62 protein-coding genes and 2 pseudogenes are annotated in these 46,206 nt (G+C 54.1%); 50 read left to right on the forward strand and 14 right to left on the reverse strand.

The annotated features are described in order from the left end of the window. Positions 1–327 precede the first annotated feature (327 nt). Both PN477_RS11140 and PN477_RS11145 read left to right on the forward strand, forming a co-directional pair. A complete protein-coding gene (locus PN477_RS11140; protein ID WP_272118113.1) occupies positions 328–1,275 on the forward strand; it encodes a trypsin-like serine peptidase in 948 nt (315 codons plus the stop codon). Positions 1,276–1,401: 126 nt separating this feature from the next. Beyond that, positions 1,402–3,597, forward strand: coding sequence for a phosphoketolase family protein (locus tag PN477_RS11145; protein ID WP_272118115.1), 2,196 nt, complete (start codon positions 1,402–1,404; stop codon positions 3,595–3,597). A gap of 379 nt (positions 3,598–3,976) precedes the next feature. On the opposite strand, the gene PN477_RS11150 is transcribed toward PN477_RS11145, so the two are convergent. Then, the gene (locus tag PN477_RS11150) at positions 3,977–5,203 is read right to left on the reverse strand and encodes a WD40 repeat domain-containing protein (protein WP_272118117.1); all 1,227 of its coding nucleotides are present in this window, start codon (positions 5,201–5,203) and stop codon (positions 3,977–3,979) included. A 378-nt stretch (positions 5,204–5,581) separates the two neighbouring features. On the opposite strand from PN477_RS11150, the gene PN477_RS11155 reads away from it, so the two are divergent. Next, the gene (locus PN477_RS11155; protein ID WP_272118119.1) at positions 5,582–7,363 is read left to right on the forward strand and encodes a M48 family metalloprotease; all 1,782 of its coding nucleotides are present in this window, start codon (positions 5,582–5,584) and stop codon (positions 7,361–7,363) included. A 187-nt stretch (positions 7,364–7,550) separates the two neighbouring features. On the opposite strand, the gene murA is transcribed toward PN477_RS11155, so the two are convergent. Together murA and PN477_RS11165 are read right to left on the reverse strand one after the other, a co-directional pair. After that, positions 7,551–8,855, reverse strand: coding sequence for a UDP-N-acetylglucosamine 1-carboxyvinyltransferase (gene murA / locus PN477_RS11160; RefSeq protein WP_417158795.1), 1,305 nt, complete (start codon positions 8,853–8,855; stop codon positions 7,551–7,553). Positions 8,856–9,268: 413 nt separating this feature from the next. Beyond that, a complete protein-coding gene (locus PN477_RS11165) occupies positions 9,269–9,454 on the reverse strand; it encodes a hypothetical protein (protein WP_272118123.1) in 186 nt (61 codons plus the stop codon). 171 nt (positions 9,455–9,625) lie between these two features. On the opposite strand from PN477_RS11165, the gene PN477_RS11170 reads away from it, so the two are divergent. Continuing rightward, positions 9,626–11,899: a putative PEP-binding protein gene (locus PN477_RS11170; RefSeq protein WP_272118125.1), complete on the forward strand. Its 2,274-nt coding sequence runs from the start codon at positions 9,626–9,628 to the stop codon at positions 11,897–11,899. 4 nt (positions 11,900–11,903) lie between these two features. On the opposite strand, the gene PN477_RS11175 is transcribed toward PN477_RS11170, so the two are convergent. The 4 genes from PN477_RS11175 to ndhN all read right to left on the reverse strand — a co-directional run bounded on the left by PN477_RS11175 (position 11,904) and on the right by ndhN (position 15,043). Further along, the gene (locus tag PN477_RS11175; protein WP_272118127.1) at positions 11,904–12,650 is read right to left on the reverse strand and encodes a DUF1995 family protein; all 747 of its coding nucleotides are present in this window, start codon (positions 12,648–12,650) and stop codon (positions 11,904–11,906) included. 218 nt (positions 12,651–12,868) lie between these two features. After that, entirely contained in the window at positions 12,869–13,444 is a 576-nt protein-coding gene (locus PN477_RS11180; RefSeq protein ID WP_272118129.1) for a thioredoxin family protein, read from the reverse strand. A gap of 287 nt (positions 13,445–13,731) precedes the next feature. After that, a complete protein-coding gene (locus tag PN477_RS11185; RefSeq protein WP_272118131.1) occupies positions 13,732–14,451 on the reverse strand; it encodes a salt stress protein, Slr1339 family in 720 nt (239 codons plus the stop codon). Between the two features lie 118 nt (positions 14,452–14,569). Then, positions 14,570–15,043, reverse strand: a complete 474-nt coding sequence (ndhN, locus tag PN477_RS11190; RefSeq protein WP_272118133.1) for an NAD(P)H-quinone oxidoreductase subunit N — start codon at positions 15,041–15,043, stop codon at positions 14,570–14,572. A 615-nt stretch (positions 15,044–15,658) separates the two neighbouring features. Between ndhN and rplC the strand changes: the two genes are divergently transcribed. The 42 genes and pseudogenes from rplC to PN477_RS11395 form a co-directional block, all read left to right on the forward strand. Beyond that, entirely contained in the window at positions 15,659–16,294 is a 636-nt protein-coding gene (gene rplC / locus PN477_RS11195; RefSeq protein WP_272118135.1) for a 50S ribosomal protein L3, read from the forward strand. Between the two features lie 39 nt (positions 16,295–16,333). Then, the gene (rplD, locus tag PN477_RS11200) at positions 16,334–16,966 is read left to right on the forward strand and encodes a 50S ribosomal protein L4 (RefSeq protein WP_272118137.1); all 633 of its coding nucleotides are present in this window, start codon (positions 16,334–16,336) and stop codon (positions 16,964–16,966) included. Further along, a complete protein-coding gene (locus PN477_RS11205) occupies positions 16,959–17,261 on the forward strand; it encodes a 50S ribosomal protein L23 (protein ID WP_272118140.1) in 303 nt (100 codons plus the stop codon). The genes rplD and PN477_RS11205 overlap by 8 nt, the downstream gene beginning before the upstream one ends. Positions 17,262–17,318: 57 nt before the next feature. Next, the gene (rplB, locus tag PN477_RS11210) at positions 17,319–18,149 is read left to right on the forward strand and encodes a 50S ribosomal protein L2 (protein WP_272118142.1); all 831 of its coding nucleotides are present in this window, start codon (positions 17,319–17,321) and stop codon (positions 18,147–18,149) included. Positions 18,150–18,189: 40 nt separating this feature from the next. Next, positions 18,190–18,468, forward strand: coding sequence for a 30S ribosomal protein S19 (rpsS, locus tag PN477_RS11215; protein ID WP_072621627.1), 279 nt, complete (start codon positions 18,190–18,192; stop codon positions 18,466–18,468). A gap of 12 nt (positions 18,469–18,480) precedes the next feature. After that, positions 18,481–18,843, forward strand: a complete 363-nt coding sequence (rplV, locus tag PN477_RS11220) for a 50S ribosomal protein L22 (RefSeq protein ID WP_072621628.1) — start codon at positions 18,481–18,483, stop codon at positions 18,841–18,843. Between the two features lie 13 nt (positions 18,844–18,856). Continuing rightward, the gene (gene rpsC, locus PN477_RS11225; protein WP_072621629.1) at positions 18,857–19,579 is read left to right on the forward strand and encodes a 30S ribosomal protein S3; all 723 of its coding nucleotides are present in this window, start codon (positions 18,857–18,859) and stop codon (positions 19,577–19,579) included. 53 nt (positions 19,580–19,632) lie between these two features. Then, a complete protein-coding gene (rplP, locus tag PN477_RS11230; protein WP_072621630.1) occupies positions 19,633–20,052 on the forward strand; it encodes a 50S ribosomal protein L16 in 420 nt (139 codons plus the stop codon). A gap of 2 nt (positions 20,053–20,054) precedes the next feature. Continuing rightward, positions 20,055–20,285 carry a 50S ribosomal protein L29 gene (gene rpmC / locus PN477_RS11235; protein ID WP_072621631.1) on the forward strand — a complete coding sequence of 77 codons (231 nt, stop codon included), beginning with the start codon at positions 20,055–20,057 and terminating at the stop codon, positions 20,283–20,285. Between the two features lie 6 nt (positions 20,286–20,291). Beyond that, positions 20,292–20,540, forward strand: a complete 249-nt coding sequence (rpsQ, locus tag PN477_RS11240) for a 30S ribosomal protein S17 (protein WP_072621632.1) — start codon at positions 20,292–20,294, stop codon at positions 20,538–20,540. A 26-nt stretch (positions 20,541–20,566) separates the two neighbouring features. After that, the gene (gene rplN / locus PN477_RS11245; protein WP_272118152.1) at positions 20,567–20,935 is read left to right on the forward strand and encodes a 50S ribosomal protein L14; all 369 of its coding nucleotides are present in this window, start codon (positions 20,567–20,569) and stop codon (positions 20,933–20,935) included. Beyond that, positions 20,936–21,289, forward strand: coding sequence for a 50S ribosomal protein L24 (rplX, locus tag PN477_RS11250; RefSeq protein ID WP_272118154.1), 354 nt, complete (start codon positions 20,936–20,938; stop codon positions 21,287–21,289). Positions 21,290–21,341: 52 nt separating this feature from the next. Beyond that, a complete protein-coding gene (rplE, locus tag PN477_RS11255; RefSeq protein WP_072621635.1) occupies positions 21,342–21,887 on the forward strand; it encodes a 50S ribosomal protein L5 in 546 nt (181 codons plus the stop codon). A gap of 32 nt (positions 21,888–21,919) precedes the next feature. Then, the gene (gene rpsH / locus PN477_RS11260; protein ID WP_072621636.1) at positions 21,920–22,321 is read left to right on the forward strand and encodes a 30S ribosomal protein S8; all 402 of its coding nucleotides are present in this window, start codon (positions 21,920–21,922) and stop codon (positions 22,319–22,321) included. A 35-nt stretch (positions 22,322–22,356) separates the two neighbouring features. Then, the gene (gene rplF / locus PN477_RS11265) at positions 22,357–22,899 is read left to right on the forward strand and encodes a 50S ribosomal protein L6 (RefSeq protein ID WP_072621637.1); all 543 of its coding nucleotides are present in this window, start codon (positions 22,357–22,359) and stop codon (positions 22,897–22,899) included. Positions 22,900–22,902: 3 nt separating this feature from the next. Beyond that, a complete protein-coding gene (rplR, locus tag PN477_RS11270; protein ID WP_272118159.1) occupies positions 22,903–23,265 on the forward strand; it encodes a 50S ribosomal protein L18 in 363 nt (120 codons plus the stop codon). Between the two features lie 29 nt (positions 23,266–23,294). Beyond that, positions 23,295–23,819, forward strand: coding sequence for a 30S ribosomal protein S5 (gene rpsE / locus PN477_RS11275; protein ID WP_072621639.1), 525 nt, complete (start codon positions 23,295–23,297; stop codon positions 23,817–23,819). Between the two features lie 44 nt (positions 23,820–23,863). Beyond that, complete coding sequence (rplO, locus tag PN477_RS11280; protein ID WP_272118162.1) at positions 23,864–24,313, forward strand: 50S ribosomal protein L15; 450 nt, start codon at positions 23,864–23,866, stop codon at positions 24,311–24,313. A 112-nt stretch (positions 24,314–24,425) separates the two neighbouring features. Next, entirely contained in the window at positions 24,426–25,760 is a 1,335-nt protein-coding gene (gene secY / locus PN477_RS11285; RefSeq protein WP_072621641.1) for a preprotein translocase subunit SecY, read from the forward strand. 64 nt (positions 25,761–25,824) lie between these two features. Beyond that, complete coding sequence (locus PN477_RS11290; protein WP_272118166.1) at positions 25,825–26,379, forward strand: adenylate kinase; 555 nt, start codon at positions 25,825–25,827, stop codon at positions 26,377–26,379. Positions 26,380–26,520: 141 nt separating this feature from the next. Then, positions 26,521–26,745, forward strand: coding sequence for a translation initiation factor IF-1 (gene infA, locus PN477_RS11295; RefSeq protein WP_006276978.1), 225 nt, complete (start codon positions 26,521–26,523; stop codon positions 26,743–26,745). 83 nt (positions 26,746–26,828) lie between these two features. Continuing rightward, on the forward strand, positions 26,829–26,942 hold the full coding sequence (gene rpmJ / locus PN477_RS11300) for a 50S ribosomal protein L36 (protein WP_015178722.1): 114 nt from the start codon (positions 26,829–26,831) through the stop codon (positions 26,940–26,942). A 70-nt stretch (positions 26,943–27,012) separates the two neighbouring features. Further along, positions 27,013–27,390, forward strand: a complete 378-nt coding sequence (gene rpsM / locus PN477_RS11305; RefSeq protein ID WP_272118169.1) for a 30S ribosomal protein S13 — start codon at positions 27,013–27,015, stop codon at positions 27,388–27,390. Positions 27,391–27,465: 75 nt separating this feature from the next. Then, positions 27,466–27,858, forward strand: coding sequence for a 30S ribosomal protein S11 (gene rpsK / locus PN477_RS11310; protein ID WP_072621644.1), 393 nt, complete (start codon positions 27,466–27,468; stop codon positions 27,856–27,858). 58 nt (positions 27,859–27,916) lie between these two features. Then, entirely contained in the window at positions 27,917–28,858 is a 942-nt protein-coding gene (locus PN477_RS11315) for a DNA-directed RNA polymerase subunit alpha (protein WP_072621645.1), read from the forward strand. A 52-nt stretch (positions 28,859–28,910) separates the two neighbouring features. Beyond that, positions 28,911–29,270 carry a 50S ribosomal protein L17 gene (gene rplQ, locus PN477_RS11320; protein ID WP_272118175.1) on the forward strand — a complete coding sequence of 120 codons (360 nt, stop codon included), beginning with the start codon at positions 28,911–28,913 and terminating at the stop codon, positions 29,268–29,270. Between the two features lie 24 nt (positions 29,271–29,294). After that, positions 29,295–30,107 carry a tRNA pseudouridine(38-40) synthase TruA gene (gene truA / locus PN477_RS11325; RefSeq protein WP_417158796.1) on the forward strand — a complete coding sequence of 271 codons (813 nt, stop codon included), beginning with the start codon at positions 29,295–29,297 and terminating at the stop codon, positions 30,105–30,107. Between the two features lie 21 nt (positions 30,108–30,128). Continuing rightward, positions 30,129–30,572 carry a 50S ribosomal protein L13 gene (gene rplM / locus PN477_RS11330; protein ID WP_272118180.1) on the forward strand — a complete coding sequence of 148 codons (444 nt, stop codon included), beginning with the start codon at positions 30,129–30,131 and terminating at the stop codon, positions 30,570–30,572. A gap of 13 nt (positions 30,573–30,585) precedes the next feature. Next, complete coding sequence (rpsI, locus tag PN477_RS11335) at positions 30,586–30,993, forward strand: 30S ribosomal protein S9 (protein WP_072621649.1); 408 nt, start codon at positions 30,586–30,588, stop codon at positions 30,991–30,993. Positions 30,994–31,038: 45 nt separating this feature from the next. Continuing rightward, positions 31,039–31,287 (forward strand): 50S ribosomal protein L31, encoded by a 249-nt coding sequence (gene rpmE / locus PN477_RS11340; RefSeq protein ID WP_272118184.1) that lies wholly within the window; start codon positions 31,039–31,041, stop codon positions 31,285–31,287. Positions 31,288–31,510: 223 nt separating this feature from the next. Further along, the gene (prfA, locus tag PN477_RS11345) at positions 31,511–32,605 is read left to right on the forward strand and encodes a peptide chain release factor 1 (protein ID WP_272118187.1); all 1,095 of its coding nucleotides are present in this window, start codon (positions 31,511–31,513) and stop codon (positions 32,603–32,605) included. Positions 32,606–32,935: 330 nt separating this feature from the next. Continuing rightward, on the forward strand, positions 32,936–33,283 hold the full coding sequence (locus tag PN477_RS11350; RefSeq protein WP_272118189.1) for a hypothetical protein: 348 nt from the start codon (positions 32,936–32,938) through the stop codon (positions 33,281–33,283). Positions 33,284–33,329: 46 nt separating this feature from the next. After that, complete coding sequence (locus PN477_RS11355) at positions 33,330–33,632, forward strand: hypothetical protein (protein ID WP_272118192.1); 303 nt, start codon at positions 33,330–33,332, stop codon at positions 33,630–33,632. Further along, positions 33,629–34,081 carry a type II toxin-antitoxin system VapC family toxin gene (locus PN477_RS11360; RefSeq protein WP_272118193.1) on the forward strand — a complete coding sequence of 151 codons (453 nt, stop codon included), beginning with the start codon at positions 33,629–33,631 and terminating at the stop codon, positions 34,079–34,081. The genes PN477_RS11355 and PN477_RS11360 overlap by 4 nt, the downstream gene beginning before the upstream one ends. A 217-nt stretch (positions 34,082–34,298) precedes the next feature. Continuing rightward, positions 34,299–34,523, forward strand: a complete 225-nt coding sequence (mazE, locus tag PN477_RS11365; protein ID WP_272118196.1) for a type II toxin-antitoxin system MazE family antitoxin — start codon at positions 34,299–34,301, stop codon at positions 34,521–34,523. Beyond that, the gene (locus tag PN477_RS11370) at positions 34,516–34,890 is read left to right on the forward strand and encodes a type II toxin-antitoxin system PemK/MazF family toxin (RefSeq protein ID WP_272118198.1); all 375 of its coding nucleotides are present in this window, start codon (positions 34,516–34,518) and stop codon (positions 34,888–34,890) included. The genes mazE and PN477_RS11370 overlap by 8 nt, the downstream gene beginning before the upstream one ends. Positions 34,891–34,921: 31 nt before the next feature. After that, a complete protein-coding gene (locus PN477_RS11375; protein WP_272118200.1) occupies positions 34,922–35,074 on the forward strand; it encodes a hypothetical protein in 153 nt (50 codons plus the stop codon). A gap of 35 nt (positions 35,075–35,109) precedes the next feature. Continuing rightward, positions 35,110–35,340 carry a hypothetical protein gene (locus PN477_RS11380; RefSeq protein WP_272118202.1) on the forward strand — a complete coding sequence of 77 codons (231 nt, stop codon included), beginning with the start codon at positions 35,110–35,112 and terminating at the stop codon, positions 35,338–35,340. Continuing rightward, entirely contained in the window at positions 35,337–35,603 is a 267-nt protein-coding gene (locus tag PN477_RS20755) for a PIN domain-containing protein (protein ID WP_334310543.1), read from the forward strand. The genes PN477_RS11380 and PN477_RS20755 overlap by 4 nt, the downstream gene beginning before the upstream one ends. Continuing rightward, entirely contained in the window at positions 35,536–35,775 is a 240-nt protein-coding gene (locus PN477_RS11385) for an antitoxin (RefSeq protein ID WP_272118205.1), read from the forward strand. The genes PN477_RS20755 and PN477_RS11385 overlap by 68 nt, the downstream gene beginning before the upstream one ends. Before the next feature lie 9 nt (positions 35,776–35,784). Next, positions 35,785–36,189 carry a type II toxin-antitoxin system VapC family toxin gene (locus PN477_RS11390; protein WP_272118207.1) on the forward strand — a complete coding sequence of 135 codons (405 nt, stop codon included), beginning with the start codon at positions 35,785–35,787 and terminating at the stop codon, positions 36,187–36,189. Positions 36,190–36,316: 127 nt separating this feature from the next. Continuing rightward, positions 36,317–36,427, forward strand: a pseudogene (locus tag PN477_RS11395) (peptide chain release factor 1); the annotation flags it as partial. A 98-nt stretch (positions 36,428–36,525) separates the two neighbouring features. Here PN477_RS11395 and PN477_RS11400 read toward each other — a convergent pair. Next, on the reverse strand, positions 36,526–37,335 hold the full coding sequence (locus tag PN477_RS11400; RefSeq protein ID WP_272118228.1) for a hypothetical protein: 810 nt from the start codon (positions 37,333–37,335) through the stop codon (positions 36,526–36,528). A 121-nt stretch (positions 37,336–37,456) separates the two neighbouring features. Here PN477_RS11400 and PN477_RS11405 point away from each other — a divergent pair, with 121 nt between their 5' ends. Continuing rightward, positions 37,457–38,254: an OmpA family protein gene (locus PN477_RS11405; protein WP_272118230.1), complete on the forward strand. Its 798-nt coding sequence runs from the start codon at positions 37,457–37,459 to the stop codon at positions 38,252–38,254. A 17-nt stretch (positions 38,255–38,271) separates the two neighbouring features. Beyond that, positions 38,272–39,270, forward strand: a complete 999-nt coding sequence (fmt, locus tag PN477_RS11410) for a methionyl-tRNA formyltransferase (RefSeq protein ID WP_272118211.1) — start codon at positions 38,272–38,274, stop codon at positions 39,268–39,270. A gap of 22 nt (positions 39,271–39,292) precedes the next feature. Here fmt and PN477_RS11415 read toward each other — a convergent pair whose 3' ends face one another. Together PN477_RS11415 and PN477_RS11420 are read right to left on the reverse strand one after the other, a co-directional pair. Continuing rightward, a complete protein-coding gene (locus PN477_RS11415) occupies positions 39,293–39,469 on the reverse strand; it encodes a hypothetical protein (protein ID WP_272147290.1) in 177 nt (58 codons plus the stop codon). Between the two features lie 57 nt (positions 39,470–39,526). Then, the gene (locus PN477_RS11420) at positions 39,527–39,994 is read right to left on the reverse strand and encodes a hypothetical protein (protein WP_272118213.1); all 468 of its coding nucleotides are present in this window, start codon (positions 39,992–39,994) and stop codon (positions 39,527–39,529) included. Between the two features lie 74 nt (positions 39,995–40,068). On the opposite strand from PN477_RS11420, the gene hetZ reads away from it, so the two are divergent. Both hetZ and PN477_RS11430 read left to right on the forward strand, forming a co-directional pair. Beyond that, positions 40,069–41,286: a heterocyst differentiation protein HetZ gene (gene hetZ, locus PN477_RS11425; protein ID WP_272118215.1), complete on the forward strand. Its 1,218-nt coding sequence runs from the start codon at positions 40,069–40,071 to the stop codon at positions 41,284–41,286. Positions 41,287–41,302: 16 nt separating this feature from the next. Then, entirely contained in the window at positions 41,303–42,397 is a 1,095-nt protein-coding gene (locus tag PN477_RS11430) for a hypothetical protein (protein WP_272147291.1), read from the forward strand. Positions 42,398–42,532: 135 nt separating this feature from the next. Here the strand turns inward: PN477_RS11430 and gor are convergent, their stop codons facing one another. From gor to PN477_RS11450, 4 genes and pseudogenes are all read right to left on the reverse strand, one after another. After that, positions 42,533–43,885, reverse strand: a complete 1,353-nt coding sequence (gor, locus tag PN477_RS11435; RefSeq protein ID WP_272118219.1) for a glutathione-disulfide reductase — start codon at positions 43,883–43,885, stop codon at positions 42,533–42,535. A 135-nt stretch (positions 43,886–44,020) separates the two neighbouring features. After that, positions 44,021–45,502, reverse strand: a complete 1,482-nt coding sequence (cobQ, locus tag PN477_RS11440) for a cobyric acid synthase CobQ (RefSeq protein WP_272118221.1) — start codon at positions 45,500–45,502, stop codon at positions 44,021–44,023. Positions 45,503–45,511: 9 nt separating this feature from the next. Next, entirely contained in the window at positions 45,512–45,907 is a 396-nt protein-coding gene (locus PN477_RS11445) for an Npun_F0494 family protein (protein ID WP_272118224.1), read from the reverse strand. 86 nt (positions 45,908–45,993) lie between these two features. After that, a pseudogene (locus PN477_RS11450) lies at positions 45,994–46,206 on the reverse strand (RNA-guided endonuclease InsQ/TnpB family protein); the annotation flags it as partial.

The raw sequence follows: 46,206 nt of genomic DNA on the forward strand, positions 1-46,206 counted from the left end.
GACTGTATTTTAAGTTTTAATCTTCCCCAAGAATAGCATATCAAACTATCATACAAAATGGCAAAAATTCAATTAAAGGACTCGCTGTCGCTCGATTTGTTTGTTGGTGCAAATTCATCTCGCCACTAAAAGGCACGTCCACCGTTACCTTCGGTAACTCTACTCGGACTCGCTTTATAGTGGGAGTCTTCTTTGCACATTTTAAGATAAGCAGTAGGTCTATCCGAGAGGGGCGATCGCCCCCGTTACCAAAACTGAAACGAACTGGGTTCTTTCAGAACCATCGGCTACATTAAAAATGTTGATGTTCTGTTGTGTAAAAGTCCCATGAAAAATCGTTTCGTTGCTGCGATCGCACTGGTGAGCCTTCTCCTTGCTGCTGCACCGTTACCCCTGCGAGCCGAAAACGGCGATCGCACCATTGGCGAAGGATTTGTGCCGGATTCCCTGTCTGTGAGCGATAACCCCCTCAGTGGGACTCGTGTGGTGATCAACGAAGACGAGCGCAAACCCGTCCTCACCAATGCCTACCCCTACTCCACCATTGGCCGCGTTGACCTCTTAACTCCTCGTGGTCAGTTGACGGGGAATTGCACCGGAACCCTGATCGGACGGGATCTCGTGTTGACCAACTCCCACTGTATCGCCGATGAAAACACCGGAGACGTGTTGTTCCCCCCAGAGCAGATCCGGTTCCGCCCCAATATGATTCAGGGTGAAGCGGAGATCATCGGTGTGACCGAGTTTGAATATGGCTGGCAAGAGGCTCCCGGTACAGCAGCGGCGGATTGGGCGATTCTCAGGCTTGACGAACCCATCGGCGATCGCTTCGGCTATCTGGGTTGGGTGGCACTGGATTTTGACAATCCCCGCGTGATTGACGCGATCGCGAATCAAATCCGGCTGGCGGGCTATTCGGGAGATTTTCCCGGTGCGGCCCAAGAACGATTTTTCGGCCTGGCGGGAGATACGGCTGGCCAGCATGCTGGGTGCAGTGTGGTGGATATGGCGGCGGCGTTGAATGTGAATCGGCGGGCGTTGGCTCAGTTTGCGGGTCAATTGTTCCATGCTTGCGATACGAATCCGGGGGCATCGGGCAGCGCCTTGATCGGTCATTGGGAAGATGGCGTGTATGTGGTGTTGGGGCTGCATGCGGGGGCGAATCAGTTTTATCAACCCCTGAATCTTCCGGGTGAGGGGCGATCGCAGGCGATCAATCGGGGCGTGCGGGTAGAACAATGGGCCGCCACCGCCGCCCAGATGTGGCGGGACTAATGCCCACGGCGGGGGAGGGGCAGAACGTCGGCGATAATCAGTGACTTAAGCAACTGTGAAGTTGTTTTAGTCACCAGTGCTTTAAGATTGTTTTAACGATTTGTCGAACAACTTAAGGATCAATTCATGTCTGTAGCCACTGCCACCCCCACATTCTGCGACGGCGTTCAATATTTTGCGGAGACATTGCCAGGCTTTGACCAATACGGCGGCGAGGCAGCGATCGCACCGGGACAAACCGCGATCGCCTCCCCCAGCGACCCCAAGGCCGTCTATCAAACCCTCTTGGCAGCCGATGCCCTGCGCTATCTCACCCTCCAAATCACCGCCAGTAAGCAATCGGGCCACCCCGGCGGTTTTGCCAGTATCGCTGACGGGATTGCCGCCCTCGTCATGCTCGGCTACAAAAACATCACCACCGAAGTCGGCCACCACGCCCCCGGCTTCTATAGCAACGTCTTCCTTGATCAATCCCTCGAAGCGATGGGGATTAACACCGTGCAGAATATGCGCGATCGCTTCCGCGAAACCCACGGCCTCCTTGGTCATCTCTCCGGACAAATCCCCGGCCTGCTCAACCCCGCCGGCCCCCTCGGCCAAGGGCAACATTTCGCCATGGCCGGCGCGAAACTCAACCCCGGCGTGCTCTTCCCCGTCACCATCGGCGACGGCGGTTTAGGCGAACCCTACATCATGAGCAGTTTCGGCCACTTCAACACCGCCTACCCCACCACCACCAACTTCCTCCCGATCCTCGTCTGGAATGGTTACAGCCAAGAACACCACAGCATGGTTTCCACGAAAACCAACGCCGAAATGATCGCCTATTGGCAGGGCAACGGCTTCGCTGAGGTGATTCTCGTCAATGCCAAAGACTACGACGACGCAGATCAACCGGGCGATTATGTGGACAGCACCGCCTTTTCCTTTGCCGGTCGCCTCAAATTTACCCAAGCCCTCCTGGAAGCCACGGACAAAGCCGCTAAATCCGCCCTCGGTGGCACGCTGACGGTCTTGATCGTCAAGCAACTCAAAGGCGCAGGCGTTCACAAACGGGGCGCAAAATCCCATAACCTCTATCCCGGCGATTCCGTCGAAAAAGACTACATCATCGACGCGCTCCAAGCCCGCGCCCTCACCCCCCAAGCCTGGGAACTGGTGCGCACCAACTATGTCCGCGCCAATGGTGGCCCGGCGGCTCAAACGGCGGTGACGGAAAGCGTCCGCCCTGTGCCGGAGTTGGGTAGCGTCACCCTGCAAGCATTCCCCCTGGGTGATAAGCAAGTTTCAACGACGGCCATGGGTGCAATGGTGGTGCAAGTGGGTCAAGCTGACCCGGATTTTGTCGTGACGAATGCCGACGGGAACGCCGCATCGGGAATTAACAATATTAACGTGGGCCTGAAAATTGTCCACCCCACCACTGACGCGGACTATTTCCAACAGCCCCAAGGCCAAGTCTATGAACCCTTGAGCGAGGATGCTTGCGCGGGGTTGGCGGCGGCTCAGGCTCTGTTTGGGGCGCGATCGCTCTGGTGCTCCTACGAATCCTTCGCGATCAACGGTCTCCCGATTTGGCAAACCGTCACCCAAGCCATGGCGGAACTGCGCCGCCCCACCCCCGCCACCGTCTGCCTCTTCACCGCTGGCGCATTGGAACAGGGTCGCAACGGCTGGACACACCAACGCCCCGAAGTGGAAAACTATTTCGCCGCCATGATGCGCAACGGCAACGTTTTTCCCCTCTTCCCCTGCGATGCCAACAGCACCCAAGCCTGCTATGAATGGGCGCTCCAGCAGGTGAACAAAGGCATCACGATCACGGTGTCTAAATCCCCCCTGCCGATTCGCTCAACGGTGGAGCAAACCCGCGACGCTCTCACCCATGGCGCGTTCGTTCTCCAGGAAACCCCCGGCGACAAAACCGTCGTCTTTGCGGTGTTGGGAGATATAACCCTAATTCCGGTGCTTGATGCAGCCGAGCAACTCAAGGCCCAGGGCATTGGGTCAAAAGTGGTGGTGGTGGTCAGTCCCCGCCGTCTCTATCGGTCGTCAGATGTGGCGGCGGATCTATGCAGTGAATCGGATCAGGGGTTCCTCTCCGATGGGGAGTTTACCGCTCTGTTTGGCGGTGATGCAGTGCTGGCGATCACGGGCGGATCTGGTGCAATGTTGGAGCCGATTTTGTTGCGTTCCACGGCTCCCCGCGATCTGTTTGCCTGGAAACGGGGCGACACGGCGGCTAGTGCTGGGGCGGTGATGGCGTTTAACGGTCTGACGGCGGCAGCCTTCGTTCAACGGGCGATCGCACTGTTGGGTTAAGGGTAACCGTTGGATGGGATGGGGTAGAGTCTACCCCATCCGTTGCGATCGCCACCGGCCATCGACGAGTAGCCGGTGCGAGCATTCCATCGTGGCTTTCGAGTTAGTTGCAGAGACAGGATTTACAGTTTTCACCGTTTTCATCGCAACATTGGCAATAGGGTGCAGAGGCGAGGCTAGAATCGGGACATAAAGCCGTATTATTTAAGCCAATTGTAGAGACCATTACAATTAAATAACCGAATAGTTTGAATTGCGTGAACATACAGATACCCTGACTTGAAAAGATTTCTTTCAAGATATCCCATGGTGGATTCTTGGGGATGAGGGGTGAGGTCTTCCATGGGTATGAGGTAGACACCTCAAAGCCTTGCTAAAACTAGTCTTTCACACCCCAAACATTGATTTTGCCATCCATACTTCCACTGATGATTTGAGTGCCACCCTGGTTACTGGCCAGCGAAAGTACGGAGCTTTGATGGCCGACTAAGGTGTGTTGAAGTTTGCGGGTTCGGAGGTTCCAAATATTGATCGCCGCATCTGATCCACTACTCATGATGGTTTTGCCATTATTGCTGAGACAAAGGGCGTGAATTTCATTCAAATGGCCAATAAAACGATGCTGAAGGGTCTGGTTTTTAATATCCCAGAGGATCAGGGTTTTGTCGGTGCTGCTGCTGATCAGGGCGGATTGTTCGGGATGCCAGACGAGGCTGGTGATGCTGTTGAGGTGGCCGTGGAGGGTGGCGATCGCGCGTCCGGTGGCTAAATCCCAGAGCAGGATCACCCCGTCGGCGCTGCCACTGGCGGCGAAGCGTTGATCAGGGCTGAAACAAACGGCTTGAATGACGCTGTGGTGTCCGCTTAGGTGCTGGCGGAGTTGGCCGCTGGGGCTGTCCCAGAGGGTGAGCCCGCCATCTACGCCGCCGCTGAGGATGGTCTGTTGGTCGGGGCTGATCGCGATCGCTTTAACGAAACTGTTGGGACTGGTGAAAATGCGTTGCAGTTGGGGGGTGGTGAGATCCCAAAGTTTGATGCTGCGATCCATGCTACCGCTGACGAGGGTCGTGCCGTCGGGGGTGAGGGCGATCGCAGAGACCCAATCGGAGTGACCCACGAGGGTGTGGCGCAGTTGCCCGGTGGGAACGTGCCAGAGTTTGATCGTTTTATCGAGGCTGCTGCTGATTAGGGTTTGGCCGTCGGGGCTGATCGCTAGCCCGGTGACGGGTTGGCTATGGGCTTGAATGCTGAGGAGGTTGCTAAACAGGGGCCAGGGATTGAATGATCGCAGGGTGAGCAAAATTTTCACATACCACCGCTCCTGTTCCAGGGTGTCGGCGATCGTCACCGCCCACTGTTGCAGCAGTTGATAGGCTGTCCATTGGACACGGGGACTGTGATCCTGGAGGGCATGGAGCACCAGCGCCAAGCCGGGATCGCCCTGTTGCATCGCTTCCACGAGGGCGGCCTGTCGCACGGCTTCTTGGGGGTTCCGGAGGCGGGTTTGGATGCCGGAAAATCCCCCCAAAACAAGGCCATCCGGGGTTAGGGCCTGTCCCCCCAAGACCACATCATTGGCTTCAGGTTGGGTCTGAAAATGATTCATAGGTATGCCGCTGGAATCCCATCACCCCAGCCGATGCCGGGTGCTCAATCACCCTCTATCATAAAGTCTTCCTGACGAGGCTACTGCTTATGCACAACAGTCTAAATGTTGACCTAGTCTGGGTTTGATCCCCCTCTCAGTCAGGGCAGTGAGCTAGAAGCGATTTCAGACTTAATCTATCCAGATCAAGCCGTGAGCTAGAAGCTCACTACAGGGGATTTCAGGCAGGGTAGTGTGAGCCTCTGGCTCACTTAATTATCCAGATCAAGACTTACTGAGATTTTGCAGATCGTAACCGTTCGGCTCCTTGTGGCAACCATTGGGCGGTTTTTACGTCACGATGGGGCATAGTTGTGTTGAATGTTGAAGAGTTGCGCTATGAAACTGGCTTGGTCTATCCTCCTGCTTCCCCTCGGTTTCATCAGTGCTGAAGCGGCGATCGCGCTCGAACCGCCGCTAGAGTCCGAAGCGATGGCGATCGCGGCTTCCCCAGCGACCTCAGCGGCAACTCCGAGCATCATCGCCCCACCCTCCCCCCAAGACATCCCGACAGCGATCGCATTCGAGCCGGAACCGTTGGCCGTGGCAGTTCCCGCCGAGCCGATGCCGAGCGAACCCGTACCCACGGCCCAAGCAGAACCGGACGCGACCGCCCCCCCTGTGGATGAGGACATCGACGCAACACCAGCGGAACCGGCAGCCGAGCCGGCCCTTTCAACCATTCCCCTCAAAAGTCCCGATCCGTGGGGTGAAACGGGGTTTGGGTCGTTTGAATTGACTCCGGATGATCGCGCCCGTCATGACTTGCTGCGTCAGGGCGATCGCGCCTTTGTGGCCGACGATCTGCCAACGGCGGTGGAGTTTTATCAAGAAGCCAAAGAGCCATTTGCATTGGAGCAGTCGGGCGAACACGCTGCCCACGTTGCCGCGATTACCGATCCTGACCTGCTATCCCCCGCTGCCGGGGTCTATTGGCGCACCCACCAAGAGGGCGTTGAGGCGAATTTAACCAGTAAGATTTTCGCGCCGCTGGATTTACTCCTGGAAGAGCAGCCGGAATTTATCCCGGCCTATGTGAGCTATGCCCAAGAATTGCGCGATCGCAACCAAAATGAACGCGCCTTAGAAATTCTCGAACAGGCCGCCAATCGTTACCCAGATCAACCAGAACTACTGATGACGACGATTGATGCCAAACGGGAAGCGGAAGAATGGCTCGATGCGTCATTGTTGGCGCGTCAGTTCACGATCCTCAACCCGGATCATCCCCAGGCAGAAGCGTTTAGCCTGATTGCGGATGAGACGTTTGAACGCTACGAGCGGAAGTTACGGAGCCGGATTCGGGGCAATGCGATCGCGAATATTCTGACCGGGATTGTGGGCTTTGCGGTGACGGGGAATATTTTCGGCCCCATTTCCGCTGTGGAAACCGCTGTGATCCTCCTTGATGGGGAAGAGAAAATCGGCGATCGCATCGCCAACCGCGTCAAAGAAGTCGCGCCGATGGTGGATGATCCGCTGCTGCTGGGCTATGTGGACGAAATCGGCCAAGCCCTCGCCCAAACCACCGGCCGCGACGAATTCACCTACGAATTCAACATCATCCTTGATGACACCCTCAACGCCTTCGCCCTCCCTGGCGGCAAAATCTTCATCCACGCCGGAGCCATTCTCGAAACTGAAACCGAAGCCGAACTCGCGGGCCTGATCGCCCACGAAATTTCCCATTCCGCCCTCTCCCACGGTTTTCAACTCGTCACCAAAGGGCAATTCACCGCCAACCTCGCTCAATATGTCCCCTTCGGCGGTTTGGCCACGAATCTACTCGTCTTCGGCTACAGTCGCGGCATGGAACGGCAGGCGGATCGCCTTGGCACTCGGATGCTCGCCGCCAGCGGCTATGCAGCGGATGGGGTGCGAAACCTGATGGCCACCCTTGACGCGATGAACAAGCCCAGCCCGCCCGCATGGTTATCGACGCACCCGGATACGAGCGATCGCGTCCAATACCTCGAAACCTACATCCTCGAAAACGGCTTAAACCGCTACAGCTTCGAGGGCATCGATCGCCACACCCGGATGCGGCAACGGGCCCTCGACCTGATCAACGACTATCGCCAAAGTGCCGACTATCGCCGTCGCCGCGATCGCCGCCGCTAATCACTCCACTCCAGGCGGAATCGTCTTTTTCTCTGGCCAGAGTGATAATCGCGGTTTACAACGCCAAATCCAGAAAAAACACGCCCAGTCCCTCAAACTTCCGCAGGCTTCACCCATTCTCATCCAGCACCCTTAATGTCTTTAGTGTGAAGCCGGTGAAAGTCTGAATTGATCGGGAAAAACGGGTCTACGCTTCGGTGTGATCCGGTGCAGCGACGCGCTCTAACTTAGCCCCAATGCCTTGGAGTTTCGTTTCAAGGTTATCGTAGCCGCGATCGAGGTGATGCAGACCTTTCACAATCGTTTTGCCATTGGCCGCCAAACCCGCCAACACCAGCGCCGCCGAAGCCCGTAAATCCGTCGCCAGCACCGGCGCACCAGAGAGAAAGGGCACGCCTTTGATAATGGCGTTTTGCCCCTTGACCCGGATATCCGCGCCCATCCGCACCAGTTCCGCCACATGGCGCATCCGGTTTTCAAACACCGTTTCTGTGATCACGCTGTTGCCTTCCGAGAGGGTCATCAGGGCCATGAACTGCGCTTGCATATCCGTGGGAAACCCTGGATAGGGGAGGGTTTCGATGTCCGTTGCTTTGCGGCAATTGGGGATAATCCGCAGTTGATTCAGACCCTCGGCCACCACTTCCGATCCCATTTCCCGCAGTTTGGCCAAGACGGGGCTGAGATGGTCGGGGATCACAGGGCCGATGGTTAGTTCCGATTGGGTGATCGCACCGGCGACGAGGAAGGTTCCGGCTTCGATGCGATCGGGAATGATGGCATAGTCGACGCTGTGGAGATGGGGAACGCCAATAATGGTGATCGTATTGGTTCCTGCGCCGCGAATTTTGGCCCCCATGGCGCGGCAGAAATTGGCGAGGTCGGCCACTTCTGGTTCTTGGGCGGCGTTTTCAATAATGGTCTCACCATCGGCGAGGGTGGCGGCCATCATTAGGGTTTCCGTTGCCCCGACGCTGGGATAGTCAAGGTAAATATTGCCCCCTTTCAAGCGTCCGCCGGGCACGTCGGCATGGACGATGCCGTGTTCAATGCGCACATGGGCCCCAAGGGCTTGGAGGCCGCGCACATGGAGATCAACGGGACGCGCTCCGATCGCACAGCCTCCCGGCAGGGGGACGCGGGCTGTCCCCAGGCGAGCCACGAGCGACCCGATGATGAAGAAACTGGCGCGGAGTTTCGAGACTAACTCGTAGGGGGCTTTGGATGTGCTGATGTGTCGGGTGTCGAGGGTTAGGCGATCGCCTTCGTGCTGGATTTTAATCCCTAGGGATTCGAGCACTTGGTTCATCCGTTGAATATCCGTCAGGTTAGGGACATTGCGGAGAACACAGTCATCCGGGCACAGGAGGGTGGCAGCCATAATGGCAAGGACTGAATTTTTTGCCCCGCTGATTTTGACATGACCGGAGAGGGGATGTCCTCCGACAATGTGCAGCGTCGGCCCCGAATCAGGGGTCTCGACGGATTGCACTGGGGTCGGCTCGACGGAATTAGCGGCGGTTTTTTCCACAATTAACAAGGGGGTGGTTAGTGTCTGGATTTTGGGTTTAAATTTTACAGCAAAGTCGAAAAAAGTCTAGTTCACTGAAATTTTGTCAAGGGTGATATTAAGAAAAGCAAAAGACCATGGGGATACATGTTTTCTCGATGGCGCTGGGTGTTTTCTGGCAACCCTGAAATCATGGCAAGAGGCTTGAATCAGCAACGATCATGGGGTTTTGGGGGTCGATATTGTCCGGGACAGCATGAATGGTAAGGTTGGTCACAGCGTCCTTCGGGCAGCATTCTAGCCGAGAAAAGGTGATGTTGATCCGGTTTTTGCGCCTTGCTAACAAGCCGTGCTCAACCCAAAGGGGTAAAATTGCAGCGTACCACAGGAGGATCTCAGTCCACCGGGGTGAGGGCAACGATGGGCCAGGCTGCGTTGAATCGATGGATCGATCCCACTGAATCAGCCGGGGCGGGATGGTGCGATCGCACCTTCGGACAGTCTTGCTCAACGGGTGTGTTCTGGACAATCGATCGGGATGGAGGGGGGGTTGGGATTTCGATGTAGGGCTGAGGTGTCAAGCTGGGCTGAGGGCGGGTGACAGGGAGAGCAGGCGGGAAGGTGTGGTCAGACTCTGGCGCTCAGGGTAGAGATGGATAGACTGCCATGGGCTTGATCCCTTCAATTTGCCCTATTGTTGGGGCGATCTGTCGCCTATCGTTGATCGCATATCGTTTCACATGCTTAGACCGATGCATATCGTTTGGTTGGATCGTTCTTCTGTTTTGGGTCGTGAAGAGGTTGGTGACGTTGCAGCCGCCTTGAGTCGCTTGGCCCATGAGGGTGAGCGGATTGCCCCGGCGATGGTGATTGCGGTGGATGGGTGGACGGATTGTTTGGCAGCGGTCAGTGAGCAGGAGCCGTTGTTGCTGGGGTTGTTGGATGGGTCGCTGCATTTTGATAGTCGCCAATACCAGGTGGTGCGTCATATTGCCCAGAAGGTGCGTCAACAGATCCAAGGGTGGGAGGTAACGCCCCAGTGGTTGATGACCTTGGGGGAGGGGTTGGCGGGGCTGGGCTGTGGGGTGGTGCGGGTGATGCCGTCGTTGGTCTATGGGGAACATTGCGGGGTGGCGGTGGAACAGATGCTGCGATCGCCCTGGTGTTTGAACCATCCGAGGCTGGTACAACAAACCATGCAAGGGTTGTGGAGTGAGGTGTTTGCGGCGCGAAATTTGCTCTATTGGCATCGTCAAGGGATTGCGATCGCACAATTGCGCCTGGGTGTGATCATCCAAGCCGCTCCACCAACGGCCATGACAGGAACCCTAACCCTCACGGATCAGCAATGGCAGCTTGAGGTGATCCATGGCGTGCCGGATGTGACCTTGGGCTATGGGGTGGGGGCAGAGGTGTACGGCGGCATTGGGGAGGAGGGAACAACCTGGTCGCCAAGCCAGCAAAAGCGGGCCTGGTTAATTGCCTCGGTTCCGACGGTGCAATTGTGTGTCCAAGATGTGCTCTGTCCAGCAATGGCAGAGGGGCAACACCTGCTATCCCCACAGCATCACGATACGTTAGTTGCGATCGCCCACCGCCTGCGCCAACAGGGCCATAATCATTGTCGCCTCACCTGGACGATGCCCGATGGGTTTATCACCATAACCGGCCAGACACCCTATCCCCCCATTGGTCGTCCGGACTCCCGCCCAATCCACAGCACAGGCGCAGATCCCAAAGCCTTGGTTACGGGAATCTGTGCATCTTCCGGGTCTATCTATGCTCCGGTGTTTTGCATTGATCACGAAGATCTCCTCCCCCAGACATTCCCCGATGGGGCGATTTGGGTGGCGGCAACGATGGCCATGGCCTGGTTACCCCATTTGCATCGGGCGGGGGGGTTGGTGCTAGAGCAGCCACAGATGACGAGTCATGGGGCGTTAGTGGCGCGGGAATTGGGGATTCCGGCCTTGGTGGGGGTTCCCCAGGCATTGCAACGGCTGGCGACGGTATCTCAGGCTTGGTTAGACAGCGATCGCCACGGGATCTTTCTCAACGCCCTCGCCCCGCTCACCCCAGACGCACCCGCGATCGCACTCGCCCCCGGCTCCACCCAAACCCAAGTCTGGCTCAACCTCAACCAGCCCCACCTGCTACATCGCTGGGCGGACTTGCCCATTGATGGCGTGGGGTTGATTCGGTCTGAATTGATGATGTTGTCCCTCTTCCACAGCCATCATGGCGGCCCCGCTGCCCTCGATCCGGATTCAATTCAGCGTTGGCTCGATCGACCGGAGCAACTGATCCGGCAGTGGGTGGCCTGGTTGCGTCCGGTGGTGGCGGCGATGGCTCCGCGCCCGGTGTTCTATCGCTCGACGGACTGGCGATCGCTGGAATTTCCCCCCTTGCCCCATCTCCCCACGGTGGGGGTGAATCCCTTGCTGGGCCTGCGGGGAACCGCCGTCTATGCCCACAATAGCCAACTGTTTGACATTGAACTTCAAGCGATCCATACCCTCCAACAGGACTATGGCAATGTGCGCATGATTTTACCCTTTGTGCGCAGTGTCGCGGAGTTCCAAGCGGCTCGCGATCGCCTGCTAAGAGTGGGACTGTGCGATCATCCCCAGTTTGAACTGTGGTTAATGGCGGAAGTCCCGTCGATTCTGTTCCAACTCGCCGACTATCAGGCCGCCGGGGCCCAGGGCGTGGCCATTGGGCCGCGGGATTTAGGGCAGTTGCTGTTGGGGTATGAGGCTGATGCTATGGCGCTGTCCCTGCCTCCCTTGACGGATCATCCGGCGGTGTGGAGTGCGATCGAATCTCTGATCCTGACGGCCCATCGTCTGCGGTTGCCGGTGTCCCTCTGTAGCTCAACATTAAATTTACAGCCACACCCGTTAAAACGCTTGGTGGCAGCGGGGTTAACGGCGATTTCCGTGGAACGGGATGCGATCGCCCCCATCCGCCGCCACCTGCTCCACCTCGAACAAACCCTCCATCATCCCCCGTTTCCGCCCCCCTAACACCCTATTGGCTCAACGCCCGGAACAATTGCTGCAAACTGCCGAGCACTCCCATTTTTTTTGGCTGTACTGCCCCCGGTTCGGCATTGCCTTGGGCATGGCGGAGGAGAATACGCTCTAAGCCTTCTCCGGCGGGGCGTTGGGATTCTTCTGCGATTAATTCGTACCCTTCTCCGTCCTCAGTTTCAGCAGCTAGCCACACTTGCCACAGGCTGGGAAACTGCCGAAACACCACGCCCCCCTCGAAGGGTCGAATGTAGTAAGCCGTTTCGAGGGTGCTGAGGAAGCGATCGCGCAACTGCCGCGCCGCATAGCCAATCCCCACCGTCGCCACACTTTCCAACTGAGGAATCAAAATCACCACCGGCTTCCCCTCTGTGGCGTTGCAGAGCTTTTCCACCGCTTCCACTTCCACCGACGAGGGACAGACCACCAGATACATCTCATCCGTGTCGCTAATTTTGGTCGTCACGGGGGTGAAGCGGCTCCCCAGGTCATTGACCCGAAACTCCGTCTCGCCCCAATCTCGCCGGGCCAATGCTGCCGCCCCCGTATCGGCAAACAGCACCTTCAAACCACTGCCATAGTGGGCAAACAGTTCTGTATATTGGCGAGCGATCGCCTGGGCTTGGAGCGCAATTTCAGGAAACACCAGATCCACCTGAATCCTTTGACAGCCACTATCTAGGGCGGTCAGGGTCGCGGCTTTTGACTGTTGAATCGCGTCTTCTAAAGAGGTTGGAATCGTCATGTAATTTAAAAATTGATTGGATTTAAAGACGGTTGGAATCGGCTTCCATTATCCGGGATTATCACCCCTAGAGGCCAGTTAGCCATCACCCCAAGAGTATGGATGGTTCCGATTTGCCGATCCGCCTCAACCCCATCGGCCCAATGGCCCCCGATCACCCCCCCACCCAACCCAACCCTCTCGACGGGATCTCTACACCGACTGGATTCAGGCTGGCGTTAGAGTTTCGGTGCGTTGCCGGGTTTCCACTTGATGTTACAGCCGATGCTCGGTTTTTGATCGGGGGGGACGGGTTGATTACTTAAGACCGCATCGATCGCACTGCGCAGATCTGCCCCCGTGACGGGCTGGTCATTGCCGGGGCGACTGTCATCGAGTTGACCGCGATAGACCAAGGTGCGATCGCGATCGAACAAGAAAAAGTCCGGCGTACAGGCAGCGGTATAGGCATGGGCGACGGCTTGGGTTTCGTCGTAGCAGACCGGGAAGGTGAGCCCTAGGGATTCGGCCATGGCTTTGAGGCGATCGGGGGAATCTTGGGGGTAGAGTTCCACATCGTTGGAGCTAATGGCAACAATACCCAGGGGGCGATCCTGATAGTCGCGGCCGAGTTGGGCGAGTTGGTTTTGGATATGCTTCACGAAGGGGCAATGTTCGCAAATGAACATCACTAAAAGGGCATGGCGATCGCTAAAATCTGCAAGGGAAATAACCCGATCAGAAACGGTATCCGGGAGGGCAAAATCTGGGGCGGGTGTGCCGAGGGGGAGCATGGTAGATGCGGTACGAGCCATAGAAGATCTCCAAAGGTGCAGGGCAACAGTGGCAAGTGTAGCAAAGGGAAGGGAGCTAGACGCTCAGAATTGCGATCGCAACCCCGTCAGAGCAGGCAGATTCCGCTGGCAAGAATCGGCAACACCCTCGTTGCGATCGCCCCGCCCATCGTTGCACGATGCCCCCTCATGTCATGGCACAGCTAAAATAGTGTTTTTCTGTCGGGTGGGTTAGGCGGCTAAAATCTAGATTAAAACTGCAATTCAGCAATCCGCCGTAACCCACCGTTTAACGATGGGTCGTGATCCTAAGGCTGAGTCCAAAGGGCTTCAAGGTAGTCAATGGCAGCATCCTGTTTGGATGGATAGTTATAGGCAAATTCTTCAAACCACAGCCCTTCATCGGAATAAGGGTCAAGATCTTTGAGCCAGGCGGCGGCTTTTTGGGCGATCGCTTTGCGGCGTTGTTGCCGTTCCCATTCCCGTTGCCGATGTTCCCGCAAGATTGCTTCCTGTTGCTTGATCTGGGCGGCGGTGTCGATCTGTTTAAACTCGCCTTTGAGATCATCCAAGAGATGGTCAATCTTCGGGTCAGGGGGGGGAGGGCAGCGGTTGGCCTCAAACTCCCGCTTCATCTGGGTAATCACGCCATCCGTTGCCGCTGAGGTTTTGCGGGTGGGTCGTTCGATCGGGGGTAATGGTTTCTGGCTAAATTCGGTTTGCAAGTCGGCGAGCAGGGCTTGCACCTCATCGGTGGGAGGAGTCGGCGATCGCTGCTCACGTGCTGACGGCTTAGCCCCTTGGCGTTGGCGAAACTCCCCTTGCACTTCGGCTAAAAGATCCGCCACCGTTGCATCCGCTTCATCCGGGGGGGCAGGGCGACGCTGTTGCCGGGCAAACCCTTCAAGATCAAGCTGATCAGGGGCTGCCGGGGCTTGTTTCTGGGCAAACTCCGCCTGCAATTCCGCCAACAAAGCAGCGGGATCGTCCGGTTGATGATTGGGTTGTCCTGGCGTTTGTGAACTCACTGCGCGTTCAACCTCCGCAAGTAATGCATCAATCCTCTGATCATCGGCTTGATCCGAATCCTCTGAGGGTGGAAAGGATGACTCTGCTGGCTTCATCATCGTCGCGCCCCCACCTGGACTAGGCGGCGATCGCCTCTTGGAGCGGCAACCATCGGAAGGAGCGATCGCCCCCCAACTCCAGCACTACCTTAATTCTCGGTTCCGTGCGCGGCAGATTGATCAAATACTCGCGCTCCTGATTCGACAGCACCATCCCCTCAATAATCCACAGCACCAAACCCTTAGAGTTTGGCGGCAAATTTTCGAGCTGCGTCAAAGCGATCGGCGGCACATAGTAGATTTCGCCCACCATCGCCCCTTGGCCGATCGTCTTCTTGCCCAAGTGCGCCGGGCGCACCCCATGGATACCCATCAAATAAGCCGCCACATCCCCCAAGCCGCGAGCCGTCAAGTTCAAAGTCTGATACCCCGCCGCCCGGAGTCGCCGCTGATACCGACCTTCGTAGCCTCCCTCTAAGGGCGCATAAATCCCCACGGCTCCGGACTGCTCTAAGCCTTTGATAAACGCTTTACCCGTTGTCAACAGTGCCATATCTTCTTTTCCAATTCTTCACTAACGTATGAATGTCGCTTAGATTGCAATGCGCTCTCTTTATCTTATAGTAAGCAACAAGCAACCCCGCGCTAAAGCCCCAGAGCTTCCCAACGGATCAGGCGGTTAACCATAGAATCTCCATCGGCCTGGGACTGCGATCGCGCCCATCCCCAACCGCTGCGATCTCCCCCCTTGTCCCGGCCTCCTCCAATTTTGCAGTCTTGACTTGGTGTGTCAAAACCGTTATAGTAAGCGATTGTGACCTTAAACGCGGCCATCTAGTAACAAGCGTTACTAAATCCAAAGCGTTCAAAGCGTACTCACCCACGGATACTGAAAGCTCATACCCTTGCGTTTCAAGTCCAGAGTACCCAACGGGTCTAGGGAACAGCGAACGAATGCTCCTGTTCTCGACCGCAACCTGCCCCCATCGGGCTAAAACCAAGACACTTCAATTTTGTTTCCGTTCACCTTAAAGCAGGTCGGACGGACTGAATCTGTCTGAAGGGAAGCGATTCACCGACGCTTATTCGTCTCGTCATTGGTGCGACCTCCCGGTTTATCAGTTTGTTTTATTTAACGTGTTGTTTAGAGAAAGAGAGGGCTAAACCCGTGTCTGTCGGTATCCTCGGCACCAAGCTAGGCATGACCCAGATTTTCGACCGAGAATCTGGCGCTTCGATTCCCGTTACCGTCATTCAAGCGGGACCATGCACTATTACTCAAATTAAACAAAAGCAAACGGACGGCTACACAGCAGTCCAAATTGGCTATCAGGAAGTTAAAGAAAAAGCCTTAACCAAGCCTGAACTCGGTCATCTCAGCAAAGCGAACGCTGCCCCCCTGCGTCACCTAAAAGAATATCGCCTCGACGATGTCAGCGGTTTTGAACTGGGTCAAGCCTTAAGTGCCGATATTTTTACCCCCGGTCAACTCGTTGACGTGTCGGGAAAAACCATTGGTCGCGGCTTCGCTGGGTATCAAAAACGGCATAACTTTAGACGCGGGCCCATGTCCCACGGTTCTAAAAACCACCGCCTCCCGGGTTCCACCGGCCCCGGTACAACCCCCGGTCGGATTTTCCCTGGGAAGAAAATGGCAGGGCAATACGGCAATACGAAAGTGACCATCCGCAAGTTGCAGGTTGTCCGCGTTGATGCTGAAAAGAATCTGTTGCTAGTGCGCGGTGCGATTCCAGGGAAGCCCGGCAATGTGTTGAGCATCGCCCCTGCAAATATCGTCGGCTAGACGGTTCGGTCTGTATACAGTGGAAAGACAAGTTAGACAATGGTTAATTGTGTTGTAAAAAATTGGCAGGGTGAAGCGGTCGGCGAAACGACCCTAGACCTCCCCGTGGCCAAAGAAGAAAATGCGGCGCATATCGTTCACCGGGCTCTCGTGCGCCAACTGGCTAATGCTCGGCAGGGAACCGCCTCCACGAAAACCCGTGCGGAAGTGCGCGGGGGTGGACGCAAGCCCTGGCGGCAAAAGGGAACGGGTCGGGCCCGCGCTGGGTCGATTCGTTCGCCGTTATGGCGTGGGGGTGGGGTCATTTTTGGGCCGAAGCCTCGCGACTATAGCCAAAAAATGAACCGGAAGGAACGCCGTTTGGCGTTGCGCACGGCGTTTCAGAGCCGGATTGAGGATTTGGTGGTGGTGCAGGACTTCGCCGCAGAGTTGACCAGCCCGAAAACGAAGGATCTGGTGACGGCGTTGGCGCGTTGGGATGTGACCCTTGAAAAGCGGGTGTTACTGATTACCCACGAACCCAATGAAACGCTGTATCTGTCGGGGCGCAATATTGCGAATCTGACGATGATTTTGGCCACGAACCTCAATATTCACGATCTGTTGACGGCGAGCAAAATTGTGGCGACCGATGCGGCGATCGCCAAAATTCAGGAGGTTTATTGTGACTAATTACAACCCCCGCCACTTGGCGGATCTGATTCTGAAGCCGGTGGTGACGGAAAAAGCCACGATCATGCTTGAGCAAAACAAGTATGTGTTTGATGTGCTGCCGAAAGCGACCAAGCCAGAAATTCGGGCTGCGATCGAGTCTCTTTTTGATGTCACGGTCACGAAGGTGAATACTCATCTGCCCCCCCGTCGCAAAAAGCGGGTTGGTAAATTTATTGGGTATAAAGCGCAGTACAAACGCGCGATCGTCACCCTGGCAGAAGGGGATGAAATTGTCCTCTTCTCCGATGTCTAAGACCAAAACCAGCGGCATCCTGTCGCACAGTAAGCCTTGCAGAGCACGTAACTGAACATGGGTATTCGTTCTTTCAGACCAATGACTCCGGGGACAAGGGAAGCCAGCGTATCTGACTTCGCTGATATCACCAAGTCCAAGCCGGAAAAATCTCTTACCAAATACAAGCACCGGAAAAAAGGCCGCAATAATCGCGGTGTGATTACGAGTCGGCGGCGGGGGGGCGGTCATAAACGCCTGTACCGTCAGATCGATTTCCGTCGGGATAAGCGCAATATGCCGGCAACGGTGGAGGCGATCGAATACGATCCCAACCGCAATGCGCGCATTGCCCTCGTGGTCTATGAAGATGGCGAAAAACGCTATATTCTCTGCCCCGATGGTTTAAAAGTGGGCGCGAGCATTATTGCGGGGCCGGATTCTCCTTTTGAAACGGGGAATGCGTTGCCGCTCTCGAATATGCCCCTAGGGAGTGAGATTCACAATATCGAACTCTTACCGGGTCGCGGTGGACAAATGGTGCGCTCCGCTGGAGCCGCCGCACAATTGGTGGCGAAGGAAGGGGATTATGTCACCATTAAACTCCCCTCAAAAGAGGTTCGCATGGTACGCCGCGAGTGCTATGCCACGCTGGGTCGAGTGGGCAATGCTGAGGCCCGGAACTTGAGCCTAGGGAAAGCGGGGCGGATGCGCCATCTCGGTCGTCGTCCCCAAGTGCGCGGGAGTGCAATGAACCCGGTGGATCACCCCCATGGTGGGGGTGAAGGGCGCGCGCCGATTGGTCGGAGTGGCCCGGTCACGCCTTGGGGTAAGCCTGCCTTGGGACGGAAGACGCGCAAGAAGAATAAGCCGAGCGATCGCTTCATCATCCGCCGTCGGAATGCCTAGTCCTCAACCACATTGTTAACCACTCAAACCACAAGTACCTATGGGTCGTTCCTTAAAAAAAGGGCCATTCGTGGCCGATAGCCTGCTTTCCAAAATTGAAAAGCTCAACGCTAAAAACGAAAAACAGGTGATCAAAACCTGGTCGCGTGCGTCCACGGTGTTGCCCCAAATGGTGGGTCACACGATCGCTGTCCATAACGGTCGTCAGCATGTGCCCGTCTATGTCAATGAACAGATGGTGGGTCACAAACTGGGCGAATTCGCGCCGACGCGGACGTTCCGGGGTCATGCCAAAAGTGACAAAAAAGCGAGACGCTAACGGGAGAAAATCATGGCAGTAGATACCAGAGAAGAAGTGAAAGCGATCGCCCGCTATATCCGGATGTCCCCCAACAAAGTCCGGCGTGTCCTCGACCAAATTCGAGGTCGCTCCTATCGTGAGGCGTTAATCATCCTTGAATTCATGCCCTACCGCGCCTGCGGCCCGATCTTGAAAGTGTTACGGTCTGCCGTTGCCAATGCCGAGCATAACAACGGTCTCGACCCCAGCACCTTGATGGTCAGCAGTGCCTACGCCGACCAAGGCCCCAAACTCAGACGCTTCCGGGCCCGCGCCCAAGGTCGAGCCTATCAAATCCAACGGCCAACGTGTCACATTACCGTTGCCGTTGCCCCCGCCCTAGACGACGAATAAGAGGAACACAACCGTGGGACAAAAAGTACATCCAACTGGCTTTCGCCTTGGCGTGATCAAAGAACACCGGTCTCGGTGGTTCGCCGATCGCAAGCGTTACCCAGAACTACTCCAAGAAGACCACAAAATTCGTGAACATGTCCAAGCGAATCTCAGCAATGCGGGGATTTCTGACGTGCGCATCGAACGCAAAGCCGATCAAATCGACCTCGAAATCCATACCGCCCGTCCGGGTGTTGTCGTGGGTCGTGGCGGCAGCGGCATTGAAGCCCTCCGCACAGGCCTTCAGCAACTCCTCGGTGGCACGCGCCAAATTCGCGTCAATGTGATCGAAGTGGCCCGCGTCGATGCGGATTCGGTCTTAATTGCCGAATATATCGCCCAACAACTCGAACGTCGGGTTTCCTTCCGCCGGGTTGTCCGCCAAGCGATTCAACGGGCCCAACGGGCTGAGGTGCAAGGCATCAAAATCCAAGTGGGGGGTCGCCTCAACGGGGCAGAAATTGCGCGGACTGAATGGACGCGGGAAGGCCGTGTTCCTCTCCATACCCTCCGGGCTGATATTGACTACGCCTACCGTACGGCTAAAACCATTTACGGCATTCTGGGGATTAAGGTTTGGGTCTTCAAAGGCGAAATCATCCCAGGTCAAGAAGAATTGGCGGCAGCCACACCGAGCCAACAACCCGCTCGCCGTCAACGCCGTAACCGTCAGTTTGAAGACCGCTCGGAATAAGCGGTGATGCACCGGGCCGGAATGTTACGAGTCATTTTTAACACAAGCACATTATGTTAAGTCCCAGAAGAACAAAATTCCGCAAACAACAACGCGGTCGGATGAAAGGGCTGGCGAAGGGCGGCACGACGCTGAATTTTGGCGATTTTGCCCTCCAAGCGATTGAACCGTCCTGGATTACCTCTCGCCAAATTGAGGCTGCTCGACGCGCCATGACTCGTTATGTGCGCCGGGGTGGCAAAATTTGGATTCGCATTTTCCCGGATAAGCCGGTGACGATGCGTCCGGCGGAAACCCGGATGGGTTCCGGGAAAGGGTCGCCTGAGTTTTGGGTGGCTGTGGTGAAGCCGGGTCGCATCATGTTTGAGATGAATGGTGTGTCTGAGGAAGTGGCACGAGAAGCGATGCGTCTGGCCTCTCAGAAGCTCCCGATTAAGACGAAATTCATCACCCGTAAGGAGGTTGAAAGTTAACGATGGCATTACCTAAGGTTGCAGATGCGCGCAAGCTCAGTGATGAGGAATTATCAACGGAGATTGTGAGCGCGAAACGGAAACTATTTGAGTTGCGGCTTCAACAGGCGACTCGTCGTCTTGAAACCCCCCATGAGTTCAAACATACGCGCCATTGGATCGCTCAGTTGCTCACCGTTGAACGGGAGCGGCAGTTAACTCAATCTACCCCAACTACTACAGCAGAGGAGTAAGCAACGATGGCGGTTAAAGAACGTGTGGGTTTGGTGGTCAGCAACAAGATGGATAAAACGGTTGTTGTTGCGATTGAAAACCGTGCCCCTCATCCCAAATACGGCAAGATTGTCGTTAAGACGAAAAAGTATAAGGCCCACGACGAAGACAACAAGTGTAATGAGGGCGATCGCGTCCGGATTCGTGAGAGCCGCCCCCTCAGTCGTACCAAGCGTTGGACGGTCACTGAAGTTCTCGAAATCACGAATCGGTAAGCATTCCCTAACCCTGTTCAAGAGCAATGATTCAACAACAAACCTATCTCAATGTTGCCGATAACAGCGGCGCTCGTAAGCTGATGTGTCTGCGAGTGTTGGGTAAAGGCAATAGCCGTTATGGCGGCATTGGCGATCGCATTATCGCCGTTGTCAAAGAAGCAATCCCGAACCAAGGGGTTAAAAAGTCCGATGTTGTCACGGCTGTCATTGTGCGAACCAAGCAATCCCTGCGTCGGGATAGCGGCATGAGCATTCGCTTTGATGACAATGCAGCGGTGATCATCAATAGCGATGGGAATCCGAAAGGAACCCGCGTCTTTGGCCCGGTTGCCCGCGAATTGCGCGATCGCAACTACACCAAAATTGTCTCATTGGCACCGGAGGTCATCTAAATGGCAAAAGCAAAACGCAACGCACCCAAAACAGCCCAGAAAATGCACGTCAAAGCAGGAGACACCGTCCAAGTGATCTCCGGCCGTGACAAAGGCAAAGTCGGGGAAATCATCCGGTCAATCCCCACCGACAGCAAAGTGGTGGTCAAAGGGGTCAACATTCGCACCAAACACGTCAAGCCCCAACAGGAAGGCGAATCCGGTCGCATTGAAACCTTTGAAGCCCCCATCCACAGCTCCAACGTCATGCTCTATTCCAATAAAGAGCAAGTGGCAAGCCGCATCAGCTACACCGTCAACGCTGACGGTCGTAAAGTGCGGATGCTGAAAAAAACCGGTGAAATCATCGATTAGTCCACCTATTTGGCCACCTGACCAAGCCCAGGTTGCCCCATGAATACCCATCATGTCCCAACGACTCAAGCAACTCTACCAAGACACCATTGTCCCCAAGCTCACCGAGCAATTTGGGTACACCAACGTTCACCAAGTGCCCAAGGTGCATAAAATCACCCTCAATCGGGGTCTTGGTGAAGCCTCTCAAAATGCGAAAGCACTTGAATCGTCATTAAGTGAACTCGCGATCATTAGTGGTCAACGTCCCGTCGTGACCCGTGCGAAAAAAGCGATCGCCGGCTTCAAAATCCGTGAAGGAATGCCCGTCGGCGTAATGGTAACCCTCCGCTCCGATCGCATGTACGCTTTTTTGGATCGTCTAATTAGCCTGGCGCTGCCTCGCATCCGTGACTTTCGTGGCATCAGCCCCAAAAGCTTCGACGGGCGGGGAAACTACAGCCTCGGCGTTCGTGAGCAACTTATCTTTCCAGAGATCGACTACGACAGCATCGATCAAATCCGAGGGATGGATATCTCCATCGTGACCACCGCCAACACAGACGAAGAAGGTCGCGCGTTGCTCAAAGAAATGGGCATGCCCTTCCGTAATCAATAGAACCCCGTTACGAAGGAGGAACACACACGCTTATGGCGGCCAACGACACTATTTCCGACATGCTCACTCGCATCCGTAACGCCGGAGCCGTGAGACATAGCACCACCAACGTCCCCTCGACTCGGATGACACGCGACATCGCCCGTGTCCTCAAAGACGAAGGCTTCATTGCCGACTATGAAGAAGCAGGCGAAGGCGTGAAAAAACAACTCACCCTTTCCCTCAAATACGCGGGCCGTACCCGCAAACCGATCATCAACACCCTGAAACGGATTAGTAAACCCGGTCTCCGCGTTTACAAAAACCGCAAAGAATTGCCCCGTGTCCTTGGCGGCATCGGGATTGCCATCATCTCCACCTCCAGCGGCATCATGACCGATCGTGAAGCCCGGCAGCGCGGTATTGGTGGTGAAGTCCTCTGCTACATTTGGTAGCCCCCCGCTTATCCCCAACCTCGGAGTAAACACTTATGTCTCGGATTGGCAAACGTCCAATAACCGTTCCTGATAAAGTTACTGTCACCATCGACGGCAACCATGTGGCCGTCAAAGGCCCCAAAGGTCAGCTTGAACGCCAGATTCCCGGCATGGTTGACATCCATCAAGATGGCAACACCATCACCGTGGTGCGTCACAACGAAAGCCGCAAATGCCGCGAGCGTCATGGCCTGTCCCGCACCCTGATCGCCAACATGATCGAAGGTGTGTCCAACGGCTATGAAAAGCAACTGATCATCCAAGGGGTAGGGTATCGTGCCCAAATGCAAGGCACTACCTTAGTCCTCAGTGTCGGCTACAGTCACCCCGTTGAAATTCAACCCCCCGAAGGTGTGCAGTTTGCCGTCGCCGAAAAAAACACCCAAGTGGTGGTCAGCGGCATCAACAAAGAAATTGTGGGTAACGTCACCGCTCAAATTCGGGCTGTACGCCCCCCCGAAGTCTACAAAGGCAAAGGGATTCGCTACAAAGGCGAAGTGGTTCGACGCAAAGCTGGTAAGGCAGGGAAGAAATAGACCATGAAAACAACTCGTAAAGCTCAACTGCACCGTCGCCACCGGCGACTGCGGAAAAAAGTCAGCGGGACAGCAACCCGCCCCCGCTTGGCCGTTTTCCGTTCTAATAATCATATCTATGCCCAATTAATCGACGATGTGCAGCAACATACCCTTGCCGCTGCGTCTAGTCTTGATCAAGAACTCAAGACAGATCTGCCATCGGGGGCAAACTGTGATGCATCCACATCGGTGGGCACATTGATCGCAGAACGTGCCAAAGCCAAAGGCATTCAGCACGTTGTTTTTGACCGGGGGGGAAATCTCTACCATGGTCGTGTGAAGGCCTTGGCAGAGGCTGCCCGTGAAGCGGGTCTCGACTTCTAAATCGGTGATCTTAAACAAAGTAAGTAACGATGGCAAAAACAAAAGGTAAAAAAGGGAACCGCACCAAGAAAGAAGAACTCTTTCAAGAGCGGGTTATTCAAATTCGCCGGGTCAGCAAGGTTGTCAAAGGCGGTAAAAAGCTCAGTTTCCGGGCAATTGTGGTCGTCGGTGATGAAAATGGCAAAGTCGGTGTCGGTGTTGGTAAAGCAGCCGATGTGATCGGCGCTGTCCGCAAAGGCGTTGCGGATGGCAAGAAGCAGTTAGTCGATGTGCCGTTGAATAAGGCGAACTCGATCACCCATCCAGCTCGCGGCGTTGCCGGCGGTGCAAAGGTGATGATGCGCCCAGCAGCTCCCGGTACTGGGGTAATTGCTGGGGGTGCTGTGCGTACCGTCCTAGAACTCGCTGGGGTCAAAAACATTCTGGCGAAACAGCTCGGATCGAGTAGCCCCCTCAATAATGCGCGGGCGGCTGTGGATGCGCTCGAAACGCTGCGGACGTTCCGGGATGTGGCCCAAGAGCGCAATGTTCCCATTGAAAAGCTTTATATCTAATTGTCCGAATCAAGGTTGAAGGGTCAAGACTCTGAACAAAAATCATGAACATTAATGATGCTACGCCCAAGGCTGGGTCAAATAAACGCCGCCGTCGTGTGGGACGCGGGATTGCAGCGGGCCAAGGGGCCAGTTGTGGTTTCGGGATGCGGGGTCAAAAGTCTCGCTCTGGTACCGGCACGAAGCCGGGGTTTGAAGGGGGTCAAATGCCCCTGTATCGGCGTGTTCCGAAGTTAAAACACTTTACGGTGATTAATCCGAAGCTGTTCACGATTGTGAATGTGCGACGGTTGGCTGAGTTGCCGGCCAATGCTGAAGTGACCTTAGCGTCCTTGATGGATTGTGGCATCGTGACGGCCAATGATGGCCCGTTGAAACTGTTAGGCGATGGTGAGTTGTCTGTGGCGTTAACAGTTAAGGCGGCGGCTTTTACCGCTGGTGCTCGGCAGAAAATTGAGGCGGCGGGCGGTAGTTGTGAAGTTGTCGCTGGGTAAGTCATACTAGATCAGCGTTCTGCCGTCGGAATGCTTATGTCGTGGGAATGATTTGAAGCTCCTGCGATCGCTCTTAACTTCCCCAAACTCTGTATCAATGAGGTAACCCTTCATGGTTGTCAGCCGCGATAAAACACCAACGGCTCAAGAAACCTTTATGCAAATGGCCCAAGCTGCGGGGCTACGAGGTCGTCTTTTAATCACAATTGGCCTCCTCGTGCTCGTCCGTCTTGGCGTTTATTTACCGGTTCCCGGTGTCGATCTAGCTCGCTTCAGTCGCGAAGTCCAAGACACGCCGTTAATTGGTTTTTTAGATGTATTTTCCGGTGGAGGACTCTCCTTGCTGGGTATTTTTGCTCTCGGCATCTTACCGTTCATTAATGCCTCCATCATCATGCAATTGCTCACGGCGGCGCTCCCGTCGTTAGAAAATTTGCAGAAAAATGAAGGGGAAGCCGGCCGACGCAAAATCTCTCAGATTACCCGCTACGTTGCCCTCGGCTGGGCTGCGCTGCAAAGTGTGATGCTCACAACCTGGGTACAAAGCTACGCCTACGAACCGGGCCCGGTCTTTTTCGTTGAAACGGTGATTGCCTTCACCGCCGGCTCCATGTTCGTCATGTGGATTTCTGAGCTAATCACAGAACGGGGCATTGGCAATGGTGCATCCCTGTTGATTTTCGTCAACATTGTGGCGGTGCTGCCGACCATTTTGGGACAAACCGTAGGGGTCGCTCAACAAGGCGGACGCGATGAAATTGCCAAAGTCGTGATTCTGCTGCTGGCTTTTTTGTTGATGATTGTGGGGATTGTCTTTGTCCAGGAAGGGACACGCCGAATTCCGATTATCTCCGCTCGTCGCCAAGTGGGTCGCCGTCTTTACCGTGAACGGACAAACTACCTGCCCCTCCGCCTCAATCAAGGGGGGGTGATGCCGATTATTTTCGCCTCAGCGGTGTTATTTTTACCGGCATCTTTGGCACAGTTTACCCAGGGTAAAGAGGGATTTTTGGGGGATTTAAACCAGATTTTAGCCCCGGTGTCCAATGCCATTCGGATGGATGGCCCCACACCTTGGATTTACGTGCTGGTCTTTTTCACCCTAATTTTGTTCTTTAGCTACTTCTATTCATCGTTGATTGTGAATCCGGTGGATATGTCACAAAACCTCAAGAAAATGGGATCTAGCATTCCGGGGATTCGTCCCGGACGTGCCACCAGTGAGTATCTAGAGCGGGTGATTAATCGCCTGACGTTCTTAGGTGCAGCATTCTTGAGTGTGGTGGCTACGGTGCCGACTGCTGTTGAAAGTGCCATGGGGATTCAAACACTGCGGGGGTTGGGATCGACATCCTTGTTAATTTTAGTCGGGGTTGCCATTGATACGGCGAAGCAGATCCAAACCTATGTGATCTCGCAGCGCTATGAAGGCATGGTTAAAAAGTAACGCTGCCCTCTGGACTGCCGTTGGTGTTGAATCGTTGTTTGGGAAGAGATAATTCGCGATCGCTATGAGTAAACGTTTGATTTTTTTAGGGCCGCCAGGGGCCGGCAAAGGCACCCAAGCTGAACGCTTGGCTGCTACGGCGAACATCCCTCACATTTCTACTGGGGAAATAATTCGAGGGGCGATCGCCCAACAAACCCCCCTAGGTCAAAAGGCAAAAGCCTACGTTGATGCCGGAGACCTTGTGCCCGACAGTCTGATTCTCGACCTGATTCGGGAGCGGCTGAGCCAATCCGATACTCAATCCGGTTGGATTCTCGATGGGTTTCCCCGCAATGTCAGTCAGGCTCAATTCCTCGACCAATTGCTCACCGAACTTCATCAAGATGGGGTCTGTGTGATTAGTCTCACCGTCCCTGAAGATGTGCTTGTCAATCGGTTGATGAATCGTCAACGGAAGGATGACAACGAAGCCACCATTCGCCATCGCTTGGTCGTGTATCGCCAAGAAACCGCACCTGTGATTGAGTTTTATCAGGATCGAAATTTACATATTGTCGATGGCGATCGCACCCCCGACGAGGTGGGTTCAACCTTGCAAATGCTTGTTGCAGACTAGTCTAGAACATCATTTGTTACGATAGCGGGGATTATTACTCGACCGGGAACCAGGCTAACTTCAGCCTATGACCTCAATCACCCTCCCCCGATATCCCCAGAATCACCACCTTTATTGTCAGCGAAGAGAGGAGTTTACAGTTTGTCCAAACAAGATCTCATTGAAATGGAAGGCACGGTAACGGAATCGTTACCCAACGCCATGTTTCGAGTTGACCTTGACAATGGGTTTAATGTCTTAGCCCATATTTCCGGGAAAATTCGTCGCAATTACATTAAAATTCTGCCCGGCGATCGCGTCAAAGTAGAACTCACCCCCTACGACCTCACCAAAGGTCGCATCACCTACCGGCTCCGTAAAAAATAGTCCCCGTGACAAGCACAAAATTGTCTTGCTCACAAGCACTCTATTTGATACAATTAAGAGCTTGCAGTGTCACCTAAGCACCCATGAAAGTTAGAGCATCCGTAAAGAAAATTTGTGAAAAATGCCGCGTCATTCGCCGACGAGGCAGAGTCATGGTGATCTGCACTAACCCCAAGCACAAGCAGCGTCAAGGTTAGAGAGATCTTCACCGCATTTTAAACCTTATTCCAATTGACCACCAAGATAGCACACTAGGGAGAAACAAGCGTGGCACGAATTGCTGGTATCGACCTACCCAGAGATAAACGTATTGAAATTGGTTTGACCTACATTTATGGAATCGGCCTGTCCCGCTCCCATGAAATCCTTGAGGCAACAGGTGTCAATCCTGATACCCGCGTCAAAGACCTAGCTGACGAAGACATTACCAAACTGCGCACCTGCATCGATAACTATCAAATCGAAGGGGATTTGCGCCGTTGGGAGTCCATGAACATCAAGCGACTCGCCGACATCGGTACCTACCGAGGCCGCCGGCATCGCCAAGGACTTCCCGTCCGGGGCCAGCGGACACGCACCAACGCACGTACACGCCGAGGTCGTCGTCTCACCGTTGCCGGCAAGAAAAAAGCTGCTAAGAAATAGGGTTCATCTTGCCCATCTACAGCAAGCCTCTTGACGTAAATTTTTTGATTCAATCATTACCTTTCGACAGAAACCATGGCACGACCAACCAAAAAGGGCGGGACAAAAAAAACAAAGCGCAACGTCCCCAATGGTGTAGCCCACATCACCTCCACCTTCAACAATACGATTGTGACCATCTCCGACACCAAGGGCGACGTCATTTCCTGGGCCTCCTCCGGTTCTAGCGGGTTTAAGGGCGCGAAAAAAGGTACCCCCTTTGCGGCCCAAACCGCTGCTGATAGTGCGGCTCGCCGCGCCATTGAGCAAGGCATGCGTCAACTCGAAGTGATGGTCAGTGGCCCCGGCGCGGGTCGAGAAACCGCAATTCGGGCACTCCAAGCCTCAGGGCTGGAAATCACATTAATCCGGGATGTTACTCCTATTCCCCATAACGGTTGTCGCCCTCCCAAACGTCGCCGCGTCTAGGCCAAGAATTGATCAAGCGGGTACCGGAGATAGAGCTAAGGAAGGGAGTTTGTAAGGCGTGATACAGTTTCAAATTGAGTGCGTTGAGTCCAAGACGCACAAAAATCAAAGTCAATACAGTAAGTTTGTTCTTGAACCCTTAGAACGGGGACAAGGCATTACTGTAGGGAATGCACTTCGTCGTGTGTTGCTTGCAAATCTCGAAGGCGCTGCGGCCACTGCGGTACGCATTGCCGGGGTCAGTCATGAATTTGCTACTATTTCAGGGGTTCGAGAAGATGTTCTCGAAATCCTGCTCAATATGAAGGAAGTGGTGTTCCAAAGCTTTGCAACCGGGCCACAGATTGGCCGTCTGGTCGCGACGGGGCCAGACACGGTGACGGCGGGTCAGTTTGATCTACCGTCTGAGGTGCAAGTGGTGGACAAGAACCAGTATGTTGCCACTTTGGCCGAAGGCGCACGGCTCGAAATGGAGTTCCGGATTGAACGGGGGAAGGGATACCAATCGGTAGATCGTTCCCGTGACGAAGCCACTGCCCTTGATTTCATGCAAATTGATGCGGTGTTTATGCCCGTCAGCAAAGTCAACTACGTTGTAGAAGATGCGTTGGTGGATGGTTCGATGTCCAAAGATCGCCTGATTTTAGACATTTGGACGAATGGCAGCATTAAACCCGAAGAAGCTTTGTCCCAAGCCGCCGGCATTGTGGTGGAATTATTCAATCCGCTCAAAGATCTCACCTTAGAAGCCATTCAAGAAGATCAACAGGAGGACGAAGACCCCACGAGTCAAATTCCCATCGAGGAATTGCAATTGTCGGTGCGGGCTTATAACTGCCTGAAGCGCGCCCAAATCAATACGGTGGCTGATCTCTTGGACTACTCCCAAGAAGACCTTTTAGAGATCAAAAACTTTGGTCAAAAGTCGGCAGAAGAAGTAATCGAAGCGTTACAGCAGCGATTGGGAATCACACTCCCGCAGGAAAAATCCAAACCCTAGGTTGGGGAATGGAGCCAGTTTGATTGTTTTGTAGTTTACATGAGGAGGTATTATGCGGCATCGGTGTCGTGTTCCTGAACTAGGGCGACCGGCGGATCAACGCAAGGCAATGCTCCGGGCATTGACGACTCAGTTGATTCGCAATGGTCAAATCAAAACGACGAAGGCACGGGCGAAGGCGGTGCGTTCGACGGCGGATAAGATGATTACCCTGGCGAAGGATGGGTCGCTAGCGGCTCGTCGTCAGGCTTTGGGGTATATCTATGATAAAAAACTGGTGCATAATTTGTTTGCCAGTGCGAACGATCGCTATGGCGATCGCAACGGGGGCTATACCCGGATTGTTCGCACCGTGCGTCGTCGCGGTGACAACGCGGAAATGGCCATTATTGAGTTGGTGGGCGAAGCCTAGAAACCGGTGACCTCTGAAGGACCCGTGCAAGCCGCCACCGAACGAGTTGCCCTCGTCATTCAGTATCTCGGAACTCACTTCCATGGCTGGCAACGTCAACCCAACCAACGCACGGTTCAAGCGGATATTGAAGACGCGATCGCCACTGTGCTGGGCTACCCGGTTGCCATCCATGGTGCAGGTCGAACCGATGCCGGTGTTCATGCGGCGGCGCAGGTTGCCCATTTCCAAGTGAATAGCCCGATCCCAGCCCATCGCTGGGCCAAGGTGCTCAATAGTCGTTTGCCAGATGATGTGACGATCCGGGCTTCGGCTTCCGTCCCATCTCGCTGGCATGCCCGTTTTTCGGCTTTGTGGCGACGCTATCGCTACAGCTTTTATACTGATCAGCATCCCAATCTTTTTGTGCGTCCCTACTGTTGGCATTACTACCAATTGCCCCTCGATGCAGACCGGATGGATCAAGTTCTCCATCCGTTGCTGGGTCGCCATCACCTAGCGGCATTCCATCGATCCGGCTCTGATCGTCAGCATTCTTGGGTGGATATCCAAGCTGCCCATTGTTATCGGCGCGGAAAATTCCTCCATGTGGAGATTCAGGCGAATGGTTTTCTGTATGGGATGGTACGCTTATTAGTTGGGCTCCTGCTTGAAGTGGGGAACGGAACGCGATCGCCCGAAAATTTTACAGATATTTGGGTCAACCAACGGCGTGACTTAGTCAAGTATGCGGCTCCCGCCCAAGGTCTGTGTCTCTTACGGGTCGGCTATCCTGAAATGCCCTTTCCGCAAGAGGTATGGTTTGACACCCAACCCCTATTTATGTTCAACCCTTAAACTGGATTTGCATCCCTCATTATGGAAAAAACTGTTTTACCTACCCTGGCTACTGTTGAAAAAAAATGGTACGTCGTTGACGCAGCCGATCAACGCTTAGGTCGTCTCGCGACCGAGATTGCCAATGTTCTGCGCGGTAAAAATAAAACCTACTTCACCCCCCACATGGATACCGGGGACTATGTGATTGTTGTCAACGCTGAAAAAGTAGCCGTCACGGGCAATAAAGGCTCTCAGAAGCTTTACCGTCGCCACTCCGGTCGTCCGGGGGGGATGAAGACCGAAACCTTCGATCACCTCCAAGCTCGGATTCCGGAACGAATCATTGAGCAGGCGGTGAAAGGCATGCTGCCCAAGAATGCCTTGGGGCGGAAGTTGTTCACCAACTTAAAAGTCTATGCTGGGCCGAATCACCAGCATCACGCCCAACAACCCGAAACCCTCACCATCAAAACCCACGCTTAGGAACTATTCGATTATGCAAGATAACAGCGATCGCGCCGTCTATTGGGGCACTGGCCGCCGGAAAAGCTCCGTTGCCCGCGTCCGTCTCGTTCCCGGCACTGGCCAAATTAAAGTCAACGACCGCCCTGGCGATAACTACTTCAACTACAACCCCAGTTACCTCGCCAGCGTCAAAGCCCCCCTCGAAACCCTGGGCTTAGAAGCAGAATACGACATCTTAGTCCGGGCCCACGGCGGCGGCCTCACCGGTCAATCCGATGCCGTTAAACTCGGTGTCGCCCGTGCCCTGTGTAAACTCGACCCCGACAATCGCCAACCCCTCAAATCCGAAGGGTACTTAACCCGTGATCCCAGAGCGAAAGAGCGGAAGAAATACGGTTTGAAGAAAGCGCGTAAAGCTCCCCAGTTCTCGAAACGGTAATCGCCCCTTCCTCCCCTTGGTACAGTTAGATAGGAACAGTCAATCATGCCTAAACCTGAGATTCATCCAGAGTGGTATCCCGACGCTAAGGTCATTTGCAACGGTGAAGTTGTGATGACCGTCGGCTCCACCCAGCCCGAAATTAACGTGGAAATTTGGTCGGGAAATCACCCCTTCTACACCGGAACGCAAAAAATCATCGATACCGAAGGTCGTGTCGATCGGTTTATGCGGAAATATGGGATGCTCGACACCACGACCACCGAAGCTGGGACCGATACCGAAACGAAATAGCCCCGCACGATCAACAACGAACCCAGCAGAAATTCTGCTGGGTTCGTTGTATCTCAGAGTTTAGATTGTTCCCATCGTTGCACGTTATACCAATTTCCTAAATGGAAACTACAGAGAAAGTGATGCAGGCAAGGGGCTTAAGCCCCTTGTTCCGTAGCCTGAATTTTGAGAATTGGTATGAGATTCAACAGTTCAAAAGTTAGAGTTGTCCGGAGATAGCACCATGGCAGAAGCCTATTTACTTGATAAATTAAAATCGGTTGAGCAGACCTTTCAAGAGCTTTCCCTACGTTTGGCTGACCCCGATGTGGTGACAAATCCGGATGAACTGCAACGGGTGGCGAAGGCGCGGGCATCGCTAGAAGAGACCGTAATCGCCTATGAAGCGTGGCAAAAAGCCACCCAAGAATTGAAAGGAGCGCGGGAGATTTTAAAAGAGTCTCAGGGGGATCTGGAAATGCAGGAAATGGCGCAGCTTGAGGTGCGGGAACTGGAAGAGCAGATCGCCACCTTAGAAAATCAACTCAAAGTGTTACTCCTGCCCAGTGACCCGAATGATGAGAAAAACATCATGCTGGAAATTCGGGCGGGGACTGGGGGCGATGAAGCCAGTATTTGGGCGGGGGATTTGTTGCGGATGTATTCGCGCTATGCCGATACCCAGGGCTGGAAAGTGGCGCTGGTGAGTGAATCGATCGCGGAAATGGGGGGATTTAAAGAAGCGGTTTTGGAAATTCAAGGGGTGCGGGTCTATAGCCAGTTGAAGTTTGAGGCGGGGGTGCATCGGGTGCAGCGCGTGCCGGTGACGGAAGCGGGGGGGCGAGTGCATACCTCGACGGCAACGGTGGCGGTGATGCCGGAGGTGGATGAGGTGGAGGTGGCGATTGATCCGAAGGATTTGGATATTTCGACAGCTCGATCGGGCGGGGCTGGGGGCCAAAATGTGAATAAGGTGGAGACGGCGGTGGACTTAATCCATAAGCCGACGGGGATTCGGGTGTTTTGTACGGAGGAGCGATCGCAACTCCAGAACCGCGAACGGGCGCTGCAAATTTTGCGGGCAAAACTGTACGAAATGAAGTTACGCGAACAGCAGGAGGCGGTGACTTCTTTGCGGCGATCGCAGGTGGGGACGGGGGCGCGATCGGAAAAAATCCGCACCTACAACTACAAAGACAATCGCATCACCGATCACCGTCTCGGCCACAATTTCAGCCTCGCCAATGCCCTCGATGGTGACATTGATTTAATCATCCAAGCCTGCATTTCCCAAGATCAACAGGAACGCCTGGAACAGTTGGCCAGTGCAACGGAGTGAGGGAGGATTCACGACCCCAGTTATACGCCAGGAATTGTCTTCAGACGTTGCGGCCATCCATGCCGTAACGGTCCCTGCGTTCCTCAATGCACCGCACACAGCGCACACGGAACAGTTCATTTTGTCCCATCGTCACCCTGTGGGGTGGTGACGTTCCACGCGGCATTCAGTGCGCGGGCCTAACTTCAGGTTGTGGCCTGGCCCTGTACGGGGGGCGATCGAGTTGGGCAGTTGAGGCACTTCCAGAACAGGACTTACGCTAAAATACGACTGACCCGAACCGTTATGCTGCTCAATCATTTTGCGTTTTACTGGAGGGCTTGACAAATCATGAGTGATTCTAATCAAACATTTGACCTCACTACAAAAGAAGGGCGTGAAAATGCGCTTGCCGTTGTCCTGATGGTAAGTCCTGTGTCAGCAGCAGTTTGGCTTGGAAAAACCTTATTTGACGGTATTGCCACTCTTACATCAGCTGCTAACGAAAAAGAGATGGAAGAACAAAGAAAAGTGGCGATCGACATCATTAAAGCAGGAAAAGAAAATGGTGCTGATGAAATAGAGATTACAATGTCTCAAAAAGCTGGTATTGGTCTAGGCTCAGATTTTGACGGTGTTCCAATTGAGTTTATTGCGGTTGCTTCGGGTACAATGAAGCTAAAGGTAAAATATAAGTAGGCGATCGCTTGCGTTAGATTGATATAACTACAGAAGCTTTGCAGATATGGTAGACCATTCTAGCTCACCTCCAACCTCTCTTGAATTGCTGCTTCATGAAATCGAAGCAACGCCTAGAGAATATTGGGCAGATTTGCTGGATGCTTTACGCCAGTTCCGACAGAAAATTCCATCAACTGCTCCACCTGTTATTGATGCAGAGCAAGCCCGAAAAAATCAAGCAGCGATCGATCTTCTAGATTCATGGCTGGGTGAGACTGAGGATGCATCGGAACATCAGCAAGCTTGGGACTTTTTAAAAACGGCTCTAGATGAAGATCGATTGTCCGATCGCCCTTTATTCCCATGAGTCGTCTGATTTTGCTGGATTCTGGACCACTGGGAATGGTCACGAATCCAAAAGCCGCAGGCATTCCCCTTGATTGTCAGCTATGGCTAAAATCCCTCTTACGACGTGGAGAAAGGGTGGCCATTCCCGAAATTTCAGATTATGAAGTTCGCCGTGAACTCCTCCGAGCAGGATTGCTGAGAAGTTTGCGGCGGCTGGACGACTTGAAACAAACGCTCGACTACATTCCCATTCAAACCGATACCATGCTTCTGGCAGCTGAATTGTGGGCAGAAGCGAGGAAAACCGGACAACCTACCGCAGATGCTAAAGCGTTAGATGGGGATGTAATTCTGTCTGCTCAAGCCCGTCTTCTCGGAAGTGAGGTGGCAGAAGTGATTGTTGCAACAACGAATGTTGCTCATCTTGCTCGGTTTATTACAGCGTCGGATTGGCAATCTATTGGATAAACTTGTTGGTGAGCGATCGCAGCATAACAATCCGCCTGCACCCGACCGTTTCGAGTCTTCTCGTTGAGTTTGAGAGGTTACTAGCGGCGGGTGAGGCGGAACGTTAGGCATTCAATCTACTTACCAGTTGTTTAAAGGCAGAATCATTGACAACTGATGTAGGATTGCTTAGTATGACAGCGCAATCCTACTAGACTGTCGTGGGCAGCTTACAGGCATGAGTAAGAAAGTCAGTATAACCTTGGATGACGAAGTTCTAGAGTTTGTAGATCGGCTAGCAAGCAATCGTAGCAGCTTTATCAATGATGTCCTCCGGCGAGAGAAGAGAAGGATTTTCATGAAAGAGCTAGAAGATGCTTATAAAGATCAAGCTAATGACCCGGAGTTCCAGGAAGAAATCTCTGTTTGGGATGTTGCAGTGGGCGATGGTTTAAATGCCTAACGGAAACTTAACCTACCAGCGAGGAGAGATATGGTGGGTTGAGCTGAAACCTGTGATTGGTCATGAAACCAATAAAGAACGCCCTTGTCTAATTTTGCAAAATGATATCGGCAACCAAAATGGGGCAACAACAATCGTTGCTCCCTTGCTGCCTGGAACAAAGACTTATCCGTTCGTGGTGAATATTACACCAACTACGCAGAATGGACTCGATAGAGATCGGCACATCAACTTAAGTCAAATGAGGGCTGTAGATGCTCAGAGAATTAAGCATAAACAGGGTATTTTGGAAGAAGTTTATTGGGAAGAAATTGAGAAAGCAGTATGTATTGAGCTTGGTTTCAGTTTAGCGTTCAAATCCTCGTAGCTTGCCTAACAATGTGATTTTTTTGGAGACAATGCCTACTTTTCAACAACATTGGCAGGATCAGGGAAGTCTACCCACTTTCCAGGAGCGCGATCGCGCTATGCTCAAGCGGGAACTACAGGAGGCGGTGATGTCGTTGCGGCGATCGCAGGTGGGCACGGGGGCGCGATCGGAATTGTTTTGAATATAATCTAGACTATCTGGACTAGAGAGCTGTCTATGTTACTGCAAAACCTCAAGGAAGCAGCGGTCAAGTTATCACCGAGCGATCGACTTGCGTTGGTCAGTGCCATCATTGATTCGTTGCAGAATACCCCAAGTCCAAAGCCTGATCGTTCTGGTGCAATTCGACGGATGCGCGGCTTACTCAAAACAGACCAGCCTGCACCCACTAACCCAGAAGTAGCTGCGATGCTAGAAGAGCGTCGGGTGGAAAAATACCTTCAGTGAGAGTTTTAATCGATACCAATATTCTCCTAGATTTTCTATTGCAAAGAGAGCCATTTTGCCACGATGCAGAACGACTGTTCCAGGCGATCGATTCGGGTCAGATCGTTGGATATGCCACAGCTACAACACTCACAGATATTTTTTACATAGATTTTCACCGATTTCCTCACAGTTCAAACAACAAAGAGGTCACTTATGCAAAACTCTCGTCATGTTTCCTTACTAACAAATGGACAAGATCAAGTCCTAACTATTCCCCATGAACTTGCCCTATCAGGTACAGAAGTTTTGTTACGCAAAGAAGGTCATCGCTTAATCATTGAACTCATTCCTGCTCATTCTCTCCTTTCTTTGCTAACGACGTTGCCAGACATTACGGATGATTTTCCTAATCTAGATGAGGGGTTACTTCCCCTTGATGACATCACACTTTAGTACCACCCAATGCCCTATCAATACCTCCTTGATACAAATATCCTGTCAGATTTGATCAGACATCCTCAAGGTCGGATTTTCCACCATATTGTCGATGTCGGGGAAGATAGCATTTGTACTAGCATCATTGTGGCGTGTGAACTACGATTTGGAGTAGTTAAGAGTGGTTCCTCCCGTCTGGTACAGCAACTAGAACGCATCCTTGAAGTTTTGATAGTTTTGCCGTTGGAATCACCTGTAGATGAGCAATATGCCTCAATTCGTACAAATTTGGAGCAAGCAGGAACCCCAATTGGTCCAAATGATTTACTGATTGCTGCTCATGCCCTAGCTCTTGATCTGACTCTTATTACAGCAAATATCCGTGAATTTGAGCGTGTGCCTGCCTTGAAATTAGATAATTGGTTGCTTTGAAAATACAAGATTTGGCATAAGATGTCTTTGGTTCAAGCGAAGAGAACAGTCGGAAGCGGCGCAGGCTAACTTCACCGTTAAATCCTATCAAGGTGGGGATGTGCTGTTTTGGTAGCAATGACTAAGTTGCTTGGGCGGGCGATCGCAACTGCAAAACCGCGAACGGGCGCTGCAAATTTTGCGGGCAAAACGGTACGAAATGAAGTTACGCGAGCAGCAGGAACGCCTCGAACAACTGGCCAGCACCTCTGGCGATGACATCAACTAAATGCGAGTTTTGGTTCAGGCCATTGGATTGTTAACGGATGGCTCGTTAACTGACGGGTTGAACGTCGATCAGTTGACCTGAGCGCCAGACCAGAGGGGTTGCTGGGTTTGACCGTAGACGGTGGGTTGATCCCCGGCGGCTAGTTTGGTTTCGGCTTCGGTCACACTCCAGAGCAGCCACGGGTCATCCCCTAGCACCCCAGCCCGGAATAAGACGGCATGGGGATTGAGATGACTCCACCCCAACAACACCGCGTTGGAATAGTCAATGCCACGGGGGGATAGGGTGGTGGTGCGTTGGCTGTCGCGTTCCCAAATGACAGCGTAGTCCGAAGCAATGGAGGTACTGAGGAGGCCTTCAAATTGACGGGCGAGGAGGCGATCGCCCGACTCTGACCACGACACCGGGATGAGGAGCGAGGCCACCCCCGATGGCCCTGTGCCGGTCGCATCATGGCCATCGGGGTCAATGGCGAGGGGGGACGAGGCGGTGATGGTTTGTAATTCTCCCGTTTTGACCGTTTCGAGAAACATGACGCTGCTGATCGTGCTCCGGAAGAAGCGATCGTCGATGCTCATTTGAATGCGGCTGTAGGTGATATACGCACCATCCGGGGAGACAATGGCGGGGCTGCGATAGTAGCGGATGTCCGCATGGGACAGTTGGCGCAGTTCCGCATGGGTGTTGAGAATCCAAGTCCAGGGGATCGGGTAGGGACTATTGAGGGGATCACTATTGGCATCGGGGGTGAATACCGTGCCCGGTTCCCCCCGTGTCAGGGAGGATGGAGTTGAGTCTACCGTCGTGGCTGAGGTGGGGATGGAGAGGAAAAGCGTGGGCTGAGGATAGCACCAGGCGGGGGGTAAGACGGCTTTCACTGTCAAGATAGGGGTACAGGAGAATTAAGACATGGGGTGATCATAGGTCTGCGTGGATTCAAAAGTCAAAGGAGAGACGGTGTAGGATGGAATCTGGACTCTTTCGGCTCAAACTTTGGATGTGATACAGCCTACGGATCAGAGCAAGAATCGTCACGACTATTTACCCACTCAACCCCCGGCGCGTTCATGGCCGGGTTGGCTTTGGGATGGCACATTGCGCTTAATTTTGCTGGGGTTTGGTAGTACGTTGGCGATGGCGTTGGGGGTGGCGATCGCCCTCAACCGTGAACCCAATGTCCCCGCGTCTCAACCGTTCCTCGCTCAACTGTGGGACGCGATCCAACGCCCCGCTCCCGTTGCCTCCAGCCAAACCACGGCGCTGTCCCAACCCCTCAGCACCGAAATTGAGCGAGTTGATGCGCAATGGCAACAACTGCGCGATCGCATCACCATTCTCGAAAGTCAATTGGGACTCTCCCCCACAGAATCACCCTTGCGCGATCGCATCGCCCAGTTGCAGGAAACCGTCCAAGCCCAGGCCACCCCCCCCTTATCCCAAACCGCCAACCTTCCCGGCCAACGCCTCCAAATCACCCTCCCCAATGACCTCCTTTTTAACGAGGCCAATACGATTTCCGATTCCGGAACCACCATTTTGGATGCGATCGTCGGCGACCTCAGCGCCTACAGCGGCCAAACGATCCGGATTGCCGTCCATACCAATCACCACAGCGACCCCACCCGCAATCGTGAACTGTCCTATCAACTGGCGCAAACCGTGGAAACCTACCTCAAACAAGAGGTATCCGCCCGTTGGGTCGCCATTGGCTACGGCGATCGCTACCCCATCACCCCCGACCCCAGCAGCGATCGCGAAGCCCAACAAAACCGCCGTCTTGAAATCGCCATCGATTAGCCCATCTCGCCATCATCATGCTCAAACTCGTCTTTTTCGGCACACCTGAATTCGCCGTCCCCAGCCTCAAGCGCCTCATCGCCGCCCCAGATTTTGACGTGGTCGCCGTCGTCACCCAACCCGACAAACCCAGAGGGCGCGGTAAACGCCTCATTCCCTCCCCCGTCAAAGCCGCCGCCGAAGCCGCCACTCTCCCCGTCTGGCAACCGCGCCGGATCAAAAAAGACCCCCCCACCCTCGATCACCTCCGCAGCCTCAAGGCGGATGTTTTTGTGGTGGTGGCCTATGGCCAAATCCTCTCAACGGAAATCCTGAATATGCCCCGTTTGGGTTGTGTCAATGGTCACGGTTCACTCCTGCCCGCCTATCGGGGGGCGGCTCCGATTCAATGGTCGATCTGTAATGGGGAGACGGTGACGGGGATGACGACGATGTTAATGGATGCGGGCATGGATACCGGGCCGATGTTGCTCACCTCCCAGGTTCCTATCGGTCTGCTGGACAATGCTCAAACGATGATGGCCACCCTGGCTGACGATTGCGCCGATCTTCTGGCCAAGACGCTACCCGGATTAGCCACGGGTGCGATCGCCCCCATCCCCCAAGATGACAGCCTCGCCACCTATGCCCCCCTGCTGAAAAAAGCCGATTTTCAACTGAATTGGGCCGGCAGTGCGATCGCCCTCCACAACCAAATTCGCGGCTTCTACCCCAATTGCGTCACCCCATTCCGCAACGCCCCCCTCAAAGTCCTCGCCACGGTTCCCCTCCATCCCGACTCCTGGCCCCAACTTCCCCCCGAATTTCACCCCCTCCAAGCCCAACTCCAAGACCTCCCCCCTGCCGCTCCCGGCACGGTGGTCAAGGTGATCAAAAAATACGGCCCCGTGGTGCAAACCGGGTCGGGCTTACTCCTGCTGCGGGAGGTACAACCCGCCGGAAAACGCGCCCAGTCGGGCTGGGATTTTGCCAATGGGATGCGGGTTCAGGTGGGCGATCGCATTTCGATGGTGTGACTCTAAACGTTCAATGAATCAATCATTCATCTGATTCTGAATCGAGACTGTCCCATGAATTCCGCTCGTGATTGAGATAGTCATCTACGGCATCAGCCGTTTCAAATCTATTACTTATCGGTGCTTGTTTCAGCATTGCAAATACAGATTGTTTTTGATCAGCATCAGATTGGCATAGCATCGCAAATGTACCTAACATACTCAATAAAATCACTCATTACTACGGGATCAGGGCTTCGCCTGTTCCCACCAATCACTAAGCAAAATCGGCGGGGGGGGAGGGTTTGGTTTTGAGGAATTGTTGTTGGACGAGGTTTTCTAGCTCCGTTCGTTTGATTTCTTTGCCGGCTGTAAATTCTCCCGATTTTTCAAAAAAGACGAGGCTGTCTACGGTTTTGAGGGCGAAGAGTTGGAAGAAAATATGGGTGACGGGTAGGGAAACGGGGCGTAAGTCAGCTTCGGCGCGACCGTTGAAGGTCATCGCGTCTTGGGGAGAGGCGAAGGCATAGACGACTTTTTTTTCTAAGTCCGGCTCGGCTCGATTGCTCAGGGTCGTGAGTACCCAACGCTTTTGCTGATTTTGCACCACGTAGTAATTGGGATATTTCATGTGGCGGGCGTAGGCGCGGAGTACCGGAATTACGGCTTGGGTTAATAGTTGTGGCGTTTTGCCGTCTTGGGGGGCGTTGTGCAAGAGTTGCTGAAGTTGAGGCTCAATATCCATAGATAATTCCGTATAATATCGGGCAGTTTTCCGGTGTTTTCTGACTGACAAGCGGTGAATTTCCTCGTATTTTAATGGTATGGGAAACCAAACAGGGGCATCACGACTCTTTAAATCAGGAAGACGCAGCCGATCGCGTCCTGTGTGACCATCCCTTATTGAGTGATCCCGACGTGGAATTTATTACCCAATCGCTTTATCAAGATCTTCACCACCAGACTAAGGCTACGAAAAGCCACTGTTGGGACGTTGCGCAGCGTTTAGCGACGGAGGTTTGGCGGATTTGCCAGGAAAGTCAGCGGATTCAGACTTCTGGCGAGGTGGAAAGTTGGGCGCGGACGCTGGCGCAGCATCGCTTAAAACAATGCTTGCGGTATTACAAGCTGGGATCGAAGCGGGGGCGGGTGCAGTTACAAAGTTTGCTGAGTTCGATTGTCTATCGCTATATTTTGCCGCCCCAGGGGTCGAGTAGTTATCAGGGGCGGGTGGCGTTGATTGAGGATTTTTTGCAGGGGTTTTATCTCGAAGCGTTGAATTTGTTTCGTCGGGAGACGGAGTTACCGGCAACCTATACGCCGCGATCGCTCCTTCAACTCGCGGAATATATGGCGTTTTGCGAACGCTATGCGAAGCGACGAATTCCGCTACCTAGACGGCGATCGCAGCAGCTAATCATTCTCCGCGCTCAAACCTTTTCCCAGAAACAACCCCCGGAAGCCTCGGTGGATATGGATAGTGCGGCGGATGGAGGCTATGGGGGGAGCGATCGCGACCATGGCGATCCCCTTGTGCAGCAACTCCGCCTGATCTTGAGTGATGGACAGCAATCCACGCCGGAAGGCAGCCTCCACGACACTGTGATTGACGAACTCTTGCGCTATTTTGAAGATCGGAACCAGGTGGATTGTGCAGACTACTTTATCCTGCGGCTGCGGGATCTTTCGGCGCAAGAAATCGAGGCTATTTTAGAGATCACGCCTCGCCAGCGGGACTATCTCCAACAGCGGTTCAAATATCACTTAATTCGGTTTGCGTTATCCCATCGGTGGGAGTTGGTGCATCAATGGCTAGGGGCGGATTTAGACCATAATTTAGGGCTGACACCGCAAGAATGGCACAATTTCTATCATCAACTGACCGAACAGCAGCAACAGTTGTTACAACTCAAACAGGACGGACTGGATGCGGCAGCGATCGCAACTCAATTGTCCTTAACGGTGACACAAACTGAAAAACAGTGGTTTAAACTGCTGGAAATGGCGTGGGATATTCGGAACCGCTCAGTATCCTGATCAGGGGCATCTCCAAATGAATAGTAACATGAACAACAATTTGGACGGGTTGTATCAAGAACTGCTTGCCAGTTTCCAACAACAGTCCAAACAGCAACACTTTTCTCTCAACCAGGGTAGCGACGTTGCCATGCCTGACTCTGACCTCACCCCACTAATGGAGGATGCTCTCTGGAGTGATTCTCTAACCTGGGATGACCCTGAGTGGGACTTGGCTTCTTCTGATGGTGGTGAATCTGCTCAAACCCCTCAACCTTTCCCGCTGGGAGACTTTTCAACCGTGCAAAAACGTTTCCAAACTTTGCTAAAACAACGACTGTACACTGAGATTCAACATAATCCGCCCCGCTTTCCGTGGGAAAGCAGTGCCGATCGCTGTACGTTAGACTACAGCGACGATACGACCCAAAACCTATCGACGGCACAGCGCATTTGGTTACCCCATCTAGCGGATGTTTTACCCGTTGTCTTGCCGCCGCTGGTCTTGGCACAGTTGCTCGAAACCTGTAATCAGGTGGTGGGATCGATTCGTCCCCAAGCGGCCAAGATGGTGAATGCGGTGCAACCGTTATTTCCGGACTATGCCCAAACCCTGAATGAGGTGATGGGACGGATTCGCTTGTCGCCGAGTCTTTGTCCGACGCGCTTTTCGGCGGCGGAGCAACAGAGTCAGCGCGATCGCCTCGCGGCCATTCTGCCAACGGACTACTACGAAGCTTCCGTGGAACAGCAGATGGTGATTGCGCTGCTTGTCGCGAAACAAGTGCTCGACCTGCTGGCCGTCACTTTGTCCCCCAGTCAGCCCCAGGTGGAACGCCTGTGGATGACCAACGCGGGGATCATTCGGTTGGCGATCGATTATGACCCGGAAACCGCACGCGGGGGAGACTGGATGAGTCAAACCCCACTACGGGCGCGGGTGCAATTGCCGGGGGCGGGAAGCCTCGCCCTGACGACGGCGCAAGAGGCCATTACAGCCCAACGGAATACGGCGGGATATTTGAGTGTTGAATTGTCGAATTGGGATATCGAGACCTGTTACTTACTGACCGTAGGACTCGATCGCCCCGTGCCAAGTTCCCTCAAATTCGCAATTACTTGTCAGGTGTAGGTAGGGGCTGAGGTGTAACCGCCTACCCCACAACCCCTCACCCCAACCCTCTCCCGTAGGAGAGGGCTAATGGCTCCCTTCTCCTGGCGGGAGAAGGGCTGGGGATGAGGGCCAATGATTGTGGTGTGCAACCGGCTAGCGCATCGTGACAAATTCTTCGCCGGAACTGGGGTGAATGCCGACGGTGGCATCAAAATCGGCTTTGGTGGCTCCGGTTTTGAGGGCGATCGCCACCCCTTGGATAATTTCCGCCGCATCATCCCCGACCATGTGCGCCCCTAACACTTTGTCTGTGTTGGTATCCACAATTAACTTCATCAGGGTTTTCTCCTCTTTCCCCGGTAGCACATAGTACATGGGGCGGAATTTGCTGCGATAGACTTTGACCGCATCGCCGTATTGTTCCCGCGCCTGGGCTTCCGTGAGGCCAACGGTAGCCGCTTCGGGGGTGGTGAAGATGGCGGTGGGCACGTTTTCGTAGCTCATCAATTTGGATTGACCGCCGAAGACGGTATCGGCAAAACTGCGCCCCTCTTGGATGGCGACGGGGGTGAGGTTGATGTTGTCGGTGCAGTCGCCGACGGCGTAGATATGCTCTTCAGCGGTTTGACTGTATTGATCCACTGCGATCGCACCATTCACCACTTCCACTTTCGTATTTTCCAGCCCCAAATTATCCAGGTTGGGACGGCGACCCGTAGCGGCCAAGCCCACAGCATCGGCAACGACGGTTTCTTCCCCTTCAGGGCCTTTGAGGGTAACCGTTAAGCCATCTTCACCGGGGGTAATGGCCACCGGTTCAGTCTGGGTGAGGAGCTTCACCCCATGAGCCTGCATCGACTCCTGAACCATGGCACGAATGTCATCATCAAAGCCCCGAAGAATATGATCGCCCCGAATCACCTGGGTCACCTCCGACCCCAGCCCATTCAAAATACAGGCAAATTCGCAGCCAATATAACCCCCACCTAAAATCATCAAGCGTTGCGGCTGTTCCGGGAGGTGGAAAATTTCATCCGAGGTAATGGTGTGCTCAATACCCGCGATCGAACTGGGTTTGACGGGTTTTCCCCCCACCGCGATCAGGATTTTATCCGCCGTCACCGTCTTCTCCCCCACCATTAACGTATGGGAATCGACGAACTTCGCATAATGGGGCAACAATTCCACTTGGGAATTATCCAGCATCCGTTGATAAATCCCATTGAGGCGACCCACTTCACCATTGACCGCATTCATTAACGTCGGCCAATCAAATTGACCATCCGACACAGTCCAACCATAGCCCCGGCTATCTTCAATCAAGCCGGGAAAATGGGACGAATAGACCATTAACTTTTTCGGGACACAGCCGCGATTGACGCAGGTTCCGCCTAAGCGTCCCACTTCGGCCACACCAACTTTCGCGCCATATTCGGCGGCCCGTCGTGCGGTGGCAATGCCTCCAGAACCGCCACCAATCACGAATAAATCATAGTCGTAGCTCATGCAACCTCCAGGTGTTCATTCAAAATCAAGCTTCTTCAGTGTGACACTTTGCTTGAGGTCAGGACTAGGGGGAGAACCGCAAGGGGGGCGATCGCACCCAGCCAGGGCGTTTTTTCCGTCCGATTCCGGCCACGATTAGGATAAAAGGGGCTGGAGGTTGAGATGATCTTCTACGAGGGTGGCGAGGCCGTTGAGCATGATTTCCCGCTGTTCCCGGTAGTTGGATACCCCCGTCGGCAGCGAGAGCAGGCCCCGCCGTTGGCGCAGGTGGTTAATCCAGGTGCGCCGCCAGGGGCCATTATCAAAAATGCCGTGGAGATAGCACCCCCAGATCGATTGATTGGGATCGACGAGGCCGAGGCTGTCGTCATCAAAGAGGGCCTGGGGTTGATTGGTGGCATCACGGCGGCGGTGGAGCCGCTGGGTTTGGCCCTGGTGGATTTCGTAGCCTTCGATGGGAAGACCGGCGTGGGGATAATAGGAAAAGCAGGTGCGCTGCTGGACGATTTTGTCGCGGGTGATCGTGGTTTGGATCGGGAGGAGTTGGAGTCCGGTTTGTTCACCGGCTTCGCCTTCGAGACCGTGGGGATCGGCGATGCGATCGCCCAACATTTGAAAGCCGCCACAAATCCCAAACACCGTCCCTCCGGCGGCTACATAGTCTTGAATTTTTTTCGCCATGCCGCTGCTGTGGAGGGCGTTGAGATCACTCAATGTAGTTTTCGAGCCGGGCAGAATCACCGCATCAGGGTAGCCCAATTCCCCGTCGAGATTGACATATTTCACCCCCACCGTTGGCTCGGCTTCGAGGGGGTCAAAGTCGGTGAAGTTGGCAATGTGGGGGAGGCGGATGATGCTGATCGTGGCTTCCTGTTGGGTTTTATGCGATCGCCGATCGAGCAAACTTAAAGAATCCTCCGCCGGAAACAGTTGATTACTCCAGGGGATCACCCCCAGCACCGGAATCCCGGTATAGTTCTCCAGCCAGTCAATCCCCGGCTGCAAAATCGACAATTGCCCCCGAAATTTATTGATCACAATCCCTTTAATCAGCGATCGCTCATCCGGGTCGAGCAGCGCCAACGTCCCCACCACATGGGCAAAAGACCCGCCCCGATCAATATCCACAATCAAAACCGTCGCCGCGTTGAGGTATTTCGCCACCCGCATATTGGTGAGGTCGCGGTGTTTGAGGTTAATTTCCGCCGGACTGCCCGCCCCCTCGCACACGATCACATCAAATTCCGACGCTAGACTGTGCAGGGATTCCGTAATCGCCTGCCAGCCCCGATCAAAATACTGCTCGTAATAGTTGGCCGCCGTGGTCGTCCCCACCGCCTGGCCGCGAATAATCACCTGGGAGGTGCTGTCGCCTTGGGGCTTGAGTAGGATCGGGTTCATCTCCACCCAGGGCTTCACCCCCGCTGCCCAGGCTTGTACCGCTTGGGCATAGCCAATTTCACCGCCGGAGGGGGTGACGTAGGCGTTCAGGGCCATGTTTTGGCCTTTGAAGGGGGTAACGCGACAATTCTGGCGGTTGAGAATCCGACAGAGGGCGGTGGCGAGCATCGATTTTCCGGCATGGGAGGTCGTGCCGACGACCATAATCGCTTTCATTAAATGGTTTTAGAGGGGGAGACGGAACCAGCGGTGTATCCAGTTGAGGAGGCGATCGCCCCAGGTCGCTGGGGGGATGCCTTGGGCGGAATCTGACCAGGCTTGGGTTAATTGCCAGCCCAACGGCGTGAGGCGAAAACTATCGGTGATGCCCTGGCCATCCACTTCCCGACGCACCAGCCCCACCTGAATCAACCACATCATCTGACTTTCGGCCTGCCATTCCGTCAGGGGGGTGCGGGTATAGGCCTGGGTAACGCCCGCTGTTCCCGCTAGGGCATCGAGGGCGACGCTCGTGGTGCGAATCGTGCGCAACAGCGTCAGGGTAAAGGGGGAACAGCGCAGGGCACGGGCAGCGCGATCGCAAATGCGGGCAGAATAGCGAATGGAGGAAGAAGAGGTCATGGTGCTTGCAAACGGCTAGACGTTCAGGATAGATCATGAGGCCCTCGCAAAAGGGCAATGAAGCAATTCTTTGACATACTCCCCCACTAAACCCTACGGGCTAGAGTGGGGGATTCTGAACAGCCAGTTACCTGACCATTTATCCACTCAAACAACGATAGTTGCAGAGGGTTGCTAGGCTCAACGACTAACGCCATTGATTTATCCTGATTTCTCAAATCTGTTAATTCAGATTTAGCCGTAACTTTCTGATTATCCACCAGTAGCTTGGACGGACTAATCCCAAGTATTTCAAGTCC

It is taken from the genome of Spirulina subsalsa CS-330, from assembly GCF_028330765.1.
GTDB classification, from domain to species: domain Bacteria; phylum Cyanobacteriota; class Cyanobacteriia; order Cyanobacteriales; family Spirulinaceae; genus Spirulina; species Spirulina subsalsa_A.

Coding starts and splice junctions, on each gene's coding strand:
- PN477_RS11170 (WP_272118125.1), top strand. CDS start 9,626: ATGCATATCGTTTGGTTGGATCGTTCTTCTGTTTTGGGTCGTGAAGAG.
- PN477_RS11175 (WP_272118127.1), bottom strand. CDS start 12,650: ATGACGATTCCAACCTCTTTAGAAGACGCGATTCAACAGTCAAAAGCC.
- prfA (WP_272118187.1), top strand. CDS start 31,511: ATGGCAGAAGCCTATTTACTTGATAAATTAAAATCGGTTGAGCAGACC.
- PN477_RS11180 (WP_272118129.1), bottom strand. CDS start 13,444: ATGGCTCGTACCGCATCTACCATGCTCCCCCTCGGCACACCCGCCCCA.
- ndhN (WP_272118133.1), bottom strand. CDS start 15,043: ATGGCACTGTTGACAACGGGTAAAGCGTTTATCAAAGGCTTAGAGCAG.
- hetZ (WP_272118215.1), top strand. CDS start 40,069: ATGGTATGGGAAACCAAACAGGGGCATCACGACTCTTTAAATCAGGAA.
- fmt (WP_272118211.1), top strand. CDS start 38,272: ATGCTCAAACTCGTCTTTTTCGGCACACCTGAATTCGCCGTCCCCAGC.
- PN477_RS11420 (WP_272118213.1), bottom strand. CDS start 39,994: ATGGATATTGAGCCTCAACTTCAGCAACTCTTGCACAACGCCCCCCAA.
- PN477_RS11445 (WP_272118224.1), bottom strand. CDS start 45,907: ATGACCTCTTCTTCCTCCATTCGCTATTCTGCCCGCATTTGCGATCGC.
- rplB (WP_272118142.1), top strand. CDS start 17,319: ATGGGTATTCGTTCTTTCAGACCAATGACTCCGGGGACAAGGGAAGCC.
- rplR (WP_272118159.1), top strand. CDS start 22,903: ATGAAAACAACTCGTAAAGCTCAACTGCACCGTCGCCACCGGCGACTG.
- rpsE (WP_072621639.1), top strand. CDS start 23,295: ATGGCAAAAACAAAAGGTAAAAAAGGGAACCGCACCAAGAAAGAAGAA.
- rpmJ (WP_015178722.1), top strand. CDS start 26,829: ATGAAAGTTAGAGCATCCGTAAAGAAAATTTGTGAAAAATGCCGCGTC.
- rplD (WP_272118137.1), top strand. CDS start 16,334: ATGGTTAATTGTGTTGTAAAAAATTGGCAGGGTGAAGCGGTCGGCGAA.
- PN477_RS11415 (WP_272147290.1), bottom strand. CDS start 39,469: ATGTTAGGTACATTTGCGATGCTATGCCAATCTGATGCTGATCAAAAA.
- rplX (WP_272118154.1), top strand. CDS start 20,936: ATGGCAAAAGCAAAACGCAACGCACCCAAAACAGCCCAGAAAATGCAC.
- rplF (WP_072621637.1), top strand. CDS start 22,357: ATGTCTCGGATTGGCAAACGTCCAATAACCGTTCCTGATAAAGTTACT.
- PN477_RS11355 (WP_272118192.1), top strand. CDS start 33,330: ATGGTAGACCATTCTAGCTCACCTCCAACCTCTCTTGAATTGCTGCTT.
- rpsH (WP_072621636.1), top strand. CDS start 21,920: ATGGCGGCCAACGACACTATTTCCGACATGCTCACTCGCATCCGTAAC.
- rplV (WP_072621628.1), top strand. CDS start 18,481: ATGGCAGTAGATACCAGAGAAGAAGTGAAAGCGATCGCCCGCTATATC.
- PN477_RS11150 (WP_272118117.1), bottom strand. CDS start 5,203: ATGAATCATTTTCAGACCCAACCTGAAGCCAATGATGTGGTCTTGGGG.
- rplO (WP_272118162.1), top strand. CDS start 23,864: ATGAACATTAATGATGCTACGCCCAAGGCTGGGTCAAATAAACGCCGC.
- PN477_RS11360 (WP_272118193.1), top strand. CDS start 33,629: ATGAGTCGTCTGATTTTGCTGGATTCTGGACCACTGGGAATGGTCACG.
- mazE (WP_272118196.1), top strand. CDS start 34,299: ATGAGTAAGAAAGTCAGTATAACCTTGGATGACGAAGTTCTAGAGTTT.
- PN477_RS11375 (WP_272118200.1), top strand. CDS start 34,922: ATGCCTACTTTTCAACAACATTGGCAGGATCAGGGAAGTCTACCCACT.
- PN477_RS11350 (WP_272118189.1), top strand. CDS start 32,936: ATGAGTGATTCTAATCAAACATTTGACCTCACTACAAAAGAAGGGCGT.
- secY (WP_072621641.1), top strand. CDS start 24,426: ATGGTTGTCAGCCGCGATAAAACACCAACGGCTCAAGAAACCTTTATG.
- PN477_RS11370 (WP_272118198.1), top strand. CDS start 34,516: ATGCCTAACGGAAACTTAACCTACCAGCGAGGAGAGATATGGTGGGTT.
- rplM (WP_272118180.1), top strand. CDS start 30,129: ATGGAAAAAACTGTTTTACCTACCCTGGCTACTGTTGAAAAAAAATGG.
- rpmC (WP_072621631.1), top strand. CDS start 20,055: ATGGCATTACCTAAGGTTGCAGATGCGCGCAAGCTCAGTGATGAGGAA.
- rpsK (WP_072621644.1), top strand. CDS start 27,466: ATGGCACGACCAACCAAAAAGGGCGGGACAAAAAAAACAAAGCGCAAC.
- PN477_RS11145 (WP_272118115.1), top strand. CDS start 1,402: ATGTCTGTAGCCACTGCCACCCCCACATTCTGCGACGGCGTTCAATAT.
- PN477_RS11430 (WP_272147291.1), top strand. CDS start 41,303: ATGAATAGTAACATGAACAACAATTTGGACGGGTTGTATCAAGAACTG.
- PN477_RS11155 (WP_272118119.1), top strand. CDS start 5,582: ATGAAACTGGCTTGGTCTATCCTCCTGCTTCCCCTCGGTTTCATCAGT.
- rplN (WP_272118152.1), top strand. CDS start 20,567: ATGATTCAACAACAAACCTATCTCAATGTTGCCGATAACAGCGGCGCT.
- rplQ (WP_272118175.1), top strand. CDS start 28,911: ATGCGGCATCGGTGTCGTGTTCCTGAACTAGGGCGACCGGCGGATCAA.
- PN477_RS11385 (WP_272118205.1), top strand. CDS start 35,536: ATGCAAAACTCTCGTCATGTTTCCTTACTAACAAATGGACAAGATCAA.
- rpsQ (WP_072621632.1), top strand. CDS start 20,292: ATGGCGGTTAAAGAACGTGTGGGTTTGGTGGTCAGCAACAAGATGGAT.
- PN477_RS11380 (WP_272118202.1), top strand. CDS start 35,110: ATGTTACTGCAAAACCTCAAGGAAGCAGCGGTCAAGTTATCACCGAGC.
- cobQ (WP_272118221.1), bottom strand. CDS start 45,502: ATGAAAGCGATTATGGTCGTCGGCACGACCTCCCATGCCGGAAAATCG.
- rpsI (WP_072621649.1), top strand. CDS start 30,586: ATGCAAGATAACAGCGATCGCGCCGTCTATTGGGGCACTGGCCGCCGG.
- rplP (WP_072621630.1), top strand. CDS start 19,633: ATGTTAAGTCCCAGAAGAACAAAATTCCGCAAACAACAACGCGGTCGG.
- gor (WP_272118219.1), bottom strand. CDS start 43,885: ATGAGCTACGACTATGATTTATTCGTGATTGGTGGCGGTTCTGGAGGC.
- PN477_RS11140 (WP_272118113.1), top strand. CDS start 328: ATGAAAAATCGTTTCGTTGCTGCGATCGCACTGGTGAGCCTTCTCCTT.
- rpmE (WP_272118184.1), top strand. CDS start 31,039: ATGCCTAAACCTGAGATTCATCCAGAGTGGTATCCCGACGCTAAGGTC.
- PN477_RS11290 (WP_272118166.1), top strand. CDS start 25,825: ATGAGTAAACGTTTGATTTTTTTAGGGCCGCCAGGGGCCGGCAAAGGC.
- rplE (WP_072621635.1), top strand. CDS start 21,342: ATGTCCCAACGACTCAAGCAACTCTACCAAGACACCATTGTCCCCAAG.
- rpsS (WP_072621627.1), top strand. CDS start 18,190: ATGGGTCGTTCCTTAAAAAAAGGGCCATTCGTGGCCGATAGCCTGCTT.
- PN477_RS11390 (WP_272118207.1), top strand. CDS start 35,785: ATGCCCTATCAATACCTCCTTGATACAAATATCCTGTCAGATTTGATC.